This is a genomic window from Roseibium sp. (genome assembly GCF_039982295.1).
Classification (GTDB): Bacteria; Pseudomonadota; Alphaproteobacteria; order Rhizobiales; family Stappiaceae; genus Roseibium.
In genome coordinates, this window is the sequence record NZ_JBDWYP010000049.1 from 115,344 (window position 1) to 155,813 (window position 40,470).

The following is a 40,470-nucleotide window of genomic DNA, read 5'->3' on the forward strand; positions in this document are numbered from 1 at the left end:
TCTGGCGGACAATCTCGGGCGGAAGCCGAAACTATGTTTCAAAACTCTTAGCTCCGCTTGCGGGCCAGATCCGCTACGGCGCCATGGTGACAAGCATACGCCGCGAGAACGGCAAGGTGCATGTCCAGGACAGTACCGGTCAGAGCGAGGTCTTCGACCAGGTCATCCTCGCAAGCCATACGGATCAGTCTCTTTCCATGCTCTCGGATGCCTCGAATCGGGAGCGTCAGCTTCTGAGCGCCATCCGCTACCGTCCGAACAATGTGTATCTGCACCGCGATGAGAGCCTGATGCCCTCGCGAAAATCCGTTTGGTCATCGTGGAACTACATGGCGGATGACAATCCGGACTCTTGCCGGGAAGTGACAGTCAGCTACTGGATGAACAAGCTCCAGAACATTGACCGGAGCAAGCCTCTGTTTGTCACCTTGAACCCTCCAAAGCCGCCGAAACAAGATCTGACTTTCGCCCATTTTGTCTATGATCATCCGCAGTTTGATGCAGCGGCCATCAACGCCCAGAAAAACCTGGATGACATCCAGGGCGTCAACAACACGTGGTTCTGCGGTGCCTGGGCCGGACACGGCTTCCACGAGGACAGCCTTTCGGCAGGGCTGTCCGTAGCACGGCGTCTGGGCGCGACCCTGCCCTGGGAAACCAGCGCAAAACCGATGCCGATCATGGAAGCAGCCGAATGAAACGGCAAACAGCGACAAGCATGGAAGCAAACGGTCCACCGCCGGATGCAGCGGCCTGCCTGTACAGCGGATCCGTGATGCATGCGCGAATGAAGCCCGTGGCGCACAGGTTCAACTATGACGTCTTTTCGCTGCTCATCGACCTGGATCGGCTGGAGGATGCTGCAGGTCTCTCTCCGTTTTTTTCCATTCGCCGGTTCAATCTGGTCTCTTTCGATCCGAAAGATCACGGTCCGCGAGACGGCTCCGATCTGAGACAGCATGTGGATGCGCTTCTTGAAGCCCAAGGGCTCAAGCGCCCCAGCAAAGTGCTGCTACTGGCTTATCCTCGCATCCTGGGGACAGTCTTCAATCCTCTCGCGGTCTACTATGCCTATGATGAAACTGACGCGCTCGTTGCCATGGTTTACGAAGTGCGCAACACATTCGGCGATTTGCACCAATACGTGGCACCCGTTCGCGAAGGCCAGCTAAGCTCGGCCGGACTGCGCCAGGATCAGGAAAAGCTGTTTTATGTCTCCCCCTTCATCGACATGGATCAGCACTATCATTTTCGCCTGATGCCTCCCGGACAATCCGTGAGGATCAGGATCCTGGAAACTGACGACGAGGGGCCGCTTTTGTCTGCCACTTTCAGCGGCAATCACAAGCCCCTCACCTCTTCTGTTCTCCTGAAACTCTGCATCCGGATTCCTCTTTTGACCGCCAAGGTCGTCGGCGGGATCCATTGGCAGGCCTTTAAAATCTGGCGCAAGCGTGTACGATTTTATCCAAGGCCTGCGCCGGGAGCTTCAAGGCAATCTTCTTCCGATCACCCGAGCGGCCCGCTGGCGGCTGGATAAGTTTGCGTGTTTTCAACAAGGTAGAGCCCGAGGGTTTCACCATGACTCAACTCGTTATTGTTAGCCGCGACAACGCAAAACAAGCAATGTCCGGCATTCCCCGCATGGCCCGAATGGGCTTCAAAATTCTGATGAAGCTCCAGATCGGTTCCCTTCTGGTCACGGTCCCCGATGGCCGGCAGTATCTCTTCAAAGGCACGGAGCCCGGACCGGCCGCCGAAGTCGTGATCCACGACTGGAAGTTCGTGAGCATGGTACTTCAAGGCGGCGACGTTGGCGTCGGCGAGGCCTTCATGGCCGACTACTGGTCATCACCAGACACCACCACCTTTCTGGAACTCTTCTGCATAAATCGTGATGCAATGCTCGAAGCGCTCAAGGGAAAGCCGCTCGCCCGGTTGATGCTGGGTGTCAGGCACTGGCTCAACGCCAACACCCGCAAAGGGTCGCAACGCAATATCTCGGCGCATTATGATCTGGGAAACGCCTTCTACAAGGAATGGCTCGATCCTTCGATGACCTATTCCTCAGCCATCTTCGATGAGCGGACCAATGATCTGGAGGCAGCCCAGAAACTGAAATATGCCTCGCTGGTACGTGAGACCGACATCCAGCCAGGTCATGAGGTGCTTGAGATCGGCTGCGGCTGGGGTGGTTTTGCCGAGTTCGTCGGCAAGGAAGTGGGCGCCGACGTCAAGGCCCTGACCATTTCGCGTGAGCAATACGACTATGCCCGCGAGCGCATCTTCAAGGCAGGCCTCAACGAAAAGGTCAGTGTCGTCTTTCAAGACTATCGCGACGAGCGCAACACCTTTGACCGCATAGCCTCCATCGAGATGTTTGAAGCCGTTGGCGAGCGCTACTGGCCGACGTATTTTCAGCAGCTGTCAGCCTGCCTGAAGCCGGGAGGTCGCGCCGGGCTTCAAATCATCACAATCCAGGACCGGATGTTTGAGGATTACCGAAGCAGCCCCGACTTCATTCAGCGCCACATTTTCCCAGGCGGCATGCTGCCGCCCCCTGGAAAGCTCGCCGAGATCAGCAAACATCTCGGGCTTGACCTTGAAGAGCAAAAGATATTCGGACAGGACTACGCCAGAACACTCGCGGAATGGCGCATGCGGTTCCGTGAAGCCTGGCCACGGATTAGTCCTCTCGGCTTTGATGAGCGGTTCAAGCGGCTTTGGGAATTCTACCTTCACTACTGTGAAGCCGGGTTCCGGTCCGGAAATATTGACGTGCGCCAGATGGTCTATGTCAAGAACAGCTAGAGGCGCGCCGGCGAGAAACTCCGCCGGCCGCAGACCCTGAGATCTGTCTACGTCTTGTTCCAGCCGGTCGAGCGGGCGACCAGCTTGAAGTAGAGAGAATAAGGCAGCATTCGCAGCAGCTTGAGTTGCCTGACAAAGGCTCTTGGGAACGCAATCTCGAACCGACTCGGATGGACGAGACCCTTTCGGATCTCGCTGACGGCCTCATCGACGGTCAAAAGATGCGGCATCGGAAACGGGTTGTCGGCGGTCGCTGGCGTGTCGACGAAGCCGGGATTGATCACCTGCACGCGGATGCCCGCCTTGTCCAGATCGAACTTCAGGGCTTCAGCCATATTGATCAGCGCCGCTTTCGTCGCCCCATAGGCGGCAGAGGTCGGAAGACCACGATAGCCGGCAACTGAGGAGACGATCGCAATCTGGCCCTGACCAGCTGTCTTCATTTTCGCGATGACGGGAAGGACGACATTGACCGTTCCGCTCAGATTGACATCAATAGTGGTCTGCCACTCCTGCCGATCACCGTTGAGCCCGTCCTGCGGCATGTAGACACCCGCATTGGCCACCAGAAGCGCCAGGGGGCCGATTGCATCCGTGATCGCATCACAGAGCGCCTCCATATCGTCGGCCTGCGAGACATCGCCCGGAAAAGCCAAGATATGGCCCAAAAGCCCCGTCGCTTCTTCAGCGAGATCTGCAAGTTTGCCTTCAGAGCGCGCCGTGACCGCCACTGTCCAGCCGTCGGCAGCCAGAGACAATGCAAGCGCACGACCAATCCCCGAACTTGCGCCGGTGATCCAGGCACATCCGTCCGCTGATTGCGCCACATATTCTGTCATCATGAAAGCCTCCTCAGGGTTCGCATGATCTACGTAGCAAACCCCGGGAGCGGATCGATTTTAATCAGAGAAATATCTCAGCGCATGAACGGCGCAAAAAACCGGCCAACAGGACCTGTGAGGCGCAAACTTCCCTCGGTCACCGCAAAACAGATGCAATCCTCGCCCTCATCAGCGATAGGCTTGTGATCTACTTCGTGGTCGGCAAAGGCGATATCGCCCCTTTCGAAATGACCGTCAGAATCCTTGAAGCCACCTTGAAGAACCAGCGTCAGCTCGGTGCCCTCATGAGTGTGCGACGGCATTGCACGTCCCGCCCGCACCCAGAGCAGAGACGCTACACAGCCGTCTATTTCGCCGAACTTGCACTCTTTCACGCCCGGCAGCAGCGTTTTCCAGGCGACACCATCCAGCGAGCCGCCGACAATACGTCTCAGGCTTTCCGGCAAGCGCGGATCACGGCTTTCGTTCACATTCCCTGTTGCCGGAGAAGACGTGCCGACCGAAATTGGCTCATCAGAAGCAAAAATTGCGGCCAACGCATCATCCCGGTCCGACAGGGCAACCGGTTGCGCTTCCTCGATGCCAAGACCTGCCAGCGCTTCGAGCGATGCAACATAGTCGCGGTTATCGACGGATAGCTCCAGATGCGCTCCGACCAGGGCCTGGGCCGGTTCAGCCAAGGTACCGGCAGCAAAGCCCGCCAGCAGCTCATCCAGACCGGTGACATTTTTTTCCATGCAGTCGCTCATAGGGCTCCCGTAGGCAGGAAATAGAAATACTTTTCCCGCTTACGAAGCATCAAAAGGATCGGATCACTGAACTCTGCACTATTTTCGATGAACAGGCAGAGCTTTACCCGCGCACATTAGAACGAAGCTTCTTCGTTTTTCAACCAATTCAAGGCTGTGAAAGGCGCTTGCGCTTGATCGAAAGTGAAAGGAACACTAGCTTCGCATCAACAAGAGGCCCAGTCCATTTACGGACGCGACACTCTATCAAAAGCATCAATTGGGACCGCCCAGAAATGACCGTGTGCAAATCCGTCGTCGACGCTATCGGCAATACGCCCCTGATCCGCCTCAACGCCTTGTCCGAAGAGACTGGTTGCGAGATTTTCGGCAAGGCCGAATTCATGAACCCGGGTCAGTCAGTCAAGGACCGTCCTGCCCGGCAGATGATTCTGGAAGCCGAAGCCCGAGGCGAGTTGAAGCCAGGCGGGCTGATCGTTGAAGGCACTGCGGGCAATACGGGCATCGGCCTGGCGCTCGTTGCCAGCGCGAGAGGCTATCGCACCGTCATTGTGATCCCCGAGACGCAGACCCAGGAAAAGAAGGACATGCTGCGCATGTGCGGCGCGGAGCTGATTGAAGTGCCCGCCAAGCCCTTCAAGGATCCGAACAACTATCAGCATGTGGCGCGCCGGCTTGCCGAAGAACTTGCGGCGAGCGAGCCCAACGGCGTCCTTTTCGCCGACCAGTGGAACAACCTGGACAACCGCAAGGCGCATTACCTGACCACCGGTCCGGAAATTCTCAAGCAGACAAACGGCAAGATCGACGGCTTCATTTGCGCCGTGGGATCCGGCGGAACGCTCGCCGGTGTCTCCACATATCTGCGCGAACAAAAGCCCGGTATTACCATCGGCTGCGCCGATCCGCTCGGGGCCGGCATGTATCACCTCTTCAAGGACGGCGAGGCAAAGGCCACCGATGGTGGCTCCATCGCCGAGGGCATTGGCCTTGGCCGCTCGACACCGATCATCGGCGACATCAAGGTTGAGCATCCCTATGCGATCCCCGATGAAGAAGCCCTGCCCCTGGTTTTCGATCTGGCCGAACATGAAGGCCTGTTGCTTGGTGGCTCTTCCGCGATCAATCTGGCGGGCGCTCGTCGTCTGGCCAAGGACATGGGTCCCGGCCACACCATCGTGACGATCCTGTGTGACCACGGCACCAGAAGCCAGTCCAAGCTCTATAATCCGACCTTCCTCAAGTCCAAGAACCTTCCGATTCCCGGTTGGCTGGAACGCGAAGGCAAGCTGAAAGCGCCTCTTGTCTGACGCAAGCAGGTAGCAAGGAGACAGAATGAACCCGACGGCGGACGGGAACACCGTTGAGGCGGTTGCCAAGGATGTGGCAACCGACGCTCTGGTTCTGGACACATTGGCCAACAACCTCGGCATCGTCGCATTCATAGCGCTCGCCTTCTACATCGCGGCGGCCGTCTGCGCCGTGCGTGAGATCATGAACAGCCGGACTGCCCAGGGGTCGATTGCCTGGCTTCTGTCCATGTTCTTTCTGCCTTTTGTCACCGTCCCGCTTTATCTGGTGTTCGGCTGGCGCTCCTTCGCCGACTACGCCAAGGTGCAGGAACTGCTTGGGAGAACGGCCCGCACCCAAACTGCAGCAACGCTGAAACTGAGTGATCAGGAAGGGACACGGCACTGGCCCGTACTGTCCAAGGTCGCTGGCGTTCCCTTCCTTGCCGGCAACACGGTCGACCTCCTGATCGACGGCGATGCGACCTTTTCCTCGATCCTGGACGGCATCCGGAACGCAAAGCATACGATCCTGGTCCAGTTTTTCATCATCAAGGACGACAGGATCGGCAACGATTTCGCCGATGCGCTGATTGAACGGGCGCAAGCAGGCCTGACGATCTTCGTTCTCTATGACGAGATTGGCAGCAACGCGCTGCCGAACAGCTACCTCAACCGGCTGCGGGAGGCTGGGATCAAGGTCAGCGGCTTCAACGAGAGCCACAAGTTCCTGCGCTTCCTTGGTCCGATGCGGCTTAATTACCGCAACCACAGAAAGGTCGTCGTCACCGACTTCGAACATGCCTGGGTTGGCGGATTGAACGTGGGCGACGAGTATCTCGGCAGGTCAAAGACCTTCGGTCACTGGCGCGATACCCATGTGAAAGTGTCCGGTCCAGCGGCGGTTGCCTGCGCCATGTCCGTCACCGAGGACTGGCAGTGGGCCAACAACACCAAGATTTCTCTCGACCGCATCAGAGGCTTCGACAAGCCAGGCGACGAATCCGTTCTGGTCATGCCGACCGGCCCCGCCGATGATCTGGAAGAGTGCGCCATCGCCTTTGCCGAGGCCGCGGCCCGCGCCCGAAAGCGCCTCTGGATAACCTCTCCCTACTTCGTGCCGTCCATTGATGTGGTCACCTCACTCTATGCAGCCTCCATGCGCGGCGTGGATGTGAGGATACTCCTGCCGGAAAAGGCGGATCACACCACGGTCTGGCTCGCCAGCCATTCCCATGCGGACGAGATGGTGGCAAGAGGCGTGAAGATCTTCCGATACACCGAAGGCTTCCTGCACCAGAAAGTGAGCCTCGTGGACGACGATCTTGCTTCGGTCGGGACAGTCAATTTCGACAACCGGTCCTTCCGGATCAACTTCGAAATCACGCTCTGGTTCACCCATCAAAGAACAATCGAAAAAATCGCGGCGATGCTCGAGAAGGACTTTGCAGGCGCGCGCCAGACCGGTCCTGACGACCTGGCGAACAGGAGTTATGCGTTCAGGGTGCTGGCGCAGGGGGCAAGACTGCTCTCGCCGATCCTCTAGCGGGCTTTGACTATAGCTTTCTGCTTGGCATAGCCTCGCGGCAGGCGTAACAAACAAAGGTCTTTCACGTGTTCGAATGGGCCCGACAATGTCATTCCTTCCCGACCTGACCATCCTCATCGCCTTCACTGCGGCAGCCTTCGTGCTGATCATCACACCGGGGCCGGACATGACCTTGTTCATGGGCAAGACGCTGGCACAGGGCCGAAAGGCCGGCGTTGCAGCTGTCCTCGGGGCAACAACGGGCATCATCATTCACTCTGTTCTGGCAGCTCTGGGCGTTTCTGCCCTGCTTGCCGCATCAGAAACGGCGTTTTCCATACTCAAGGTCGTCGGCGCGGCCTATCTGATCTGGCTCGCCTATCAGGCGATCCGAAACGGATCCTCGCTGACCATAGAACAAACAACGGTGAAGGCGCAGCCATTGGCGCGTGTCTGGCTGCAGGGTCTGGGAATCAATCTTCTGAATCCCAAGATCGCAATCTTTTTCATTACGTTCCTGCCCCAGTTTGTCAGCCCGACGGATCCCGGGGCGACCGGCAAGCTTCTGTTTCTCGGCTTCTATTTCGTCGCTCTGGGCTTTCCGGCCTGCCTTGCCATGGTCTTTGGAGCCAGTGCATTTTCCGGTTTCCTGAAAGCGTCTCCCAAGGCCATGCGCGCCTTTGATTGGGCTTTCGCAGGAATCATGGGCACATTTGCGCTGAAGCTTCTGGCTGCAAAAGCAGCGTCCAACTGAGACTCTCGGCAAGTTACTTCAGGTGGACTGAGACAGGCCGAAACAGCCTTGCAACGGTCCGCGATCATTGCTCAACTCCCGCAACCGCTTCATATCGCTTTGGGAGAGACCAATGACCACAACCCTGTTTCGCGACGATGCCTATCTGAAAACCTGCGAAGCAAACGTTGTTGAGGTCAATGACCGAGGCGGCATCGTTCTGGACCAGACAATTTTCTATGCCGCTGGCGGCGGACAGCCCGGCGACACGGGAACGTTGCGCCTCGCGGATGGAAGCGAGATTCAGATTGCCACCACAGTCTATGGCGACGACAAGACAACAATTGTCCATGTCCCTGCGGAAGGCCAAAACCTTCCAGAGGTCCATGCCGCCGTTGCCATGGAGCTTGATTGGGCACGCCGTTACCGCCTGATGCGGATACACACGGCCCTTCACCTGCTTTCGGTGGCCCTTCCCTATCCTGTGACCGGTGGCCAGATCGGCGACGGTGAAGGCCGTCTGGATTTCGATATGGGCGATGCCGTTCTTGACAAGGAGGCTGGCGCCACCGCCATCAATGAGCTGGCCTCGGGCAACCACGCCATCACATCGGAGTGGATCACCGATGAGGAACTTGACGCCAACCCTGGTCTGGTCAAGACCATGAGCGTGAAGCCTCCACGCGGATCAGGTAAGGTTCGACTCGTCCGCATTGGCGGTGACGTTGATCTCCAGCCGTGCGGCGGCACCCATGTGGCAAATACATCCGAAATCGGTCAGCTCGAGCTCGGGAAGTCGGAAAAGAAGGGCAAGCAGAATCGCAGGGTTCGCATTCGCCTGACAGACTGATCGCCCATTCAACTTAAGCTTCTTGAGGAATCTATTGATGCCCAGCACTCCCCTCGTTTCGACTGACTGGCTCGCCGACCATCTGACGTCTCCCGACCTCGTTGTGGTTGACGGCTCCTGGTATCTGCCGCAGATGGGGCGTGATGCTGAGGAGGAGTATCAGCAGGGACACATTCCCGGCGCTGTTCGCCTTAACATAGACGCCATCAGCGATCCAACCTCCGGCCTGCCCCACACCCTGCCCCAGCCGCACGTGTTCGCCTCCAAGGTCCGCAAACTCGGCATAGGAGATGGGCAGACAATCGTCGTCTATGACGGCATCGGTTTCTTTTCGGCGCCGCGTGTCTGGTGGATGTTCAAGATCATGGGCGTCAAGGAGGTTTATGTTCTCGATGGCGGCATGAAAAAATGGCGTGCAGAGGACAGAGCGCTGGAAGAAGGTGAAGTGTACCGCCCGGAGCGGCATTTCACCGCGCGCATGGACAACGCTCTTTTGGCCGACATCGACGATGTACGCCGTATTTCAGAAGACGGCTCCTCACAGATACTCGATGCACGCCCCGCAGACAGGTTTACCGGAGAAGCTGCAGAACCACGCGTAGGAATGCGCTCGGGCCATATGCCAGGCGCTTGCAATTGTCCCTTCATGACCCTCATGAATGAGGATGGCACCCTGAAGTCGAAAAGCGAGCTGAAAGAGCTTTTCAAAGCGTCAGGCCTCGACCTGTCACGGCCCGTGACGACCACGTGCGGCTCCGGCGTCACCGCTGCAGTGCTCACACTCGGGTTGGAGATCGCCGGAGCGAGAGATTTAAAGCTCTATGACGGATCGTGGAGCGAATGGGGCGGCCGGGACGACACGAAAGTCGTCACCGGCAGCTAGATCTCAGTCGGCAGAAACGAAGCGGCCGACTTCCGTGCCCTGGCCATCTAGCAGGAGCAGAGCGCCTTCCGCAGGCAGCTTCTTGAAGTCACGCGTCGCATTGAGCGCTTTCAGGAAAGCTTTTTCCTGGTTCAGAACCTCTGGCGGACAAGCCTTCCGCGTGACGGACAGCGGACCGATCCGGATATTCCGTCCTTCGGTGCGCAATGGTCCGAAGATCTTGTTGCAGCCACCGTTGCCGTCAACAGTGCCCGCTTCCTCGAACTCAAGCAGGGACACGACACCGGCCGCAACCGGGGTGCCATCAATGATCTCTGCTTTCCAGTTGCCAAGAAGATCCAGCGGAACTTCAGCATCCTGTGCATGGGCAGGAGCACTGGAAAAAGCCCCAACTGCAGAAACAAGACAGGCGGACATCAACCACCGCAAGCGAACGTATTTCCTCATGAACGGGCCCTCTTTGACCGTTGCCGTTGCGGCGACAGTGCATCAAGGCAAATAACGTTAGGTAAACAAAAGGGCCGACGTTTCCGCCGGCCCTCCAATCTTTCAGCAAGATCTGCGGTCAGTGATGCAGGATCTGGCTCAGGAACAGCTTCGTCCGCTCGTGCTGCGGGTTGGTGAAGAAGGCTTCCGGCTCGTTCTGCTCAACGATCTGACCGGCATCCATGAAGATGACCCGGTTCGCCACCTTGCGGGCAAAGCCCATCTCGTGTGTGACGCAGACCATGGTCATGCCTTCTTCTGCAAGACCAACCATCACGTCGAGCACTTCCTTGATCATCTCAGGGTCGAGTGCCGAGGTCGGCTCATCGAACAACATGATCTTCGGGCTCATGCAGAGCGAACGAGCGATCGCCACACGTTGCTGCTGACCACCGGAAAGCTGACCGGGATATTTGCCTGCCTGCTCGGGGATCTTCACCCGCTCCAGGTAGTGCATCGCGATCTCTTCAGCTTCCTTCTTCGGCATCTTGCGAACCCAGATCGGCGCGAGCGTGCAGTTTTCCAGGATGGTCAGATGCGGGAAGAGGTTGAAGTGCTGGAAGCACATTCCGACTTCTCGGCGGATCTCATCGATCTTTTTCAGGTCATTGGTCAGCTCATTGCCATCTACAATGATCTGTCCGTCCTGATGTTCCTCGAGACGGTTGATGCAGCGGATCATAGTGGACTTGCCGGACCCGGATGGGCCACAGACGACGATGCGCTCGCCCTTCATCACCTTGAGGTTGATGTCGCGAAGAACATGGAAATCACCGTACCACTTGTTCATGCTCTTGATCTCCACGGCAACTTCCGTATCCGAGATCTGCATGCGCGATCGGTCTGCTGCGAGTTCTTCAGCGTTTACAGCGTTTTCTGACATTAGTTGTCTCCAAATATGACGTCTGCCGAGGCGGCTGTGCGCTCGCCCCGGGGTGCCGAAGAACGGCTAGCGTTTATGACCGGTGTGCAGCTTGTTCTCCATGAAGATGGAGTACCGCGACATGCCGAAGCAGAAGATGAAGAACACGATGGCGGCGAAGAGATAGCCCGTGTGTCCCTGTGTGGGTGTCGACCAGTTCGGATCGGAGAAGGACGACTGGATTTGGCCTAGAAGGTCGAACATGCCGACAATCAGAACCAGAGTCGTGTCCTTGAACAGACCGATGAACGTATTGACGATGCCCGGGATGACCAGCTTGAGCGCCTGGGGCAGAATGATGAGCCCCATCATTTGCCAGAAGCGCAAGCCAAGAGCCATCGCGCCTTCATATTGCCCCTTCGGGATGGCCTGGAGGCCGCCACGCACGACTTCCGCCATATAGGCCGCGGAAAACAGCGTCACGCCAATCAGGACCCGAAGCAGCTTGTCGAAGGTCACGCCCTCCGGCAGGAACAGCGGCAACATCACCGAAGACATGAACAGCACGGTGATCAAGGGCACGCCGCGCCAGAACTCGATGAAGATCACCGATACCATCTTGATGATTGGCATGTTTGAACGGCGACCCAAAGCCAGCGCGATGCCGAGCGGAAGGGACGCAACGATCCCGGTGACCGCAATCACGAGCGTGACCAGCAGGCCACCCCAACGGGCCGTCTCCACGATCGGCAGCACAACTGTGTCACCAAACTCCAGCCCTGTGAGCAGGAAGTAGGAGATGAACGGGAAAACAACCAGGAACAACAGCGCGTTGATCCCCTTGTATGGCGCGCTCGGCATCAGCAATGGCACGAGCAAAAGCACGAACAATGCATAGACGATGTTGACCCGGTAGATCTCCTCGGTCGGATACCGGCCGTAGATAAACTGCGGCAGGTAATCGATCACATAGGCCCAGCAGGCGCCTGCATGTCCCGCCCCTTCAACGGCAAGACATGCTGTCCGGTCATTACCGGTCCAGACCGCATCGATGATGGCGAACTGAACAAAAGGCATGATCAAGGAATAGGCGATCAGGAGCCCGATGACGGTCAGGACCGTGTTGCCGATGGAAGAGAACAGGTTCTGCCTCATCCAGCCGACAACACCTGAGGTGGAAATTGGCGCCGCCAGTGTCGGCGCTTCTTCCGTTCTGATCTGGAAAATATCTGTGTTTGCCATGGTACTGCCCTACCGTTCCACGAGCGCCATGCGCTGGTTGTACCAATTCATGAAGGCGGAGGTCAGCAGGCTGAGTGTCAGATAGACAAACATCCAAATGCCAATGATCTCGATCGCCTGACCGGTCTGGTTGAGCACCGTTCCACCCACGGACACGAGGTCCGGGAAAGCAATGGCGACCGCAAGAGACGAGTTCTTGGTCAGATTGAGATACTGACTTGTCAGCGGCGGAATGATCACGCGCATCGCCTGTGGGATAATCACAAGGCGCAGTGTCGGACCATTGCGAAGCCCCAACGCGTGTGCCGCCTCGCTCTGACCATGACTGACGGCCTGAATGCCCGCACGAACGATCTCGGCAATAAAGGCAGCCGTGTAGATCGACAGTGCCAGTGTCAGCGCCAGGAATTCAGGGATCAGGTTGAAGCCCGAGCCGAGCGTAAAGCCGCGGCGAAGCATTGGTCCTGTTTCGACGAACTCCGGATAGTTGAAGTGCATCGGCATTCCGGCAAAGACATAGGCGATCAGCGGCAGGCCGATGATCATGCCGAGGCCCGTCAGGAAGACCGGGAACTGCTGGCCTGTCGTCTCCTGGCGCTTGCGTGACCAGCGCGCCACGGCAAAGGCAAGGACAATCGCCACAACAAGGGCCCATCCGATAATGCCGGAACCTTCTTCAAAGACCGGTTGCGGGCCACGGAGGCCGGCGATGTTCAGATGGAATGTATCAAACAGGAATGACCATTTGTCCCGTTTGCCCGGGACCGCGCGCAGAACCGCGAAATACCAGAAGAAGATCTGGAGCAGCAGCGGCACGTTTCGGATAAGCTCCACGTAGCAATATGCCAGACGTGAGATCACCCAGTTGTTCGAAAGTCGCGCGATACCGACCACAAAGCCGATGATTGTCGCGAGAAAAATACCGATGACGGCGACAAGAAGCGTGTTGACAAAGCCGACGAGAATCGCCTGCCCGTAGCTCGACGTCTCCGTGTAATCGACCAGCGCCTGAATGATCCCGAAGCCAGCCGTGTTTTGGAGAAATCCAAAACCGGAAGCAATGTTCTGGCGCTCAAGGTTTTCCACCGTGTTGCTTACGATGAACCAACCGAACACCACCAGCGCAATAATAAGGGTGGCTTGATAGAAAAGCCCCCGCGCTTTCGGATCATTCAACAGCGAAGCACGCGCCGGCGCCCCCGCCGAGTCCTGCTCCTGAATTGACATATAACCTCGCCCGAGTTTGTGCCGCAGCATCATGGAAGCTTGTTGAAGAGCACAATAGCTGCGGACAGAAGGCCACTCTCCTCTCAAATCCCCTGTCGACAGGAGCGGCCAAATCTCTGAAAGACCTTGCAGCTTTGTTGCTGCTTTTCGGTCATTTTGGATCTGGTTCCCGGCAGCAGGCTGCCGGGAACCGATACACTAGCTCAGGAGGTCTTAGCGGACCGGCGGAGCGTAGAGGAAGCCGCCGTTGGACCACAGGGCGTTAACGCCACGTGCGATGCCAAGCGGGGTATCCGGACCAACGTTTGCATCGAAGGATTCGCCGTAGTTACCGACGCCCTTGATCACGTTGTAAGCCCAGTCGTTGCCGAGGCCGATAGCTTCGCCATACGCACCTTCAACACCGAGAAGACGCTTGACGGACGGGTTGTCGGAACCCTTCATGTCGTCAACGTTTGCAGAGGTCACGCCCATTTCTTCGGCGTTGATCATTGCATTGAGGGTCCACTTGGCAATGTTGAACCACTCATCGTCGCCCTGACGGACAACCGGGCCGAGAGGCTCTTTGGAAATGATTTCCGGCAGAACCATGTGATCGGCAGGGTTGGTCAGCTTCAAGCGCTGTGCATACAGACCGGAAGCGTCCGTGGTGTAGACGTCGCAGCGGCCGGCGTCGTATGCAGCAACAACTTCATCAGCCTTTTCGAAGGCGACGATTTCGTACGGCATGTTGTTCGCACGGAAGTAGTCGGCAACGTTCAGCTCGGTGGTGGTACCGGTGTTCGTGCAGACGGATGCGCCGGACAGTTCCAGAGCGGACGTGACACCCAGGTCCTTGCGAACCATGAAGCCCTGACCGTCGTAGTAGTTCACGCCGGCAAAGTTCAGGCCGAGCTGCGTGTCACGGGACATGGTCCAGGTGGTGTTGCGCGACAGGATGTCGATCTCACCGGACTGCAGAGCGGTGAAACGCTCTTTAGCGGACAGCGGAGTGAACTTGACAGCAGACGCATCACCGAAAACGGCAGCAGCAACGCCGCGGCAAAGGTCAACGTCTAGACCAGTCCAGTTGCCCTGGGCATCCGGGTTGGAGAAACCAGGAAGACCCTGGCTCACGCCACACTGAACGAAGCCCTTGGCTTTTACGTCTTCAAGTGTGGTTGCATTTGCAGCCGACGCAGCAACGCCCATTGCAGCGCCGAGTACAATCGGAAGGATTTTGTTAGACATGGATATGCAGCCTTTTGTTACCCATACTTTTTATACTTTCATTGAAAAGGCGTAATGCTGCCCTGAACTCGCCACTGAACCGATTGACTGTTGCAACCGTTCAAGCAACTCATCTCCTCCGGGCAAGCGCCCACCTTCCCAATACCAGTATACGATGGCATTTGACGCAGCTGGTCAAGGGGTTGCAGATAACGTTCTAAGAGATTTCGGCGGCTGATTCATGAAATTGGTTACCGGCAAAATGCACAGAAGGTGAACATGACTAAGAAATCGACGCCTGCTGCCTTTAAAGCAGACACAGTCCTGACACACACCGGCCGCAAGCCGAGAGAGTTCCACGGTTTTGTGAACCCGCCCGTGGTTCATGCGTCAACGATCCTGTTCCCTGATACCGCAACCATGGAAACGGGCGGACAACCCTACGTCTATGGCCGCCGGGGCACGCCGACAACTGAGGCACTCGAAAATGCCCTCACCGAGATTGAAGGGGCAGCTGGCACCAAGCTCGCCAACTCGGGCCTCAACGCAATCGCTCTTGCCTGCCTGTCATGTCTGAAATCAGGTGATCACGTATTAATCGCTGACACCTCATACGGTCCTACCCGGCATTTTGCCGACACTGTCCTGCCGAAATACAATATTGCCGTGGAATATTACGATCCGGCACTGGCTGGCGACGTCAAAACGCTCTTCAAGACCAATACGGCAGCTGTCTTTACAGAGGCACCTGGCTCCCTCACCTTCGAGATGCAGGACATACCAGCGATCGCGGCGGCGGCAAGATCGATCGGAGCAACGGTTCTGATGGACAACACATGGGCCAGTCCGCGCTACTGCAAGCCATTGGAACTCGGTGTTGATCTCTCGATTCAGGCCGGAACCAAATACGTCGTCGGTCACTCCGATGTGATGCTTGGGGCGATCAGCGCGAGCGAGAAGGCATGGCCGGCACTTGATGCTCTTCACGGTGCCATGGGCGTCCATGTTGCCCCGGACGATGTCTACCTTGCCCTGCGCGGACTTCGAACCCTGTCCGTACGGCTCGAACGGCATATGAAAAATACACTGGCGGTCATCGACTGGCTGAAAACCCGGGAGGAGGTCGCAGCAATTCGCTACCCTGCGCTCGAAACCGATCCTGGTCACGCCCTATGGAAACGCGACTTTTCCGGCGCAAGCGGTCTTTTCGCATTCGATTTCAAGGCCGGAACCAGCACCACCCAGTCCAACGCCTTTTTCGACAATCTGGCGCTCTTTGGCCTAGGCTATTCCTGGGGCGGATTTGAGAGCCTTGCGATCCCGGTCAAGCTGAAAGGCAACCGGAGCGCAACAACCTATGACGCGAATTTGAAATCCGCACGGCTGCATATCGGCCTGGAGGATCCACAAGACATCATCCAGGATCTGGCTCAGGCCCTCGACAGGGCGTTTTCGGGCTGAACCAAGATTTTCAAAAAAGATTGCGATGCGAAAGATGATCTGAGCGCGGCGTTCGCGAACCTGCCCTCAGATCGTTGGATCGCGTCGCTTTTCCTTGAAGATCAGCCAAAGATTGCGGAAATAGATCACAAGACCAAGACCCTGCCCCAGGATGATGATCGGTTCTTTCTTGATGACGCCATAGACGAACAGCATCACGCCGCCGGCAATCGAAAAGAACCAGAAGGCAATGGGCACGATCGAACGCCCGACTCGCTCCGACGCCATCCATTGCACCACAAAGCGCATCATGAACATTGCCTGTGCGGCCAGGCCGAAGAGCATCCAGAAGTCAAAATTCTCGATGAAGACCGTATAGAACCAATTAACCAGCTGATCCATCAGGTGTCCGTCCGTCTGTTACGATGTGTTGGATTTATTCGGTCAATGCGCTGACGGTCGGGATTTTCTTGCGACGTCGGCGAAGCCACCAGACACCAACAAGATCAAGAATGCCGATCAACGCCCGATCAAAGATCCCGTATTTGGAAGTGCCGTGACGGCGCTGACGGTCGAGAACATCCACGTGCACGACGCCAAAACCTTCGCGGATCACAAGCGCAGGCAGAAAACGGTGCCAGCTGTCGAAGTAAGGCAGTTGCAGAAAGACCTCGCGGCGCAGGGCCTTCAGTCCGCAGCCACTGTCGCGGGTGTTGTCTTTCAAGATCGACCCACGCACCTTGTTGGCAAACTTCGAAGCATACCGCTTGGCCAGGCTCGCCTTGCGGCCAAGACGTTGACCGGCGGCAAGAGCAACGGACGGGCCACCAGCAGAAAGCGCGTCCAGAAGCTGTGGAATATAGGCCGGGTTGTTTTCGCCGTCGCCATCAATCGTCGCAACCACATCGCCGCGAGCGTTCTGAACACCCGTGCGCACGGCACAGCTCTGTCCGCAAGCTGTCCGATGACGGAACGGGCGCAACCAGGGATTCTCAGCGGCATAAGCCTTCAGCACGCCATCAGTGCCATCTGAAGATCCGTCATCAATAACCAGAACCTCGAAGGTTCGGCCTTCGAGCGCGTCACGAATTTCGTCCAGCAGGATTGGCAGGTTTTCTGCCTCATCCTTTGCCGGGACCACCACGCTGACCGCCAAATGGCCGGAGGACGCCGCAAGCGCCTCGCTGTAGCTGCTACTCATCAGTGTCTCGTTTCATGTCAGATGCGCCCATGCCGTCGAATTCGGTCGCATCGCGATAGGCACGACGGCGTCCAGTCACGGCGTACCAGACGGCACGCGCGCAAACCCGGGCGGAACGTCGGCAGATGATCGGCTCGATCCGGCCGCTCTCGCTCAAGCAGAAACCAAGTCTGCGCCTGGCCAGCGCCCGCGCTGTGAAAAAGGTGAAGGTCATGCCGAGCAACGTGCCGGCAATGACATCGGAAGGATAATGCGCGCCAACCATGATGCGGCTGAACGCAACCCAGAAAGCGCTGACGATGATCAGCCAGCGCCATGTGGGGAAAATCAGAGCCAGAGCTGTTGCAAGCGCACCGACTGTCGTCGAATGGCCGGACGGAAAACTTGTGTAGGATCCATGAAGAGCCAGGAAATCGAACTCAACCGGCCCGACCTGCTCGTAGAGCTTCGGGCGGGCGCGTCCAAGTGTCCACTTGAAGATGATGGCGAGGATTCCAGTCGCAGCAACCGTGTAGAATACGAAGCCGGCATAGGTGAAGGCCGCACCGACGGTCATGCGCAGCCGGATCGTCAGTTTCGATGCATCCAGCGCCAGCAGATAAAGGCAAAGAAGACCGCTTGACCACAGGATCCAGTGCGCCTTGCCGACATCAGTAAAGGCGTTGAATGTCGACCAATATTCGCCAGGCAGTGAACGCAGCCACGGATAGGTCGGAATATCGAGTGCCACGACCGCGACACCGACGGTCAGCAACAAGATCGCAAGAATGTCCTGCGGTCTTTGACCAGGCCGCAGTGGATCTTGAAAGCGCTGAGCCCGCCCCCGCCGATCAGCGATGGTCAAGCGAACAGCGCGGAAATTCCGCAGCATGCGCGATCCGGTTTTCTTAAGCCTTTCGGCAAGGTTCTCTGTCGTCATCCGGCCCGTCGCCTGGCTGATCATTCAGCCTGTTCAGCCAGTGCACCAGCTCTATAGAGACCGATGTCCAACTGTTTGCCACCATTGATATTCAAGCCCTCTAGCCTGCTTACCAACTTTGGCACAAGTCCAATAGCCTTGGCAGCCCCAAGAAAGGCGTCCTCCTGACGGCTTTCTATGACAGCAATACGGCAACCGGCATAATTGGCGCTGCTTTCGTTCAGAAACTCCGCAGCCTGCGGCGCCGGCACGATCCTGGTGTCTGTACCCTGCAGGAAAATGAAGCTTGGCTCGTGGAACCCGGTCGTGACCACCATCGGGTCATGACATGCCGGAATAGCTTCGATGGCTTCAACCAGTCGTGGGCTCACCCAGATGGTTGTCAGCGCTGGGCCAACGAAGCCCCAAAACCCGACCGCAATGGCAAGGCTTGCCGCGATAGCAGTCGGCACGCCGTGGAGCGCCGCTCCCGCTAGAACACGTGAGGCCGAGAACAGCACAAGCACCGCACCGATCGCGCACAAGACAACGCCAGGTGGCGACGGCCAATCGCCCAGATACAGCGGACCGGCAAATGAAGCGACTGCAAGCCCGACAGGCGGCAAGGCAACCAGGATTGCAGCAAGCCAGCGCAAAGATTTCCGCGCGTTTTCTCCCGCGCCATCGACAAGCGCAGCAGCCACTGGCAAGGCAAGCGCCGGCAACAGCGGCATTGTATAGTGGGGAAGCTTCGTCGCAACCAGTTCGAACACGACCCAGGACGGAAGGAACCAGGCAGCCGAAAAAACGACCAGCCGACTTGCGCGTTCCCGCCAGATTGTCGCGATTGAAAGAATTAAGAAGGCTGGAAGTGGCCAGAAAACACCGAACATCGCACCGAGGTGTGTCAGAGGCGGCGCCCCATGGCCCTCCTGCCCCTGCCCGACCTTGCCGAGCAGATCCTTGCCGATCGCTTCTTCAAAGAATGTGCCGTCGGTCGCAATCCAGATTGCCACGAACCAAGGCACGACCAGCAGCACAAACCAGATAGCGCCAAGGAGCGGAACCGCGGACTTGAACCAGCGAAACCTTCTGGTCAGCGCAAAAAGAGCAATTACCGTCAATCCGACGACCATGGGAGCGACTGGGCCCTTGATCAGAACGCCTGCAGCCAGCGCCGTCCAGAACACGAAGGCAAGGCCCCACTGCCGCTGTTCGCTATCTCTCATCCAAAGCCGGGCCAGCGCACCCTGCGCCAGCAAAATTGCTGCGAAGAGAACCGCGTCCGTCTTTGCCAGACGAGCTTCAACCCCAACGATGATCGCAGCGGCCATGAAGAGGCCAACAAGAAGAGACGCCGGTGGTCCTGTGAAAGCACGGGCCATCCAGTAGGCAAGCAGAACGGCCAGCACGCTGCCAATGAGAGAAGGCAGCCTGTAGGCCCAAAGCGGCGCGCTTGCGTCGTGGCCGGTCACTTTGACGGCGGCAGCCTGGAGCCAATAGATGCCGACGGGCTTTTTGTGCCGTGCCTCATCCTGAAAACGAATGTCGACATAGTCACCTGTTTCCAGCATCTGCTTCGTGGCTTGTGTAAACCGAGGTTCGTCACGATCAAGCGGCGGAACAGTCCATTGACCCGGCGCAAACAAAGCAATCGACAGGACCAGCAGAAGGAGCGGTGCTGACAGATCATGTCCGAAAAGGCGCATCCAGATAGGTCGTGGCCTGTCCTGGGGGGCGTCAGGGGCGCTACCAACGCGGTCATCGGTTGCGCCTGTGTTCTCACCCGCACCAGAACCTGGCGTTGTTTCAGGATCGCGCTGCGCACCCTGCGTTGTTTCGGTCATTTCGCTCGACCCGTCCACTCATACATTTGGTGACAAAACTGTCATACGGGATGCGTAAAGCTCCACGCTGCTTCCTCCTACATGAGCCAGAGGAAAAGGGAAACAGGCGCTTGCCACCGCCATAGGCATCGTTATCGTCAATCCCGGCTCAAGGCTCGCCACCCATCAGGACCAGACATGACACTCATTGCCCAGATCACCGATCTCCACCTTCGCCCCAGCGGCCTGACATGCTACCGCGTGAGCGACACCAATATGCTCGCAGAGCGCGCCATCCGGGCAATCCTGGCTCTGGAGCATCGCCCCGACGCCGTCGTCATCACCGGCGACCTGACAGACCGCGACGATCCGCGCGAGTATGCCCTTGCCCGGCATATTCTCTCAAGATTGCCCATGCCGGTCTATATGATCCCCGGGAATCACGACACGTCCGAGGGCATGCGCACGGCCTTTTCCGACTATCCCGGAATTTCAGATTCTTCCGGCGAAAAGCTTTATTACACGGCTGACATCGGCTCGTTGCGTCTGATCGCACTTGATTCAAATGTACCTGGAAAACCCCATGGCCTTTTGGGCAAGGCGCAACTCGACTGGCTCGGAGAAACGCTCGCGGCCGATGATCGACCGGCAATGCTGGCAATCCACCACCCGCCGGCAAACACCGGCATCCCGCATATGGACAACATCGGCCTGATGGACTCGGACGCGCTTGCCGAAGTGATTACGCCTCATGCTCATGTCGAACGCATAGTATGCGGCCATGTGCACCGACCGATCGTTGCCGCGTTCGCCGGCAAGATCATGACGCTCGCACCAAGCGTTGCTCATCAGCTGATGCTCGACTTCAAGGAAAATTCGCCCTCCATGTTTTCCTTCGAGCCTGCAGCCTATTTCCTGCACCAACACACGCCCAAGTCGGGAACAGTGACACACACGGCCTATGTCGAGAATTATCCCGGACCCTTTCCATTCTGGTCTGACGAGGGAGTGACATGGCCTGGAGACAAGCCCGAATGACGGCATTGCAAACCTGTCTGGGGGCTCGTCCGCGAGCCCTCATTCTGATCCCCCTGCTCTTGCTCGCCGGTCTCCAACTGGCCGGTTGCGGTGGACTGCAAAGCGGCAAGGAGCTCGAAGACGCACCGGTCATCAGCAATGTGCCGGTCGATGGCAGCGACATGCTGGCGAAGTTGAACAGCTACCGCGCGGCAAACGGACTCTATCCGCTGACCCTCGATGAAACCCTGAACCAAGTCTCCATCGAGATGGCGCGTCATATCGCTGAACGCGACAGCATGGACACCTGGGCCCACAGCGATTTTGGTCTCTCGCAGAGGCTGGAAAAGGCCGGTTATCGCAACTATGCGGGCGCTGAAAACCTCGGCGCAGGTTATGTCTCTCTGGATGCTGCTATGGATGGATGGAAGGGCTCTAGCGGTCACAACAAGAACCTGCTCAATCCCTATGTCACCCGCGTCGGCATAGGCCGCATGGTCCGATCAAATGGCAAGTGGCGAAATTTCTGGGCGATGACCCTCTCCCGCCCCGTGGCAGATGGTCGTCCGTCTCTGCGCTAAAACGGCTTAGAACAAAAAAAGGCGAGTCCAAAGACCCGCCTGAAGTCGGTTTCCAGAGACCGACCGAAGTTCACGAATGAACCTCGGTGACAGCCATCGAGAGGGCGACTCAAAACATGATTTTTATTCTCATGTTTTTTGATATCGCAGCACCACGGCTCTGTCAACCAGAACGAACCACGTTCAAAAAGCGATTGCCCTAAAAGGGAAATGGCCTGTTTTCAAAGACTTGCTCGGCCGCGCGGGACTTGGCCCAGCCCCGGTCGACAACCCCATCGAACAGTCGCGGCTTTCCAAATCTTGGCTGCCATGAGCAAAGATGAGGCGACATGATCTTGATGCAGGGGATGGCAAGATCAGAACGCGTTGCGTCGAAAGCAAAGAGCGTCACGGACTTCGCCAGGCAGCTTTCAAGCAGAGCGTCACGCTCATAGACGATACTCAGTGATGCGATGTCTGCAGGTTTTGCTTCCGCAATTCCCAGGTCCTGTGCGATCCGTGTGCCGCTCGCATATCGAAGCGCCGATGGCGGCTGTGCGCCTGGCGGAGCATCCTTGTGCGCACGCGCCATCAACCCAAGCGACTGCTCGGCCTGGAGCATCTCCCCAAGAGCGGACATGGTAGCGCCTTCTGCCGTTGGCGCCGCAGATGCTCCCAGACAGGCCCCAAGACCGTCGCGTTCAAATGAAACAGCAAGAATGACGTGAGCGCTCAAATCTGTGTCGACACGCAAAAAAATGGTCTTCCTTTGCCGCTCTGCCAGATACGCCCCGCAATTTCGGTGGATAAACTCTCTCCACACCCCGCTCTCAAGACGGGTTATCCCCAGGCGGTTGTACCAGAACTGGCCGACAGCATCTCTTTCGACCAACTCGTGCAGCGCCCAGCGGTGAGCCTCCTCCGGCTCGGACCAGACTGCAGCACCAGCTGTTGAGGTCAGGCTCAGTCCGGAGAGACCAAGCCCACGTCCCTCCCCCATGAGAACGCCAAAAGCTGGCACCTGAACCTCTCGCCCCGTTGCAAGATCGCGCATACAAACTCGGCGGCGGTCAAAAGCATTCCAGTCAATCTGATCTCCTGAAAAATGGGCTGCAGCTCCTGCCAACGCGCGCGCCAGCTCCCTCTCTTGCCGCTGACTGAAGCCAAGTAGCCCGCCAAGGGCAAGCTCTTCGCCACCATCGCCGCGGTCGAAAACACGGCCATCATCCGTACCTTGGCTGAAAAGACTGAGGCGTTCCGCCATCTCGCCCAGACAGGAAATGAGAGCCTGTGCCCCCAAGACCCCTTGGCCACCAGCGACCAGTTTCAGGATGTCCGGTTCACAGGCACCCCAGGATGGACCCAAGACATCAGCAAGACCCGCCTTGAGTTGAAGCGGACAGCCAGGCAGCGGCGTATCGAAAATTCCAGGTCGGCACAGGTCAAGCAGCGGTGCAAAGAGTGTCAGCAGGCCGAACGTCATCGGAGCCACGAGCTGCAAACTGCCCCGAACAATGCGAGCCGCGCCCCAGTTACACAGCAACCGCGCGGCGTCGCCGGGCGACTTTTCCAGCCCTTCAAGCGGTAGCACACCGCCTGCTTCAGACAGCTTGCAAGCAAGATGTTTGAAGCCTCGGCCCGGGCCATTGGGTGAATGCTCCACACCACCGATGTCAGATGTCCACACCCTACAACTACCCTGAATTGCAACGCCAAGCGATACCGCTTGTGATTATTGCCATTGCGCGTGTCTTGCCAAAGCATCGAAATGCGCTTTCGACTGAGCGAGCGGTGTGACCGGACATGGGCCGGTTCTCACACGCAACCAGAGTCGAGAAGAGCTTCCGACGCTCCGCCTTCACGCGGTGATTTCGGGATGGAGATCCACAACCGGTACTCTTTGAAAGGCTTGTCATGACCCAGCTTAACACCCGCGAAGACATTCTGACACACGGCGCAAAGGTCGGTGCAATGATCCAGGATGGCGAAAAGCGCACTGAACTCGCAGAGACGATTGCCGCCAAGGGCGATGTCAAAGTCTATGCCGATACGGCTGACACGGTGCACCTGGTCGTGCCTTCAAGCGTTGACGCTGCCAAGATTGGCGACGAAGCCTATCTGGAAGAGCTTGGACGCCGCGCGCTCGGCTCCTGCGTGTACCACATTCAGCCTGACTGATTTGAGCAGTCCTGCCGCCATGGTCTTGGCGGCGGGACAATTTCAAGCTTTAGGTTCTGTCAACTAGCTGCCTAGTCGCGTCAAAAGGATAAAGACATGCCCCGTTTTCCTGCCTATGAAAAAAACATCGTGGCGCTTGGAAAGCTGCTGGCAGAGGCGTCCGTGAACCCGGAACTGAAACAAAGGCTAATTGACGATCCTGCTGCAGAACTGCGACGCATCGGCCTTCCGGAAAAGACAGCTGCATTGTTCAATTTCAAGGTCGTTCAGGAAGACGATCACGAAAAACCTCCGGTGGTTCTTCCCTACCGCTTGAATGAAGAACGTCTTGCATCCGGCGAAGAACAATATCTGTCGCAACTGGCAGACCTGATTCCACCCAGCACCCTCAACTGAATTCTAAAGCCGCATTTCCTTTAGCTTGCCAGAAGGTAGCTCCGCACCATATCTGCGCCGCGCTTGTAGTGCATGCGAGTTTGCGGGTCCTGGTAGAGGTTGATGCGATTGAGCCAACCGAGAATCTCTTCCGGACGATCGCGGGTAACATCGGCGAAACGTCCCGCATGGCGCCGCGCCAACAAATCCAGTGTATCACGCGCCTCGCCGTCCCGGCCCGAACACAGGAAGGCCGCGATACGGGTTGTGATCGACAAGATGCCATCAGTTGGCGCCCGATCGAGAAGTTCGAGCGCAGACGTGTAATCGCCAGCAGAAAATTTGATATTGGCCAGATACTCATAGAAGAAACGCGGGATCACCGGAAACAGCGAAAACGCCCTTTCCGCGTTGCGCCTCGCCTCATCCACATCGCCAATATAGGCCATTCCCTCAGCGATCGACATGAGATTGGTCGGATCAAACGGGTTCAGGCGGGCAGCTTCGGTAAAAGCACGGCGCGCTTCGTCATAGTATCCTGACTGCAGCAGCGACCAACCGTGCATGCGCCGGTTGAAAACATGCCAGGGATCAAGCAGCACGCCCTGCTCCGCCAGATCGAGAACATCCCGGGATCCGGTCTGCGTTGCTCGAAAATCGGGATAATGCAGCAGTTGCTTCAGGCCGACCGAAGCCTTGCCTGAATAGACAACTGAGTAGTTTGGAGATGCGGCCTGAAGCTCATCAAGGATCGCAACAGCTTTTCGATCGGCGGACGGGCTGAACTCGCACAGCAGCGCTTCCGCCTGACACCACCGGGAGAACGGCTGCTTTCCGACCCGCGCGCGGAGCCGACCGATCACATGGGACTGAATACGATTGACCGTCTGCGACGTCGCTTCCCGGAGTCGATTGAAGTCGGCAACCTGCTCGGTCTCGATCACCTCGTTGAAAAGAACCTGTCCCGACACACGGTTTTCAAGCTGAAGATAGATCAGCCCCATGTGTGCGTCGTGGCGGAAACGCAGTAGATAGCTGCCCAGCTCCCCGGCATCGAGATAAGTGACCTTTTGCGGGGTACCCTGTGTCTCGTTGTCGTTTTCATAAATCTGAACATTGCGATAGGCGCCGAGACAACTGCGAATGTCATCCAGGATCGTGTAAACACGCGAGTCGAGCCGGTCAGCGTCGACAAAAGAAGCAATCGTCAGCTGCGGCAGCTGGATGAGGTCCGGCCCATCAGAATGACAAAGGGTTGCATTTGCCATGGCCGAAACCGGCTCGACGGCAAAGCGGGCCTTTGCGGAGGGACGCTGGACATAGGCATCCATATGGGTGTGGAAAAGCCTCAGCGTTTCGTCATCAGGGTCCGCATCAAGATGCACCTTGAGTTCCGCCTCGCACTGTTTGAGCTGCGCACGCGCCTCGGCTTTTCGGCCAGACACCAGGTACAGTTTGATCAAAATCTGATGTGCATGCTCCAGCGCACTGTCGACCCCCAGGAGGAAGCGGCAACCAGCCTCGACCCGGTCCGCCTCATCAAGAAGCGACAGCTTGTCGATCACCTTGAGCGCAGACGCGGTATAATCAGACGTCAAACGCTGCCGCTCGATGGTCAACCAGTCCTGAAAAACCGGATCCAGCGTCTCGTAGCCGTTCAACAACGGGCCGCGAATGCGCGTGAGCGCAGCTTCGAAGTCTGCAACACCGCCGCTTTCCAGAAATTCCGAGACCTCATCAAAATCAGAAACCAGCACGCTGCCAGTTAGCCCGACATGCCCCTTGTCCGCCTCAAGAAAGCGGATCCCGCTCGCCTCTTCGATTCGCCTCACTTGCCTCAAGGCCTGGCGCAACGATTGTATCGCCTTGTCCCGCGGCGCCTTGCTCCACAAAATGTCTGCCACCTGCTCACGGGGAACGAGACGGCCCGGTGTCCGAAGCAGATAAACCAGGATCGCAAGCGCTTTGCGGGTCGGCACAGCGACCGCGGCCCCTGCGTCGTCCAGCACTTCGGGCGTCCCCAGACAATTGATGTACAATCTAGCGGGCATGCCATAATCCAGACAGCTTGAGCGTGTAGGTAACCATAAAACAGGTTCTCGTGAATCTAGACTAATCCGCGAATTCCAAATCCTGTATAGTTTTATCACGGTAATTTCACGCCTCAACCAGATCCTTGTCGACAAAGAAACAGGTTGAAGTCAGGTTGCATTGCCTGATCAAAACCGATCGACATCGCGAGGCACGCCCTTTCTGCGGCAGGCAGGAGGATACGGCTTCAGGTTCAAAGAAGTTGAATAACGATGGGTATCACTATGTCCAAAGCGCATGACGCCGTTGAGTCTCAAGCTCAGGATGATCTCGATCAGGATGAATCCCTGAAGCGCATGATTTTCTTCACCAAGCGTGAAGCGGAGAAAGACGGCCGTACGTTCTGCGCCTATCTGCTTGATCTGGCATTGAACGCACTGAACGAAGACAACGCCGAAATGAACATGGCGCTCAAGGCGAAAATCACGCCCCTGACCATGGAACTCAATGCCGGCAAGTCCAAGGATCAGCCAAGCGTCGGCTCCTGATCGGGTCTGTCAAACTATCGAACGCCATGAACACCGAAGGTCAGAGCGGCATCGCCGCTTGGCCAGAGAGGTTCGCGCAAAAAGCTCTCACCTTCCAACTGCAGTTTTCGCAAACAAGGTCAGGACTGGACGCTGCACGCCAGGCGCGGCGATTGATACCGACAAATCAAGAAGCAGAAAAGTGGTGACCCCGACAGGTGTGCAAATACTATTGATTTTGTTTGGCTTCGCCTCCCCGCACCCGTGTTAAATTAGCTTTCCGGATCTCTGATTTTACTCAACAAATTCACGCGCGGCCCGCACCCTTTAAGCTGACTCGCAACCCGAGAAATGGCTCCTCTTCTCATCGCTGACCAACGCAGCCAGTCAAATCGCCGTATGGAAGAAGAACCACTTCACAACGCCCTAGCCGGCCCAAGACTGTCGGTAGAGGCGTCTCGTTGCCAATATAGATGTGGCCAGCCACCGGAAACCGAGGGGATGGTGCGTCACGCGATAGGCGCATAGATTATAGTTTGTCGTCGGTAAATCGAGGTCTCAGCTGTGCCAGATGAAAGAGTTCAACAACTCATTGCCCAACTCCGTGAGTCAGAATTTGTGGAGGTGAAAAACTGGCTTGGCGGCCTTGAAGTGGTCTCGGAAAACTGGACAGTCGGCTAAGGTGTATCCCAAACCTTTGAAGGGATACGAGAATGGCGAAGCGCCGGAAATTTACGGACCAGTTTAAGGCGAAGGTGGCGCTGGAAGCGCTGCGTGGCGACAAGACGATCCAGGAGATCGCGGCGAAGCACCAGGTGCACCCGAACCAGGTCAGCACGTGGAAACGCCAAACCGTCGAGGGGATGGCTGATGTGTTTGCCCGTGGCGGCAAGCCAGAGGGGCCGACCGAAGCCGAGATCAAGGAACTTCACGCCAAGATCGGAAGGCTGGCGGTCGAGAACGATTTTTTGTCCGAAGGGCTGAAGCGGTGAGCCCCGAGAAGAAACGCGCGATGATCAAACGGGATCACCCGCAGCTCAGTATCAGCCAGCAATGCAAGCTGGTGCGGCTCAGCCGATCCGCGTTCTACTACGCGCCGGTCGGGATCGACGCGGGCACGTTGGCGATGATGAAAGAGATCGACCGGGTGTTCACCAAATATCCGTTCTTCGGCAGCCGGCAGATCGCAGCCTATCTGCGCCGGGAGGGCGTTGTCATAGGCCGTCATCGCGTCAGGCGATTGATGGCGCGGATGGGGCTGGAGGCAATCTACAAACGTCCCAGAACCAGTCAGCCGCACCCGCAGCATCCGGTCTTCCCGTATTTGCTTCGAGGCATGCAGATCGACCATCCGAACCAGGTCTGGTGCGCCGACATCACCTTCGTGCCGGTCAGGAATGGCTTCCTGTATCTCGTGGCTATCATGGATTGGACGTCGCGCAAGGTCCTGAGCTGGCGGCTATCGAATACGATGCACGCCGACTTCTGCGTCGATGCCCTGAACGAAGCCATCGCCCAATATGGCCTGCCGGAGATCATGAACACAGATCAAGGGTCTCAGTTTACGGGATCGGCCTGGATCACGACGCTGTCCGATGCAGGCGTGCGCATCTCAATGGATGGGCGTGGCCGCTATCTGGACAACATTTTTATCGAACGGCTGTGGCGGAGCCTGAAGCAGGAGGCGATCTATCTCGAAGAGATCACTGACGGCTTCCAAGCCCGAAGGGTCGTCAAAAATTGGATGGCTTTCTACAACACCAAGCGGCCCCATTCCTCCCTTGAACGCAGAACGCCAAGGGAGGCATACTGGCTCGGTCGGGATCAGAAATTGGCGGCATGAAAACCAACCCGGATACACCTTAAACGAGCCGCTGACCTGTCCGAAAAACCAGGACCACTTCAGTTGTGAATGGATGGCAGTTTTGGGCGGGAAGCTGTCGTTCGCTGCATGTGCGAAACTACCAGCACCTTGGGCGCAATGCAGACTTTTGTTGGAGGTGCGTGGATAGTACCGATATGCAAGTTGTCGCCCCGCTGAGCTTATAAACGTTTACACTTCGAATCTTAACCGCGCCATTGGCGATACAAACCCACCTAGTTCGGCAGAAACCCAAGCTCGAACACCTGCGGGCGCAGCTTTGATGTTAGGTCTGCATAGGCGTCTTTGAACTGATCGAAGTCGGTCAATTCCGTATCGCTATAGGCTTCGAGCGCGCGGCGGACCTGATACCAACCTGCATCCGCGCGGCCTAGCTTAAATTCTTGTCTGATTTTGTTGGGGAAGCCGATGGAGTGAAAGCGCCGGAACAGCTTGCGGCCTTCGTCGAGCACGGCCCGCGCCTCGGGCGAGAACGCCATGCCGTCCATGTAGCGTACCATGAAATCACTCTCGCACCGAGCCTTCGCCCCGACCTCGGCCTCGGTGAAGGGAATGAAGTGGTTCGTGAGCGACCAGTCGCGGTCATTCCAGTGCAGCCCGTCTGCGCCTGCGGTAAGGTTGCTGCCGTTGAACAGCATCCAGACGAGACAATCGGATTTGAACGCGTCCGTCAGCGGCTGCGCGGGTTGCAGGAACTGGTCACGGTCGTTGAGCCAAGTTGGCTTGATCAGGCGACGAACAGAGAAAACGATGGCGGCTTGCCAGATGTTGTCGGGGGTGATGAAGAACGCTCCGGCGTTGCAGTATCCCGACGAGAAAATTGCCGTCATGATCGCAGTTTTTTGCGGCATATTACTATTGGATAACATACTCCCAATCGCGCCATCGGCCCATTTGTCGCCCCGAAGGTCTTTAGTCGGCCCCGGGGGCGATAACGCGTTCTTTAAGGGCAATGCATCTTGTTTATTTGAGCGTGGACGAACGATCCATTCAGACAACAATCCTCTCTCATTGGTACGATAAAATGTCTTTTCCCCAACTGGGTTGCCCGATCTGTCAAGCGCGGTCGCTACAATGGTGGTTGGTGGGTCATCAATCCCAATTTTCCAGATAAGAAAACCAATCGGGAAATTCCCCTTCAGACCATCAAAAGCTTTGCTATGGACCACAAATCCATCACGATATCCCGCTGTCCATTGCTCACGGAATTTCTCGAAATTTGGCGCGTTCACGTATTTTAGCGTACTGAATATAGCCAAGGTCGAGTCAGGCAATTCAAGCATGTTACGATGCAAGAATTGCACGAACAATTCACGCGCAGCGTAACCAAGATGGGCCATTCCATGGCTGATTTTCGTCTTGGATACCCCTCGTTTATTGTCGCCTTCTCCCCTGAGCGTGTCGTAGTTTCCGCTTTCCCCGTAAGGAGGATTGATCAGCACCAAAATCGGCCTTGCGCCCTTCTTTGCCTCACGCGCATCTTCAATCGCTTGCCTCAGCCCCGGCGGCAGTTTGCCGGACAGGTCGTAGTCAATCTGCCCGAAATCATCCACGTCATCATTCAAATAATCATACTGGAAAATCTCGGCCCCAGCGAAGGCGGGGTTGCTGCGCATGATCGTCACGTCCTCGGGGTCGAGCGTGGACATGTAGACATTGCGCAGGTTGGAGTGCTTGGCCTCCAGATTACCGACACCCGCGCACATATCCCAGACGATATATTTCTTCTGCCAGTTCGCCCCCAGCGTGGCTTTCAACTGATCATAGGCTTTGTCGACGATGTGGAGCGGCGTGTAGAACGCGCCCTTGAATTTCTGGTCATCCATCGGCAGCAGGCTGTCGCGCCGTTCCAGCAGGTAGTGGCGATGCTCCTTTTCCGGGGGGCGGTGATAGATGTTCCAGAAGTTGCGGTAGCCGCGTTCGCTGGCGAGTTCATATTGGTCGGCCCCAATGATGAACACTGGTTTGTTGCCGTTGAATAGAAGGCGGGCGGGCAGGTTACGCATCGCTTCATCGCGCCCATCGTGCATGATGTCAGCAAAGAACAACACGGCATAATCCGCCTCGTTCTCCACACCAAGTTCAACGCCAACCATCGCGACCCATTTGTCGAAAACCTGCCGCAGGTTGTCGGGAGTGATGGGCGTGCGAATGATCCGGCCTTCACTGACCGCGTCCTTAGTCGCTTTAATGAACTCAGCCTCGTAGCCGTCGATCCGGTAGAGGATGAAGTGGGTCTCGATCGTGGGGGCTATCTGGGCGGCGAGCGCCTTGTCCGCCGCAGAGCCGGATTTCGGCCAGGTGATGGACTTGTCGTCGAGCAGCGGCAAGGCATGTTCGGTTGCCATCAGCGCCGCCTTCTCGCGGTCCATCACGCAGAGGAAGCCGGGGATGGGTTCGCCGCGTTTTCGCGCGGCACGCACGTAGACGAGCAATTGCGCGAACATGAGCAGGGTTGGGGTTGGGGCCTCTTTGGCTTCAAACCAGATCTCGAGGGTCTGGATATCGACGAGGCCCTTGTTCACGCCTTTGAGGCCAAGCGCCGCGATATAGGCATCCTTGACGTCTTCCTCGGTCTTGGCACGGGTGAGTGCGGCGTTCAGGCTCATAAGATTAGTTCCCTATGGAGGAAGGTGTGCCCGGCACCATATTGTGATGGGAATAAAATGGCTAGGTTCGCTTTACGTTCTGGGGCTAAGGCTATTACAGCGCCCATTTGTCAGGCAAGTCTGCATTGGTAACTAGTTGACCACAATGGGAAAGCTGCATTGCGCCGTCTTCCGACCCGTTGAATGACCGCAAAGGGCCGAACTCGAGAGGAAAAATGAATGAGCTTGGAAACACGAGGCCGCTGCGGCGAATGCGCAAAGGGTGCGTCGCACGAAGGTTTAGAGTCGATTGGTAACCCTGTCAGATCGGATGAGGGGGTGACCGGATATACCGACTACAATTTTTTTCAATGTCGAGTCTGTGGGTCAATTTGGACGCAGTATAGAGATCGCAGTCCGGCAGGCGGCGGGAAATTTTGGAAAAGGCTTACTACCGGATTGTTTTGAGCCCACACCTTTCATGAAGGTCCGCTTCTGCATGCGGCAACGCAGCGTATGAGAAGCAGCGCCAAGGGCAGCTAGGGGCCGGTTCCAGACTATCGACAAATCTTCGCGCACCGACCCTTTCGGCCCGATGCTGGCCTTGGTTCATTCCGTAGCAAACGACTGCTTGGAGCCCAAATTGCCTGATTCTGCGCGATCTACGAAAGGCGGCTGCAGGCTCAATACTCTGTCTGTGTTTAGCAGCTTCGTCCAGTGCCAATCATCCTAAGCATTAAAATCAAAAGGAAATGAAACGCTCATTTACGAACCCTCGTTGACCTTCGCATTGACCTGCATGAACCAAAACTTGCCGCATCGGAATATCAAAAATATACATAGTGTCCGAGAGAACCTCCACAGGTACGGAGCCACGTATTTCGCAGATCCGATCTACAGAGCAATCGACCGATGTAACGTCCACCTCAAGAAGGGCCCGGGTGGTAGGATCCTCTAAATCAAGACCAAAGGATTCTCCAAAGAAGCTATCTATCTGTGCCTTCAAAGCGGGGTTCAACCCCGCTCCCAACCGCCTCAGTTGCGCTCCCATTGCTAGGCTCTGACGGATATCTGGTCGTTTGCAGATAATTCCCCGTGCATATTCTACTGGACTGATTGTCAGGGCCATTTCCGCAAAAAGAGCATCTCCTCTTGCTTCAACGCGAGACTGGCGCGTTGCATAGGAGTTAGCGTCAAGAATTTGTTGCAAGCAGGCCCGAATCTCGCGCCCTGCCGATAGCTTGTCCTCTGGCGCGTCAAACGCATCAATCCAGCTCTCCACTGTTCGCTCTACATCTACATTTCCGTTCTCTTCGGTCACAATCGGCTCATCGCCCTCGACAGTGAATCCACCGCTGAACATGCAAGCTGCTATGAAGTCACGTCTGGTATTCGTATCCATGTTTGCCTGAGCAACAGAAGCAGTAAAGATCATGAGGGTCGCTAACAGTGTTCTCATTTTTATTTCTCCGCTGCGAATGCTGACAGAAAGCCGAGGAAGGCTGCGACAATCCCTCCAAGTAGCTGCAACAGCCCACCACCATAATTCCTTCTGAAATTTGGTCCAAAGAACTCACCGGCGACAATTAACCCGGCTACGATCAGGAAAAGGATCAGATATGCGCCAATGATAACCCTGACTTTTAACATACATGTTCCTCGATTCTACCTCTGCTTGCTTGGAACCATAATTTATCGAAGTCGACATTCGTGCAAGTTGCAGCGAAGGCTTACTTTGTCCGCGTAGCGGACATTCGCATAAAGCAGGCTCACTGTGGCAATCGGCCCATTGCTGCCGTTAAGCCATTTCAGAGCCAAAGTCTGTTTTGCGCCGCCAATTCGGTCATTTAACAAAATAAGTACGGCTCCCGAAAACCGAAGTTCAATACAAGTGCAGCGAATTCACAGGATAGGCAGTAGGACTAAGCCGCTCGCGTCCGCTATCGATTGTGGACATGTGTGTTGCGATGGAAGTTAACTAATCCTTGAGCCCATGTGGCAACCATTGACTCCCCTTGGCAAAAAATGTGGAATTTCGTGGGCAACCAACGAACAGGCAAGTTACACAGCAAAGGTATTTGCCGGATGGGAAAAGCGGGAAGAGAGAAAAGGCGGCATTGCGTCTTCTGCGGTAAACCTGCATCCAGCAAAAATCGGGAACACATACTTCCTAAATGGCTGCTCAAACTAACCGGTGATCCACGTCGTGTTGTGACAATGGCCATTAATCCGGAAACCGCCGAACCAATTAAATTCTCTTGGTCCGCATTGGTTATGCCTGCATGTGAGGCCTGCAATCTTCAATATAGTGCGCTCGAAGGAACGGTTAAGCCTATCGTCCAAGCATTGCTGGAGAGAAAACCGATAACTTCACGCGAGGCATTCGATCTCCTCGATTGGCTCGACAAAGTTCGCGTCTGCCTCTGGCTCAATCAGATCACCTTGCAGAGCACGATTGAGACCATTAACCCTCATCTGCATGTCAACAGCCGAATAGGTAAGAAAGACCGGCTACTCTATGTGTATACGATTGAGGGACATGGCAAAGGGCTAAACGGTTTTGGCATCGAAAGCCTAATCTTTCAGCACCATCCTAGTTGCTTCGCCCTTCGGGTGAATGACATTATCTTATTCAACGCTTCCAGCGACTATTCGTTTTCTAGCGGTTGCGGCTTTTGGCATCCGGAGCATATCGAAAAGCACGTCGATGGGGAGTGGGCTGGTCGGGTGGCCTTTGTTGGCCATGCAATGACTAGAAAATTAGCACACCCAATTGTCGACTACCCTCTTCTAAAGGCTGCTCTTCGCATTATTCAGCCTATCGCTCAGTGTGGCGAAAACGGCGAGTTCTTTGGCCCATTGCGGCAGAATGAGAGCTATCACTTCACCCACATGTCTGACCCCTCACGCGGAACTGGAATTATCTTTCAGCAGCGAGAAGATAGCGCTCTTCCCATATACGATTTCGATGTTCCACTAGATTTCGAAGGCGTCAACGCAGTCGGCAATGGCTGTGTTGGTGATATCGTGGCGCAGGTTTACCGATTTCAATTATACCTATTTCAAAAAAGTGGGGAGCTAATTGGAAGTGAAGCAGCAGTTTTCTATGCCAAATCTATGTCAAAAATCCTGTCCGAGACCAATGAGATGAAAGCTGTTCTAGCGGAAAAGGGACAGCAATCTCAACGTGGCAACGACTTCGTGACACAAGCATTTAGAGATTCAATGGTAGCCGCAAAGCGTCCATCTGGTTCGAAGAATTAAGGGTCTTCCATTCTCACAGTAAAGTACAAAAAAATGTGGCGTCACATCACTTTCCTGCCAGAGACCCCATCGACATGAATGTCCGCTTCTCTGGTATGATGACGTTAGGCTGCCAGTCTCTTCCCCGCCCTCCTGAGAATTTGCTACGCCTCAAATGAACGTCTGCTTTCGGGCGAAGCCTTCAATGCCGCGAAAGACCGAATTGGCGGCGCGTTGCGGCCAGGCAGTTGATGTCATCTGCTGAAGTTGACTTCGGCTGGAAGCAACCAGATGACCACTAGGGGTGATTGTCAGCTTCCAGCGAGTATAGACCGCAAGTCGCCGATCCAATCCCAGCCCCAAAAGGGCCTTCGCGCCGCGGCTAGGCTATTGGCAACTTAAGTGGATCTATTGCCCAGTAGCCAACTGTTAGATTACACTCCCTAATTCCCAGCAACCCTCAGCTCTTGAAGATCACGCGGGCGCCGTGCTGGAGAGAGATGGTCTCGCCAACAAGCAGCTCACCTCGCCGCTGATCGTATAAAGGTTTGGCCACGGCGAAGCTTGCGCAGCTTTCGTCCAGGACGATGTCATCGTCCTTATTTCGAATAACGACGCGGTGATTGACGTGGGTTTTTCCCATTTGACAGCCTTTCGAATTTTCGACTGAGCATAATGAGAACATATCAGGAACAATCAACCTACGAGATGCGCTTTTCCTCGAAATTCAGATGCTCGCTGGACAGACCCACCCCTAGCCCAGCTTCCCCCCACGCCAGATCTCCACAGCGGTCCGCGCGAAGGCCGCAGGATCCCTTGAAATTCGGATCACAAACACAGCGATATTTCGACCCGTCATAGCCAGCACACCGGCCATGCCGTATGCCCAGGTCTCTGGCAATCCCATAACACTGCGAAGGGGGTCTCCGAACACCAAAGCCGCCAGAAACCCGATGAAAAACGTCGCGACCCGCTGCTTGGGCTTGAGATCGGTAGGCAAGACGGCACCTACGATTGCAAAGGCTCCGATGACAGCAATCTTCGGAAACGGCAATTCCACAGCCCAATCCAGAATTGACTTCATTTCACCCTCGTTTCGCTCACTGTTTCATAAAGGTTTTGCCAGCCTGCCCGCTTCCCCTCGCAGGCGACCAACGCAGCCCGGTGGCGCAGAGCGTCCCTGCCCTTGTCACCGGTCAGGCCTGGATCTCCGCAAGGCACCGTCAGATCGGCTTGAGGCGTAGGGGTTGGCGCCGGGCGCGGTTCAATCGAACCGTATTGCGCGCATCCGGCGGAGATACTCGTCATCAGCATCACAAGCCCCCACCGCGCCGGTGGCCAGAGCATCGTCATAGTCATCAATTTGTTCCTGAAGTTGCGCGTTGTTCTCAAGACGCGCAGCCGCCAACTTTTGCTGATGCTGCGCCACCCTCCGCCACTCGGCAGCCTGCTTTGCCATTGCGGCGACCACGCCTTGCAAACGGTCGATCTCGAGCTGTCGATCATGATGGATGGCTGAAAAGTTCCAGACCGACACACAGAGAAAAGCCACAGTGAGGACGCCGGAGAGTGTTTTGGGTATTCGCGGGTCAAGGCGGGAGGCAAAGGCGACAGCCGCCCCTGCCAACCCGCCATAGGCCAACAACACGGCAAGACCGAAGCCGATCAGGCCAGACAGCCAGGCAAGCCCAGCCGGCAACCAGCCCAACATCAGTTCAACCCGGCGAGACAGAGCGCCTTTTCACGCGCCCGCCGATTGACCAGGCCGCGGATCACACGCCCGCCAGCCTTGTTCCACCAGGTCAAGGCAGTACATCCACCGCGAATGTCCCCGGCGTTCAGGCGCCGGGTTGCAGTGCTGCGGCCGATCGCGCGAACGCCGCAATTGAAAGCCGTCGACGTATAGGCCGCATCCCGCTTCGCCGTCAGGCGGCTGGAGCGGGTCGCCTTGCTGAAATACCCATGCAAGCCCTCGCGATATTCCGCCACTTCATCGCTTAACAAAGCAAGACATTGCGCATCCGTCATGACCATCCCGAGGCGCACGCCACGGGTCGAGCCGTAACAGATGGTCGGCACGCCGACGATGTCTGCATATGCCTTGTTACGCTTGCCTTCTTCCTTGGCAATGAACGGCACAGCGATGCGGAGGGTTTCGATCTCCGACACCGACCCTGCCTTGGCTTGGGCCGTGAACAACAACGCAAGCAAGGCACAAACCACCAGCACGCCGACAATGCGCAGCCACTCCAGAAAACCGGATACACCTTGCTTCCAGAGCCGTCCGATCAATCCGGCCAGGAGCAGTAGGACACCCGTCCACCAGGCGAACACAGGATCATAATCCTGCCCCGTCAGCGCGAACCAGATTTCCGGTAAAATCAGAACCAGAAGCCCCGCGACCTGCATCCAGAATGACAGGGAGACAGCAGCAACGCGTCGCCAATCAGAGATAAAATTCATATTCCGTTCCTTTCTCAACACCGGCAATCACGCCAGTTTTCCGCGCATGAAAAAACCGCCTCAAAGGGCGGTTCTTTCGTCAAATTCTGATGTTGTGTTATCGGTCGTCTAAACCAGCACCATCACCCGGCTGTTTCAGCGACAGCGTGGTCGTTGCTCCGCTGGACCGGCTGGCCCTATGGGTCACCGAAACAATCCGGTAGCTGCCATTGATCCCTGGCCGCGCCCCAGAAACCATGCACAAACCTTCCGCTTGCGCCTCCGGCGCCAGATCAAGCGTTACGGTCCCCTCACCGCCTTCGCGGCGGATCTCTTCGCTGCGAGCCTCGGCGATCTCCGTTGCCTGCTGCTTATCGGCAGCGGCGGTCCGGACACGGTTGACCGTGTCAGGTCCGTCCCGATCCTGTTCGACGGCCACTTCCTCCTCATGGAAGTCCGCCGTCTCCCGATCGAAGTAACGCACCTTGACCGACTTAAAGGTCTTGCGCCCGGTCACCGGAGAAATGCTCCAGGAGATGCCATTGGCACTCTCTCCTGAGAACCGACAGGCGACAGCCGGCAAGGCATGATCCAGCCCTCGTTTGATGAGGACCGCCCGGTTGCCATCGCGCAGCTTGAAGGTGCCGCCCAACTCCCGGGCCAGGCGCTCGCCGACATGCAGCAGGCTTTCGTGGTCTGCGACCAGGTAATCTCGGGCGAGGCTTGCGAGTTCCGGGCCGACTTCGACGTCAATGCCAGCGCGTTCTCCCAGCTTTTTCAAAAACCCGCCGACGGTGCCACCGTCCTGGTGGAGTGCCTGCGGTTCCTTCGCCTTGCCAGCAGGATCAAAGCCCTTGGCGCTCACCGAGAGTTTCCGGCCGCCACCTCTTGAGCCGGTCGACCGGGGAGCCTCTAGAATGCCCGAAAACACCTGAACTCCGTTCAGCCGCACCCGGACAGAACCGCCCGGCGTTGGCATTTTCAGAACGCCATCCGTGTCGTCAAAGGTCAGTGAACACCGGTCCGATGCAGCTCCCGCCTCATCCGTGACACTGATGTCCGTCAAATAAGGCTGCATGCCTGACGTCATGTCCTGGCCATCGACTTCGACCTGCCATTCGGTTTTCCAAAGTGTCTCGGTCATGATCTATCCAAACAGGGTCACGACCTGGCGCGCCGCAGTGGTCTGCTCCGGCAGGTCCGGTAAAGTGATCTCGGCTCCCAAAGGCAAGATCGGACCAATTGTTGCCAGGTCCGGATTTAGGATGAGCGCTTCTTCCACTAGCTCTCGTCCGCGCACGCCGTGCCGGCGCCACAAAAGCAGATCGAGGGTCAAGTTATCGCCTCGGATGGTGATGGTTTCGGACATATCAGCTCCCACCCAGCAAGGCGTCGAAGAGGCTCAAGATCCCGCTGACGGTCTGCTGACCAGAACCATCGTCCGACTGGACCTTTCGCATCTGAAGGCGATAGCGAATGATGAAGCCGACACCGTCGCGCATCAGCGAGCTGTGGTCCTCAGATATCTGTGTCAGGGCATAGGTGCCGAGCCTGGTACCATCCCCCCGCAGCACAGGAAAACGGGCACCCTTGCGGCGCATCTCGTCGAGGGTTTCAAGTTCGGTCAACCCGCCGATGCGGGAGGGAAGCAGCTGACCAGACAGCGACAACTGCTCTTGACCTTCACCCATGAACTCGGAAGGCTTCAAGCTGCCGATGACCGGTTTTTCCGCGAAGTCCGCAGATGCGGACCGCGAAAAATCATCCGCCGAAAACGGCGCAGTATCGACCGTGACAGCACCAAGCATATAGAGCACTGGCAATTCCCCTCTTTAGGACACGGACCAGCCGTCATCGGCCTGTAAACCAGACAGGCGATTGCGGATCTCTTGCCCGACGGCCTCCGCAATGGCATCAGGATCCTGAACGCCATGGAGATTGACATTGATGTCACCGAACGCGATCGAGGCCGCCATCCCAGCTGCAGCCATTCCGCCGGCCATCTTCTTGCTTCTTTGATGATCGTGGACATAGGCGTTGCGGCTTGCGGTGATCAGTTCGTCGCCTTTTTCATTGATCCGGTAGGTTCGGCCGGCAACAATCGGCCCACCAGCTGCGCGCGCGCCATCGATCACGGATTTGCCCGCGACTGCCGGCGCACTTCCCCCGCCAAGCCAAGACGGCATGGATGGCCAGGAAATAAGTCCCGAAAGATCGATATTGCCAATCGCATCTACAATCCGGCCAGGGATGGCTTTTAGCCACTGCCACAGCGTCTCGAAGGCAGATTTGATACCGTTGACCAGAGCCTGACCAACCCGCGCTCCAGCGCTTCTGAATTCGGCTTCCGCTTCATCCGAGTAATCATTCATCGTGAAGAGGTCTGAAACCCAGCCCCCGACCCTGGAGGGAACAGACATGACAAGCTCGACGATACTATCAAGCGAACTTGAAAGAACAGCTTGTGCTGTGGCCAGAGATCCGCGCACGCTCGCCTCATCGAAGCCCAGCCAGCTTGCAACATCGATCAGCTTTTCACCTGCCCAGGAAGCTGCAGCGGCCGTCACATCGGCGGCGAAACCGGTCAAGGCATTCATGGCAGGCGCAAGAGCCCCTGCAATTGCCGAGGCAAATCCGGTGACGAACTCCGCGATTGGCTCCCAATATTTATGGATGGCAAGCCCGAGGCCGACAGCGGCCGCGACCGTCCCCCAAATCGGCGCCGTCAGTCCTGCGACCGCAGCAGCTGCTGCCGTTGCCCCGGAGACAAGGGCGGCGAAGATCCCGGTACCGCCCGTCATCGACAGAACCGTCATGGATAGGCCAACCCTGCGGGCCATACGAGCAAAGTTTGCCAGCCCGGCCGCGCCACTGGAGAGCACCCCGACAGATCGGGAAAGTCCGATAGCTGCATCCAGCACACCGCCCTTCAAAAACATGAGGGCGAAACGTGCACCGATCGCCGCAACGCGCAGAGCAACCACCCCCGCTGCGAGCCCGGCGACACTTGCTGTCACCTGCGGATTGGCAGACGCCAGCTCTGCAAGCGTCGAGATTAGAGGCTGTATCACCGCCATGATCGAGGACAGAGCGGGCAGCAAGGCGTTGCCGAGAGAAATCGCAAGCTCATCAAGCCGGTTCTTGAACAGCTGCAGGTTGGCGGCAAAGGTCTCGGAGCGAACCTCGAATTCCTTTTGAGCAGATCCGAGATAGTTGGTCTCGTCTGCGACCTGGCCGAGCGCCTCTTTCAAAAGGCCTGCGTTCTCGATCAGGGGCATGACCGCCCGGGCCTCATCACCGAACAGATCGGAGATGGTCGAGGCCCTCATTTCTCTGGGCAAGGCCCGTATGCGAGCAATCACGTCATGCAATGTGCCAACGGCGTCCTGCTGGAGCTGTTTGGCAACATTGGTGGCGGAAAGCCCGAGCGCGCTGAAAGCCTTGTTCTGCCGTTTGGTGGCCGATTCCCCGCGCGCAAGCGCCTTGCCCACGTTCCTGAAACTCGTAGCTGCAACATCAGCCTGTGCGCCCGAGGCAATCATCGCCGACCC

General features: G+C 56.9%; 39 protein-coding genes (1 of these 39 cut by a window edge). 16 read left to right on the forward strand and 23 right to left on the reverse strand.

The window, feature by feature from the left end; all coding sequences use genetic code 11:
- The 3 genes in view from ABJZ52_RS10085 to ABJZ52_RS10095 are tightly spaced (at most 41 nt apart) and all read left to right on the forward strand, a layout consistent with a single transcriptional unit that may run on beyond the window.
- Positions 1-698 carry the 3' portion of an FAD-dependent oxidoreductase gene (locus tag ABJZ52_RS10085; protein WP_348191063.1) on the forward strand. The gene continues 601 nt to the left of window position 1, outside the view, so only the last 698 of its 1,299 coding nucleotides appear in the window; the start codon falls outside the window, past its left edge; the stop codon is at positions 696-698.
- Entirely contained in the window at positions 695-1,540 is an 846-nt protein-coding gene (locus ABJZ52_RS10090; RefSeq protein ID WP_348191060.1) for a DUF1365 domain-containing protein, read from the forward strand. Before ABJZ52_RS10085 ends, ABJZ52_RS10090 begins: the two co-directional genes overlap by 4 nt.
- A 41-nt stretch (positions 1,541-1,581) precedes the next feature.
- Complete coding sequence (locus ABJZ52_RS10095) at positions 1,582-2,811, forward strand: cyclopropane-fatty-acyl-phospholipid synthase family protein (protein WP_348191057.1); 1,230 nt, start codon at positions 1,582-1,584, stop codon at positions 2,809-2,811.
- Between the two features lie 47 nt (positions 2,812-2,858).
- Here ABJZ52_RS10095 and ABJZ52_RS10100 read toward each other — a convergent pair whose 3' ends face one another.
- Both ABJZ52_RS10100 and ABJZ52_RS10105 read right to left on the reverse strand, forming a co-directional pair.
- The gene (locus ABJZ52_RS10100; RefSeq protein WP_348191339.1) at positions 2,859-3,650 is read right to left on the reverse strand and encodes an SDR family NAD(P)-dependent oxidoreductase; all 792 of its coding nucleotides are present in this window, start codon (positions 3,648-3,650) and stop codon (positions 2,859-2,861) included.
- A 77-nt stretch (positions 3,651-3,727) separates the two neighbouring features.
- The gene (locus ABJZ52_RS10105) at positions 3,728-4,390 is read right to left on the reverse strand and encodes a ChrR family anti-sigma-E factor (protein ID WP_348191054.1); all 663 of its coding nucleotides are present in this window, start codon (positions 4,388-4,390) and stop codon (positions 3,728-3,730) included.
- Positions 4,391-4,677: 287 nt separating this feature from the next.
- On the opposite strand from ABJZ52_RS10105, the gene ABJZ52_RS10110 reads away from it, so the two are divergent.
- From ABJZ52_RS10110 to sseA, 5 genes are all read left to right on the forward strand, one after another.
- Positions 4,678-5,712 (forward strand): cysteine synthase A, encoded by a 1,035-nt coding sequence (locus tag ABJZ52_RS10110; RefSeq protein WP_348191052.1) that lies wholly within the window; start codon positions 4,678-4,680, stop codon positions 5,710-5,712.
- A 25-nt stretch (positions 5,713-5,737) separates the two neighbouring features.
- Positions 5,738-7,237, forward strand: a complete 1,500-nt coding sequence (gene cls / locus ABJZ52_RS10115; protein ID WP_348191050.1) for a cardiolipin synthase — start codon at positions 5,738-5,740, stop codon at positions 7,235-7,237.
- A gap of 88 nt (positions 7,238-7,325) precedes the next feature.
- On the forward strand, positions 7,326-7,973 hold the full coding sequence (locus ABJZ52_RS10120) for a LysE family translocator (protein ID WP_348191047.1): 648 nt from the start codon (positions 7,326-7,328) through the stop codon (positions 7,971-7,973).
- 112 nt (positions 7,974-8,085) lie between these two features.
- Positions 8,086-8,802, forward strand: coding sequence for an alanyl-tRNA editing protein (locus ABJZ52_RS10125; RefSeq protein WP_348191044.1), 717 nt, complete (start codon positions 8,086-8,088; stop codon positions 8,800-8,802).
- Positions 8,803-8,839: 37 nt separating this feature from the next.
- Complete coding sequence (sseA, locus tag ABJZ52_RS10130; protein WP_348191041.1) at positions 8,840-9,685, forward strand: 3-mercaptopyruvate sulfurtransferase; 846 nt, start codon at positions 8,840-8,842, stop codon at positions 9,683-9,685.
- 3 nt (positions 9,686-9,688) lie between these two features.
- On the opposite strand, the gene ABJZ52_RS10135 is transcribed toward sseA, so the two are convergent.
- From ABJZ52_RS10135 to ABJZ52_RS10155, 5 genes are all read right to left on the reverse strand, one after another.
- Positions 9,689-10,132: an META domain-containing protein gene (locus ABJZ52_RS10135; protein WP_348191038.1), complete on the reverse strand. Its 444-nt coding sequence runs from the start codon at positions 10,130-10,132 to the stop codon at positions 9,689-9,691.
- A 118-nt stretch (positions 10,133-10,250) separates the two neighbouring features.
- A complete protein-coding gene (locus ABJZ52_RS10140) occupies positions 10,251-11,054 on the reverse strand; it encodes an amino acid ABC transporter ATP-binding protein (protein ID WP_153768840.1) in 804 nt (267 codons plus the stop codon).
- Positions 11,055-11,120: 66 nt separating this feature from the next.
- Positions 11,121-12,275, reverse strand: coding sequence for an amino acid ABC transporter permease (locus ABJZ52_RS10145; RefSeq protein WP_348191035.1), 1,155 nt, complete (start codon positions 12,273-12,275; stop codon positions 11,121-11,123).
- 9 nt (positions 12,276-12,284) lie between these two features.
- Entirely contained in the window at positions 12,285-13,502 is a 1,218-nt protein-coding gene (locus ABJZ52_RS10150; protein WP_348191032.1) for an amino acid ABC transporter permease, read from the reverse strand.
- 213 nt (positions 13,503-13,715) lie between these two features.
- Entirely contained in the window at positions 13,716-14,732 is a 1,017-nt protein-coding gene (locus ABJZ52_RS10155; protein WP_348191030.1) for an amino acid ABC transporter substrate-binding protein, read from the reverse strand.
- Between the two features lie 258 nt (positions 14,733-14,990).
- Between ABJZ52_RS10155 and metC the strand changes: the two genes are divergently transcribed.
- Positions 14,991-16,172: a cystathionine beta-lyase gene (gene metC / locus ABJZ52_RS10160; RefSeq protein WP_348191027.1), complete on the forward strand. Its 1,182-nt coding sequence runs from the start codon at positions 14,991-14,993 to the stop codon at positions 16,170-16,172.
- Between the two features lie 66 nt (positions 16,173-16,238).
- On the opposite strand, the gene ABJZ52_RS10165 is transcribed toward metC, so the two are convergent.
- Genes ABJZ52_RS10165 through ABJZ52_RS10180 form a run of 4 tightly spaced genes read right to left on the reverse strand, consistent with a single transcriptional unit; the run spans position 16,239 to position 20,097 of the window.
- A complete protein-coding gene (locus tag ABJZ52_RS10165; RefSeq protein ID WP_348191025.1) occupies positions 16,239-16,553 on the reverse strand; it encodes a lipid-A-disaccharide synthase N-terminal domain-containing protein in 315 nt (104 codons plus the stop codon).
- A gap of 34 nt (positions 16,554-16,587) precedes the next feature.
- Positions 16,588-17,352: a glycosyltransferase family 2 protein gene (locus tag ABJZ52_RS10170; RefSeq protein ID WP_348191023.1), complete on the reverse strand. Its 765-nt coding sequence runs from the start codon at positions 17,350-17,352 to the stop codon at positions 16,588-16,590.
- A complete protein-coding gene (locus ABJZ52_RS10175; RefSeq protein ID WP_348191020.1) occupies positions 17,345-18,271 on the reverse strand; it encodes a phosphatase PAP2 family protein in 927 nt (308 codons plus the stop codon). Before ABJZ52_RS10175 ends, ABJZ52_RS10170 begins: the two co-directional genes overlap by 8 nt.
- A 20-nt stretch (positions 18,272-18,291) precedes the next feature.
- A complete protein-coding gene (locus tag ABJZ52_RS10180) occupies positions 18,292-20,097 on the reverse strand; it encodes a glycosyltransferase family 39 protein (RefSeq protein ID WP_348191017.1) in 1,806 nt (601 codons plus the stop codon).
- Between the two features lie 177 nt (positions 20,098-20,274).
- On the opposite strand from ABJZ52_RS10180, the gene ABJZ52_RS10185 reads away from it, so the two are divergent.
- Together ABJZ52_RS10185 and ABJZ52_RS10190 are read left to right on the forward strand one after the other, a co-directional pair.
- Positions 20,275-21,114 carry a phosphodiesterase gene (locus tag ABJZ52_RS10185; RefSeq protein ID WP_348191014.1) on the forward strand — a complete coding sequence of 280 codons (840 nt, stop codon included), beginning with the start codon at positions 20,275-20,277 and terminating at the stop codon, positions 21,112-21,114.
- Positions 21,111-21,674 (forward strand): CAP domain-containing protein, encoded by a 564-nt coding sequence (locus ABJZ52_RS10190; protein ID WP_348191011.1) that lies wholly within the window; start codon positions 21,111-21,113, stop codon positions 21,672-21,674. The genes ABJZ52_RS10185 and ABJZ52_RS10190 overlap by 4 nt, the downstream gene beginning before the upstream one ends.
- A gap of 199 nt (positions 21,675-21,873) precedes the next feature.
- Here the strand turns inward: ABJZ52_RS10190 and ABJZ52_RS10195 are convergent, their stop codons facing one another.
- Complete coding sequence (locus tag ABJZ52_RS10195) at positions 21,874-23,340, reverse strand: YcaO-like family protein (RefSeq protein ID WP_348191008.1); 1,467 nt, start codon at positions 23,338-23,340, stop codon at positions 21,874-21,876.
- 227 nt (positions 23,341-23,567) lie between these two features.
- On the opposite strand from ABJZ52_RS10195, the gene ABJZ52_RS10200 reads away from it, so the two are divergent.
- A complete protein-coding gene (locus ABJZ52_RS10200) occupies positions 23,568-23,831 on the forward strand; it encodes a hypothetical protein (RefSeq protein WP_348191005.1) in 264 nt (87 codons plus the stop codon).
- Positions 23,832-23,927: 96 nt separating this feature from the next.
- Positions 23,928-24,227 carry a hypothetical protein gene (locus ABJZ52_RS10205; protein ID WP_348199922.1) on the forward strand — a complete coding sequence of 100 codons (300 nt, stop codon included), beginning with the start codon at positions 23,928-23,930 and terminating at the stop codon, positions 24,225-24,227.
- Between the two features lie 20 nt (positions 24,228-24,247).
- Here the strand turns inward: ABJZ52_RS10205 and ABJZ52_RS10210 are convergent, their stop codons facing one another.
- Entirely contained in the window at positions 24,248-26,257 is a 2,010-nt protein-coding gene (locus tag ABJZ52_RS10210; protein ID WP_348185201.1) for a BTAD domain-containing putative transcriptional regulator, read from the reverse strand.
- A gap of 264 nt (positions 26,258-26,521) precedes the next feature.
- On the opposite strand from ABJZ52_RS10210, the gene ABJZ52_RS10215 reads away from it, so the two are divergent.
- Together ABJZ52_RS10215 and ABJZ52_RS10220 are read left to right on the forward strand one after the other, a co-directional pair.
- A complete protein-coding gene (locus tag ABJZ52_RS10215; RefSeq protein WP_348185199.1) occupies positions 26,522-26,785 on the forward strand; it encodes a hypothetical protein in 264 nt (87 codons plus the stop codon).
- Between the two features lie 692 nt (positions 26,786-27,477).
- A protein-coding gene (locus ABJZ52_RS10220) for an IS3 family transposase (protein ID WP_348185197.1) occupies positions 27,478-28,607 on the forward strand; the annotation gives its coding sequence in 2 pieces (ribosomal slippage) (positions 27,478-27,751 and positions 27,751-28,607; 1,131 coding nt in all).
- Between the two features lie 254 nt (positions 28,608-28,861).
- On the opposite strand, the gene ABJZ52_RS10225 is transcribed toward ABJZ52_RS10220, so the two are convergent.
- Both ABJZ52_RS10225 and ABJZ52_RS10230 read right to left on the reverse strand, forming a co-directional pair.
- A complete protein-coding gene (locus tag ABJZ52_RS10225) occupies positions 28,862-31,255 on the reverse strand; it encodes a hypothetical protein (protein WP_348185196.1) in 2,394 nt (797 codons plus the stop codon).
- A gap of 721 nt (positions 31,256-31,976) precedes the next feature.
- Complete coding sequence (locus ABJZ52_RS10230; protein WP_348185194.1) at positions 31,977-32,693, reverse strand: hypothetical protein; 717 nt, start codon at positions 32,691-32,693, stop codon at positions 31,977-31,979.
- A 536-nt stretch (positions 32,694-33,229) separates the two neighbouring features.
- On the opposite strand from ABJZ52_RS10230, the gene ABJZ52_RS10235 reads away from it, so the two are divergent.
- Complete coding sequence (locus tag ABJZ52_RS10235; RefSeq protein WP_348185192.1) at positions 33,230-34,498, forward strand: hypothetical protein; 1,269 nt, start codon at positions 33,230-33,232, stop codon at positions 34,496-34,498.
- 439 nt (positions 34,499-34,937) lie between these two features.
- On the opposite strand, the gene ABJZ52_RS10240 is transcribed toward ABJZ52_RS10235, so the two are convergent.
- From ABJZ52_RS10240 to ABJZ52_RS10275, 8 genes are all read right to left on the reverse strand, one after another.
- Positions 34,938-35,120, reverse strand: coding sequence for a hypothetical protein (locus ABJZ52_RS10240; RefSeq protein ID WP_348185190.1), 183 nt, complete (start codon positions 35,118-35,120; stop codon positions 34,938-34,940).
- A 111-nt stretch (positions 35,121-35,231) separates the two neighbouring features.
- Positions 35,232-35,561, reverse strand: a complete 330-nt coding sequence (locus ABJZ52_RS10245) for a hypothetical protein (RefSeq protein ID WP_348185188.1) — start codon at positions 35,559-35,561, stop codon at positions 35,232-35,234.
- Between the two features lie 180 nt (positions 35,562-35,741).
- The gene (locus tag ABJZ52_RS10250; RefSeq protein ID WP_348185186.1) at positions 35,742-36,188 is read right to left on the reverse strand and encodes a hypothetical protein; all 447 of its coding nucleotides are present in this window, start codon (positions 36,186-36,188) and stop codon (positions 35,742-35,744) included.
- Positions 36,188-36,940, reverse strand: coding sequence for a lysozyme (locus ABJZ52_RS10255; RefSeq protein WP_348185184.1), 753 nt, complete (start codon positions 36,938-36,940; stop codon positions 36,188-36,190). The genes ABJZ52_RS10250 and ABJZ52_RS10255 overlap by 1 nt, the downstream gene beginning before the upstream one ends.
- 97 nt (positions 36,941-37,037) lie before the next feature.
- On the reverse strand, positions 37,038-38,063 hold the full coding sequence (locus ABJZ52_RS10260) for a contractile injection system protein, VgrG/Pvc8 family (RefSeq protein ID WP_348185182.1): 1,026 nt from the start codon (positions 38,061-38,063) through the stop codon (positions 37,038-37,040).
- A gap of 3 nt (positions 38,064-38,066) precedes the next feature.
- Entirely contained in the window at positions 38,067-38,288 is a 222-nt protein-coding gene (locus tag ABJZ52_RS10265; RefSeq protein ID WP_348185180.1) for a tail protein X, read from the reverse strand.
- 1 nt (position 38,289) lies between these two features.
- A complete protein-coding gene (locus tag ABJZ52_RS10270; protein WP_348185203.1) occupies positions 38,290-38,727 on the reverse strand; it encodes a phage tail protein in 438 nt (145 codons plus the stop codon).
- 24 nt (positions 38,728-38,751) lie between these two features.
- Positions 38,752-40,470, reverse strand: a 1,719-nt coding sequence (locus ABJZ52_RS10275) for a phage tail tape measure protein (RefSeq protein WP_348398864.1), incomplete at its 5' end; no start/stop codon positions are given.

Bases quoted from the DNA above. Each gene is read 5' to 3' on its own strand.
- ABJZ52_RS10175 (WP_348191020.1), bottom strand. From the start codon at position 18,271: ATGACGACAGAGAACCTTGCCGAAAGGCTTAAGAAAACCGGATCGCGC.
- ABJZ52_RS10090 (WP_348191060.1), top strand. From the start codon at position 695: ATGAAACGGCAAACAGCGACAAGCATGGAAGCAAACGGTCCACCGCCG.
- ABJZ52_RS10210 (WP_348185201.1), bottom strand. From the start codon at position 26,257: ATGCCCGCTAGATTGTACATCAATTGTCTGGGGACGCCCGAAGTGCTG.
- ABJZ52_RS10225 (WP_348185196.1), bottom strand. From the start codon at position 31,255: ATGAGCCTGAACGCCGCACTCACCCGTGCCAAGACCGAGGAAGACGTC.
- metC (WP_348191027.1), top strand. From the start codon at position 14,991: ATGACTAAGAAATCGACGCCTGCTGCCTTTAAAGCAGACACAGTCCTG.
- ABJZ52_RS10230 (WP_348185194.1), bottom strand. From the start codon at position 32,693: ATGAGAACACTGTTAGCGACCCTCATGATCTTTACTGCTTCTGTTGCT.
- ABJZ52_RS10185 (WP_348191014.1), top strand. From the start codon at position 20,275: ATGACACTCATTGCCCAGATCACCGATCTCCACCTTCGCCCCAGCGGC.
- ABJZ52_RS10170 (WP_348191023.1), bottom strand. From the start codon at position 17,352: ATGAGTAGCAGCTACAGCGAGGCGCTTGCGGCGTCCTCCGGCCATTTG.
- ABJZ52_RS10100 (WP_348191339.1), bottom strand. From the start codon at position 3,650: ATGACAGAATATGTGGCGCAATCAGCGGACGGATGTGCCTGGATCACC.
- ABJZ52_RS10250 (WP_348185186.1), bottom strand. From the start codon at position 36,188: ATGTTGGGCTGGTTGCCGGCTGGGCTTGCCTGGCTGTCTGGCCTGATC.
- ABJZ52_RS10180 (WP_348191017.1), bottom strand. From the start codon at position 20,097: ATGACCGAAACAACGCAGGGTGCGCAGCGCGATCCTGAAACAACGCCA.
- ABJZ52_RS10095 (WP_348191057.1), top strand. From the start codon at position 1,582: ATGACTCAACTCGTTATTGTTAGCCGCGACAACGCAAAACAAGCAATG.
- ABJZ52_RS10135 (WP_348191038.1), bottom strand. From the start codon at position 10,132: ATGAGGAAATACGTTCGCTTGCGGTGGTTGATGTCCGCCTGTCTTGTT.
- ABJZ52_RS10140 (WP_153768840.1), bottom strand. From the start codon at position 11,054: ATGTCAGAAAACGCTGTAAACGCTGAAGAACTCGCAGCAGACCGATCG.
- ABJZ52_RS10105 (WP_348191054.1), bottom strand. From the start codon at position 4,390: ATGGAAAAAAATGTCACCGGTCTGGATGAGCTGCTGGCGGGCTTTGCT.
- ABJZ52_RS10190 (WP_348191011.1), top strand. From the start codon at position 21,111: ATGACGGCATTGCAAACCTGTCTGGGGGCTCGTCCGCGAGCCCTCATT.
- ABJZ52_RS10200 (WP_348191005.1), top strand. From the start codon at position 23,568: ATGACCCAGCTTAACACCCGCGAAGACATTCTGACACACGGCGCAAAG.
- ABJZ52_RS10120 (WP_348191047.1), top strand. From the start codon at position 7,326: ATGTCATTCCTTCCCGACCTGACCATCCTCATCGCCTTCACTGCGGCA.
- ABJZ52_RS10245 (WP_348185188.1), bottom strand. From the start codon at position 35,561: ATGAAGTCAATTCTGGATTGGGCTGTGGAATTGCCGTTTCCGAAGATT.
- ABJZ52_RS10145 (WP_348191035.1), bottom strand. From the start codon at position 12,275: ATGGCAAACACAGATATTTTCCAGATCAGAACGGAAGAAGCGCCGACA.
- ABJZ52_RS10260 (WP_348185182.1), bottom strand. From the start codon at position 38,063: ATGACCGAGACACTTTGGAAAACCGAATGGCAGGTCGAAGTCGATGGC.
- cls (WP_348191050.1), top strand. From the start codon at position 5,738: ATGAACCCGACGGCGGACGGGAACACCGTTGAGGCGGTTGCCAAGGAT.
- sseA (WP_348191041.1), top strand. From the start codon at position 8,840: ATGCCCAGCACTCCCCTCGTTTCGACTGACTGGCTCGCCGACCATCTG.
- ABJZ52_RS10270 (WP_348185203.1), bottom strand. From the start codon at position 38,727: ATGCTTGGTGCTGTCACGGTCGATACTGCGCCGTTTTCGGCGGATGAT.
- ABJZ52_RS10240 (WP_348185190.1), bottom strand. From the start codon at position 35,120: ATGGGAAAAACCCACGTCAATCACCGCGTCGTTATTCGAAATAAGGAC.
- ABJZ52_RS10205 (WP_348199922.1), top strand. From the start codon at position 23,928: ATGCCCCGTTTTCCTGCCTATGAAAAAAACATCGTGGCGCTTGGAAAG.
- ABJZ52_RS10215 (WP_348185199.1), top strand. From the start codon at position 26,522: ATGTCCAAAGCGCATGACGCCGTTGAGTCTCAAGCTCAGGATGATCTC.
- ABJZ52_RS10165 (WP_348191025.1), bottom strand. From the start codon at position 16,553: ATGGATCAGCTGGTTAATTGGTTCTATACGGTCTTCATCGAGAATTTT.
- ABJZ52_RS10125 (WP_348191044.1), top strand. From the start codon at position 8,086: ATGACCACAACCCTGTTTCGCGACGATGCCTATCTGAAAACCTGCGAA.
- ABJZ52_RS10110 (WP_348191052.1), top strand. From the start codon at position 4,678: ATGACCGTGTGCAAATCCGTCGTCGACGCTATCGGCAATACGCCCCTG.
- ABJZ52_RS10255 (WP_348185184.1), bottom strand. From the start codon at position 36,940: ATGAATTTTATCTCTGATTGGCGACGCGTTGCTGCTGTCTCCCTGTCA.
- ABJZ52_RS10155 (WP_348191030.1), bottom strand. From the start codon at position 14,732: ATGTCTAACAAAATCCTTCCGATTGTACTCGGCGCTGCAATGGGCGTT.
- ABJZ52_RS10150 (WP_348191032.1), bottom strand. From the start codon at position 13,502: ATGTCAATTCAGGAGCAGGACTCGGCGGGGGCGCCGGCGCGTGCTTCG.
- ABJZ52_RS10265 (WP_348185180.1), bottom strand. From the start codon at position 38,288: ATGTCCGAAACCATCACCATCCGAGGCGATAACTTGACCCTCGATCTG.